The organism is Paenibacillus harenae DSM 16969 (assembly GCF_000422465.1).
Taxonomy (GTDB): domain Bacteria; phylum Bacillota; class Bacilli; order Paenibacillales; family Paenibacillaceae; genus Pristimantibacillus; species Pristimantibacillus harenae.
This window is the reverse complement of record NZ_KE383842.1, coordinates 745,486-800,714: the sequence shown is the minus strand read 5'-3', so window position 1 is coordinate 800,714 and position 55,229 is coordinate 745,486. Positions and strand designations below refer to the sequence as shown.

Sequence of the window (55,229 nt, the reverse complement as noted above, 5' to 3'; positions counted from 1 at the left end):
TAACCGTTCTACGGCTTCGGCTGGCGTCTTCTCATCCGGCGTCAGCACGTAGTAGGCGTTCTCGAGCAAATGATAGGAAGCCGCCTCAACGCCTGACCGCTCCGAACCCGCCATCGGATGCCCGCCGATGAATACGGCTTCGCCAAGCTCTAACGTTCGGGCGCATGCCATAATTGTCGCTTTCGTGCTCCCGACGTCCGTAATAATGCAGCCCGGCTTCAAATTGAATTCGCCGAGCTCACGAAGATTTTCCTCCAGATTGCCAACCGGCACGCACAAAAAGATGAAATCCGCTTGCTCGGCCGCTTCACGCTTAGACGTCGTCGCATAATCGACGACGCCCCGCTGCATATACTTCTCCACGGAAGAGGGGCGGTTGGAATATCCGATAACCCTCATATCCGGTCTGCCTTTCAAACTCAGAGCTATGGAGCCTCCGATCAGCCCCACCCCAAATATCGCTACAGTAGTCATAAATTTATCCTTGCACCGTCTCTTCCTGCAATACTTGCTCTAGAGCTGCGATAAACTGTTCGTTCTGTTGTTGAGTTCCGACCGTAATGCGAATGTGATTCGGATAATAGGTCCATCGTGAACGAGAAATAATGCCTCTGCGCAGCAAAGCGTCGAACACCTCGGGCGATGGTCTCTTGGCATCAAACATCATAAAATTTCCGTATGCCGGGAAGTACGTCAGACCAAGACGGTCGAATTGCCCGCTCAAGTAGGCTATTCCCTGTTTATTCTGCTCGCGGCAATATGTAATAAAAGCATGATCGGCAATGGCAGCCTTAGCCGCAGCCTGCGCCGCTCTTGTCGTGTTAAACGGCTCGCGCACCTGATTCGTGAACCGGATAACGTCCGCATGCCCGATCCCGTACCCGATCCGGAGCGAAGCCAAGCCGTAAATTTTCGAAAAGGTTCTCAGCACGATCAGATTGCGAAACTCGCGAAGAAGCTGTACGCCGTCCGGATAATCGGGATCTTCGATGTATTCGCCGTAAGCTTCATCCAATACGACCAAAACATGGCTTGGTACCTGCTTCAGAAATTCAGTCAGCTCAGGTATCGAAACGATGGTGCCCGTCGGATTATTAGGATTGCAAATCCAGATGATCTTCGTGCGGTTGTTTACTTTAGCCAGCATAGCCGGCAGATCATGCTTGCCGTCTTTCAGAGGCACCTCGATTACACGCGCATTCTCGATCTCCGCGTTATGCTTATATTGCGGAAATGTTTCATCCGCCATGATCGTTTCGTCTCCGGGAACCAGGAACGCCCTGGCAACCATAAGGATGATTTCGCTGGAGCCCGTCCCGAAAATCAGTTGGTTCGTCTCTACTCCAAGCTTAGCCGCAAGTGCCGCCGTCAGCTCGATGCTTGCGCCATCCGGATAAATATTTAAATTTACGAGCTCTTCCATAATCGCCGCTTTCGCATGCTCCGAGCATCCGAACGGATTTTCATTTGAAGCCAGCTTAATGATTTCGGTTAATCCAAGCTCCCTCTTAACGTCTTCAACCGGCTTGCCGGGCTGATAGACGGGAAGGTGGACGATATTGCTTTTGGGCTGCATGAGCCGTTCACCTCTTTTTTAAAATTAACATGGACTTGCTGCTTGTCACCCATTGTCTCATATCTGTTTGCGGTTTTAAAGTGTTTTTAAAGTGAAAGGAGCCTCTGCGGCATGCAGAGACTCCCGGCCTTGCTATTTGTTATCCCTTAAGCCGGGCAACGAAATCGCCGACCAGCTTCAGTCCTTCCTCGCGCTTGCCCTCATCCTGCAGCAGCGGAATCGCCTCTTCAATCGTGCGCACGACCGCGCTTCCGACGACAACGCCGTCGCACTGCTTCGCGAACCGCACAACCTGCTCACGGCTGGAAATACCGAAGCCGATGGCAATCGGCAGATCCGTCGCTTCCCGCACCGTTGCAAGAAAATCATCGATTCCCGTATGGAAATCGGCTCTAACCCCGGTTACGCCAAGAGACGAAACGCAGTAGACGAAGCCCTTGGCTTTACGGGATATACGGACAACCCGGTCCTTCGACGTAGGCGCGACAAGCGGTATGAGATGAACGTCGGCAGCTTCCGCCATTTGCCGCACCTCTTCATCCTCTTCGATCGGCAAATCGGGAATGATAAGCCCGCTGATGCCCTTGCTCTTGACAAGCTCGAAGAAGGCTTCCAGGCCGAATTGAAAGACCGGATTATAATAAGTAAACAAGATAAACGGAATTTTTACGCCGGCCTCCCTGGCTTGCTCTGCTGCGTGAATGCAATCTTTCAGCGTAATGCTGCTCTTCAACGCGCGCTCCGAAGCCACCTGAATAACCGGCCCGTCCGCCAATGGATCGGAATACGGGACGCCCAGCTCGATCATGTCCGCGCCGGCTTGCTCCAGTACCTTTATGATGTCAATCGATGTTTTTAAATCCGGGTCGCCAATCGTCAAGAAAGGCATAAGCGCGGTGCGCCCTTCTTCTCTGAGCCGAGCGAAGGAAGTATCAATGAGATTCATGCTTGTCGCCCCCCAAATAACTCATAATGGCCTCAACATCCTTATCTCCGCGGCCTGACAAGCTGACAACGACAACCTTATCTTTCCCAAGCGTCGGAGCAAGCTTAATCGTCTGGGCGATCGCATGAGCGGATTCAAGCGCAGGAATAATCCCTTCCGTACGCGATAGCAGTTGAAGCGCCTCGAGCGCCTCGGCGTCCGTGATCGGCACATACTCCGCCCGTCCGGTGTCTTTCAGATAGGCATGCTCCGGCCCGATGCCCGGATAATCCAGACCCGCTGAAATCGAATGCGCCGGCTGTACTTGTCCGTGCTCGTCCTGCAGCACATAGCTCATCGAGCCTTGGAAGACGCCATGGCGTCCCTTGGTCATCGTTGCGGCATGCTCTATCGTATCGACGCCGCGGCCTGCCGCTTCAACGCCAAGCAGTCGAACGCCGTCATCTTCAACGAACGGATAGAAAATGCCCATTGCGTTGCTCCCGCCACCTACCGCCGCAACGACGTAATCCGGCAATCTGCCTTCCTCCGTCAAAATCTGCCGGCGCGCCTCATCTCCGATAATCCGCTGGAAATCCCGCACCATCATCGGATACGGATGCGGTCCGGTAACCGAGCCCAATATATAATACGTATCGTCTACATGGCTTACCCAGTAGCGAAGCGTCTCGTTGCAGGCATCCTTCAAGGTGCGTGTGCCCGATAAGACAGGAACGACCTCGGAGCCGAGCAGCTGCATACGGAATACGTTCAGCTGCTGCCGCTTCATATCCTCCTCGCCCATGAACACCTTGCATTCCAAGCCAAGCAAAGCCGCTATCGTAGCTGACGCTACGCCGTGCTGGCCTGCGCCTGTCTCCGCGATGATCTTGGATTTGCCCATGCGCTTCGCAAGCACGCCTTGTCCGATCGTATTGTTTATTTTATGCGCTCCCGTATGGTTCAGGTCCTCGCGCTTTAAATAAACTTTCGCTCCGCCGAGATGTTTGCTTAGGCGCTCGGCGTAATAAAGGGAGGTCGGCCTGCCCGAATACTTATGCAATAAATAACGAACCTCGTCCTGGAACTCCGGATCCTTGGAATAATGAAGATAGGCTTCCTCGAGCTCCAGCAGCGCGTTCATCAGCGTTTCCGGCACATAGCGTCCTCCGAACTTTCCGAAGCGGCCATTCTGATCAGGTACTTGCGTCATGCTTCCATCACCCTTCTAACAAATAATCGGATTTTATCGATATCCTTGCGTCCGTTCGTCTCCACGCCGCTTGATACGTCTATGCCGCCCGGCGAATAGGAGCGAAGCAGCTCCTGCACATTCCCCTCGTGGAGCCCGCCTGCCGTATACAAGGGAATGCCAAGCTCTTCGGCGGCTTCATTATATTCACGGATCGCTTCCCAGTTGAACGTCTGGCCGGTTCCGCCGCCCGGCGCGTCTATCAGAACGGCATCGACCGCTCCTTTATACGGAGAAAGACGCTCTTTGGCCGAAAGCGGCTCTTCGTTCCCGTCATGACCTTTAATCGAAAATACTTTCCAGACGCCGACCCGCAGTCTCTCCCGCACCTCACGGCAAAACCCGGCTGTTTCATGGCCGTGAAGCTGGACGACATCCAGCGGGGCTTTCTCTAATACGGCCTGGATGGATTCCAAATGTTCATTCACGAATACGCCAACAGCCCGGGGACGTTCCCCGTTCGCCGCTTTCAAACGATGTACGGCATCTATCAGCGGCGCAGCCGTGTCCTTATCGACCTGGCGCTTGCTCGGCGCAAATACAAAACCGATCTCATGTACGGGCAGGCCGTTCATCGCCGCAATCGTTTCGACATCCTTGAGCCCGCATATTTTGATACGCGGCCGCCGGCTCATCGAGCCGTCACCGACCCCATCAACTCGTTGACCGCCTCGCCGACATCGGCGTGCCGCATGAAATGCTCCCCGATCAAGACGCCGTGCGCTCCGACTGACTGCAAATAATCCATATCGGCTCTCCCGGCAATCCCGCTCTCGCTAATAATGATTACATTCTTCGGCATTAGTCCGATGAGCGCCTCCGTCGTTTTCAGATCGGTTACAAATGATTTCAAATCGCGGTTATTGATGCCGATCAGCGTCGCTTTGTCCAGTGCCAGCACATCCTCCAGCTCCGCCCTGTTATGCACCTCCACCAAGACATCCATACCGATCGATTTGGCGAGATCATGGAAATCCCCAAGCTGGACAGGTGTCAGAATAGCGGCAATAAGCAGAACCGCATCCGCGCCGATCAGGCGCGCCTCGTAAATTTGACGGGCGTCGATCGTAAAATCTTTTCGCAGAAGCGGGATGCTAACCGCATCGCGCACCGCGCTTAAGTATGAATTGGAGCCTTGGAAGTAATCGCGGTCCGTCAAGACCGAGATGCAATCCGCTCCCGCATCCTCGTAAGCTTTTGCCAGCTTCGTCGGTTCAAAATCGCTTCGGATCAGCCCTTTCGAAGGGGACGCCTTCTTCACCTCGGCAATAAGCCCCATGCTCCGATTCCGGCCGTTCGCCGTCAATGCCCGTTCAAAGCCCCGGCAATTGTCTAGCTCCGCAATTCGTTTCTCCGCTTCCGCCATTTGAAAACGTTCGGCGAGCGCCGCAACCTCCGCTCGTTTCGTTGCTACGATTTTATCCAGAAACATGGGCCAACTCTCCTGTCATTTGTATAAGGCTTGCCAGCTTCCGCTCCGCTTTGCCCGAATCAATCACTTCCGCCGCAACCTCTACGCCCTCGCGCAGCGATGCGGCGGCTCCGCCTACATAAATGCAAGCTCCGGCATTCGCAAGCACGATATCGCGATATGCCCCGCGTTGTTCGCCGGCAAATATGGAGCGGATTAGCGCCGCATTGACAGCCGGTTCCCCGCCCATGACATCCGATACCGGATGACGCGCCAGTCCAAGCTCCTCCGGCGTAAGATCGTAGGTTCTCACGGTGCCGTTCAGCAGCTCGGAAATTTGCGTTGGAGCCGATATGCTGATTTCATCCAGTCCGTCATGGCTGCTGACGACCATCGCCCTCTTTAAGCCAAGCTCACCAAGCACTTCAGCTACCGTCGCAGTGCGTGCACGGTCGTAAAGGCCAAGCAGTTGCCGGTCCGCTCCCGCCGGATTCGTAAGCGGTCCGAGCATATTAAAGATCGTTCTGACGCCTAGCTCGCGTCTTGGCGCGGCCGCATGCTTCAGCGACGGATGATAGAGCTGGGCGAACATAAAGCAAATGCCTATCTCGTTCAAGCAGTGCGCCGCCTGCTCCGGCGAAATCGTAATCTGCACGCCGAGTGCTTCCAGGACATCGGCGCTTCCCGTCTTGCCGGACATCGCGCGGTTGCCGTGCTTGGCAACGCGAATGCCTGCAGCTGCGGCAATAATGGAGGATGCGGTCGAAATATTGAATTTATGAATGCCGGATCCGCCGGTCCCGCAAGTATCGAGCAGGTCCTCCTGCTCGGTATTGACGCGGCTTGAATGCTCGCGCATCACTTCGGCGAATCCCGCAATTTCGTCCTTCGTCTCGCCTTTCATGCGTAAAGCGGTAATAACGCCGGCAATTTGCGCGGGTGTCGCTTCACCCCTCATCATAATATTCATGACCGACCTTGCTTCATCTCTTGTCAAATCCGAACCGCGAATTAACTGGCCAAGCGCCTGCTGCATCGTTAACGTTTCGCTTGCCGCCTGCATTATCGACCAAGCCCCTCTCCCGCATTGACATAATAATCCATATTAATCGAATTGACCGGATCCGACTGCCCCTTCGTTCCCGCGAAAATCGCTTCTGCCGCGCGAATCGCCTTCAGCATGCCTTTTGCCTTATTAACCGTCTCGGTGTATTCACTCTCCGGCACCGAATCCCATACGATGCCTGCCCCAGCCTGCACATAGGCTTTCCCGTGCTTGAAAATAATCGTCCGGATCGTGATGCAGGTATCCATGGAGCCGCCGAAGCCCAGATACCCGATCGCGCCTGCATAAGCGCCGCGCGCTTCATTCTCCAGCTCCGCAATGATTTCCATCGCTCTCAGCTTCGGCGCGCCCGATACGGTTCCCGCAGGCAAGCAGGAGATGAAGGCGTCAAAGAAGTCCTTCTCCTTATGAAGCTTTCCGGACACGTTCGAAACGATATGCATGACATGCGAGTATCGTTCGATATCCATGAACGAATCGCATTTTACCGTTCCGAATTCAGATACTCTGCCGATATCGTTGCGGCCCAGGTCAACGAGCATCAAGTGCTCCGCGCGTTCCTTCTCGTCCGCAAGCAGCTCAAGTTCAAGCTCCTTATCTTCCTGCGGCGTCCGGCCCCTCGGTCTCGTTCCGGCAATCGGCCGCGTCTCCACGCGGTCGCCATTGACTTTGACAAGCGCTTCCGGCGACGTTCCGACGATCACTTCCTCGCCCATTTTCAAATAATACATATAAGGAGAAGGATTCATGGTCCGAAGCACGCGGTACACATGCAGCGGGTCAATGTCGGTATCAATGCTGAAGCGTTGGGACAGCACAACCTGGAATATATCTCCCGCGCGAATATATTGCTTCGCCTCCTCTACGTTCGAAATGAATTGTTCCTTTGTTACGTTCGACTGAATATCGCCCAGCTCGTGATCCGCCTCGACGGACGGACCGGAAGTAACGGGAATCGTAACGGGCTGCTGCAGCCTCTCGATCGTTGCTTCGATCTTCCCGACTGCCGTTTCATAAGCTCTCGCGATATCGCCGTCCGTAGCTCCCTGAGCGATATGGACATTCCCGATAATTTGCAGCTGCTGCTTGAAATGGTCGAATACGATAACCTGGTCGCAGAACATAAACTGCATATCGTTCATGTTTAAATCATCCACACGGTGCGCGGGAAGCTTCTCGTAATACTGCAGCAGATCATAACCGAAAAATCCGATCGCACCGCCTGTAAACGGCGGAAGCTCAGGCATCGACGGGCTGCGGAAGGAACGCAAATGCGCTTTAAGCAGCTCGATCGGCTTATCGGTCAGCCTGTGCTTCCGACCTTCATGCTCCAGCACCATTTCTCCGTTTTTGCCGTAGATCATCATGAACGGATCGGTCCCGATAAACGAGTAACGGGCCCATTTCGCCCCGCCTTCAACGCTTTCCAGCAAAAAGGAGTGTTTCTCCTTCGCAAAGTGCTGAAACAATCGAATCGGCGTTTCCGTATCCGCCATCATGTAGCGAACGATAGGAATTAAATTATACTGGCTGGCAAGACGCGTGACATGCTGCAGCTCGTTTGACATCCCGATCAACCTCCCTGTGAATGGATCCCTGCTCTTTCTATTTTGCACAAAAAAAGCCCCTGCCTGAGCAGGAGCGTTGGTTTTAGATGATGACGAAAGTGTGTAAGCAAAAATACATGCAAGCTGCGGTTGCGTCGAAACAGCACTTTTGCTTCTCCTGTCCATAGTAAACAAGAAGCTCAGCTCTTTCCTATGACGTCATCCGTCAACTGCTTCATTTTGCTAATCTGACTGATCTCGGCTCATCTATTCTCGGCTCTACTCTGCTCTGCTTCTCTCACTTACGCTTTCAATATACAACACCGACTGGCCTGCGTCAACCATGAAATGGATGAGCGATTTAATCGCTCGCTTATGCTTTCGATAAATCGGGACGCAGCGCTTGGGCGCCGCTTAAATAGACATGGCGGATTTCGGCTTGCGTTTTGTCCGTGTTAATGAGAACCATCAAACGAATGCACCTCTCCAAGCTTCCTTTGACCGGCACCTCTAATGCGCACATGAGCGGAACAAGCTCCCAGCCCTTCATTTGACGGATTGCCCGTGCAGGAAATGTCTCGTCAAGGTCGCTCGTTACGGTTACAAACACGCTGCAAATGTCATCCGGCACCAGCTCGTTTTCGGTTACGATGGCGTTCAGAAGCTCAATTGTTCCGTTAAGAATCGGTTGTTCTTCATTAGCGTCAACGGTAATCGCGCCGCGAATTCCTCTCACACTCATTGCTGCTCGCCCTCCCGCTTCAATTCTTCTACGATTTCCCTTATCCATTGCACCGGAACATCCGGTTTTATTTCGACTTCCCCGATCGCTGACGGCACGATGAATACCATGGTGCCTTCCATGAACTTCTTGTCATGCATCATCGCGTCCATCACAGCGTCCACATCAAATGTCTCAGGCAGACGAACCGGCAGACCGCATTTCGCGAGTACCCGCTTCGTAACCGTATATACCTCTTCCGGAGCGCCGTAGCGCAGTCCGAGCTTCGCCGAACCGATCATGCCGATGGATATGGCTTCGCCATGCAGCAGCTCATTGTAACCGGCTACCGCTTCTAGCGCATGGCCGATCGTATGTCCCAAATTCAAGATTGCCCGCAGATCGTTCTCCCGCTCATCCTGCGATACGACGGCCGCTTTCACGCTGCAGCCCTTATATAATGCGTAACCCAGCGCTTCCGGATCAAGGGCGAGCAGCTTGTCCGCATGCTCCTCGCACCAGTCCACAAAGCTCTTGTCCCAGATCAGTCCGTGCTTGACTACCTCCGACAAACCAGCCTTTACCTCTCTGGGAGGCAGCGTTTGAAGCGTATGCAAGTCGTATAGCACTAATTCCGGCTGATGGAAAGCTCCGATAATATTTTTGGCCAGCGGATGATTGACCGCGACTTTACCTCCGACGCTGCTGTCATGCGCTAGTATCGTTGTTGGGACTTGAACGAATTTAATGCCGCGCATATAGGAAGCCGCCACATATCCGGCCAAATCGCCGACAACCCCGCCGCCTAAGGCAACGATAGCCGATTTGCGGTCAAGCCCCGCTTCAAGCGCTTTCGTAACTAGCGACTCCAGCATGGAAAGCGATTTCGAGCTTTCTCCGGAAGGGACGACCGCGCTCACCGTTTGGTAACCGGCAGCCTGCAGTCCCGCTTCGAATGGCTGCAGATGAAGTCCCGCCACGCTGATGTCCGTAATAATCATGATCGGCGATTTCATGCTGATTCCGTGTTTGGCGAATAAGGAGGATGCCTCCTGCAGGAGACCCTCCCCGATATAAATGGGATAAGAGCGATGACCTAAATCAACAGTAAGCTCGCGCATCTAGTACCGCCCCAGCTGTTCCAGGTAATTGTTCAGGTTCGCGCGGATTTCTTCGATCGAATCGCCGCCGAATTTCTCCAGGAAAGCCTTAGCCACTTCCCAAGCGACAACATGCTCCATAACGACGCTTGCAGCCGGAACCGCACAGCTATCGGAACGTTCCACTTGCGCAGTGAATGGCTCCTTCGTATCGATATCTACGCTCCTGAGCGGTTTATACAGCGTTGGAATCGGCTTCATGACGCCGCGGACAACGATCTGCTCGCCGTTCGTCATCCCGCCTTCAAAGCCGCCCAGGCGATTGGTCGCCCGATGATAGCCGCGCTCCGCATTGTACATGATCTCGTCATGCACCTGCGAGCCTCGAAGCTTAGCCGCTTCAAAGCCGATGCCGATCTCACAGCCTTTAAAAGCGTTAATCGACACGACCGCATGCGCAATGCGTCCGTCAAGCTTGCGATCCCACTGCACGTGACTGCCGAGCCCGATCGGCACCCCTTCGATAATGCATTCCACAATTCCGCCGATGGAGTCGCCTTCCGCTTTGATTTGATCAATGTAATCCGTCATTTTCTGCTCGGTTTCCTTATCGACCACTCGGACAGAGGACTCCTCCGTCAGCCGGATGAGCTCGTCCACCGGCAGCTGATTGGCCGGAGCTTCAATCTCCCCGATACGGATTACTTGTCCGGCAACCTTGATGCCGAATTCGGCCAACAGCTGGCGCGCGACCGCTCCGACCGCAACGCGCGCGGCCGTTTCACGGGCGCTGGAGCGCTCGAGCACGTTACGAAGATCCTTCAAGTCATATTTCAATCCGCCGTTCAGATCGGCATGGCCCGGCCTTGGACGATGCACGCGGCGCTTCTCTTCATCGCTGCCTTCAATCGGCTCAATATTCATAACGGATGTCCAATGCTTCCAGTCATTATTTGCTACAACGAGAGCAACCGGAGCGCCGGTCGTTCTTCCGTGGCGAACGCCCCCGACAATATCAGCTGTATCCTTCTCAATCTGCATCCGTCTGCCGCGGCCGTGACCTTTCTGACGACGATGGAGCTGGAAGTTCAATTCCTCGAAATCAATCTGTAAGTTGCTTGGAAGCCCTTCAATTATAGCCGTTAATTGTGGACCATGGGTTTCCCCCGCTGTCAAATATCGTAAACTCAATCAAAGCTCCTCCTTCAAAGCAAGCCTGTACGCACCTGCTGGGTTTTACTGCCCGAAACATCTTTGCTCATTATAGTACAGCCCTTCCGGTTTGACAAGAATTTGAACCGTCCGGAAGCTTTGCCGCGGAAACGAAAAAAAGGCCGGATTGCCTGTCCTCATACGAAGACATGCAAGCCGGCCCAGGGCTTTTTAATCGCATTAGCTGGTTACTGATCTTTTCTTAAGCAACGCGGAACCGTCGCTTCCGAGCAATGGATCGTTTACGAGTCTTGTCATTTGTCCGCTGTCGACGCCTAAAATTTGCGCGCATTCTTGAAGTGTAATAAATCCGCGCCGATAGGCGGCAATTACTTTACGCTTATCCATTTGCTGCTTCATCCTCCAAGTCGATCGGTTATGACTAGTATAGGAGAAGATGGAAATCGATATACATCAGTTCGACACTCGACGGTAAAAGAATGTGTCCGCCGTCTCAAATCCGTATTGCGACGGAGAGAAAATTTGCTCCGTGCTTCCGACGAACAGCAGGCCGCCGGGCTTAAGCGCCTTCGCAAACTTATGGTACAGCAGATGCTTCGCTTCCTCCGTAAAATAAATCATAACATTGCGGCACACAATTAAATCAAAGGAGTCGTCGAAGGCGTCATGCAGCAAGTTTTGCTGTTTGAATTGGATATGCTGCTTTAATTGATCCGAGATCAGGTAAGCCCCTTCCGATTGTTTAAAATATTTCTGGATGCACGCGGGCGGCACGTCGCGCAGCGAGCGCTCCAAATAACTGCCTTCCGCCGCTTTCTGAAGCACGCCGGCATCGAGGTCGGTCGCAACCAGCGTTGTCCGCTGCAGGACGCCCAGCTCGGACAAAATCATCGCCAGCGTGTAAGGTTCTTCGCCGGTAGAGCATGCCGCGCTCCATACCTTCAACCGGTTCGTCGTATTCAGCAGCTCCGGAAGGAAACGTTTCTGCAGCACTTCAAATCGCGATGGATTGCGCCAGAACTCGGAGACGTTAATCGTCATGCGATCCAAAAACTCATTCATTAAGCTGCGGTTCTTCTCAATGGCCATCCAATATTCATCGAAGCTCTGAAAGCCGTGCTTCATTCTGAGCGTGGTCAGCCTGCGCTTCATTTGCGCTTCCTTGTACTGAGACAAATCGATGGCAGTCTTCTGCTTGATCCGAACGATAAATTGTGCGAAATCTTGATCCTGATGCATCGTTTCCTCCATCATGAACTCGAATAAAAACTAAATCCACCTTTGTATCGTATGCTCGTAGCCGACTAGTTCGGACGGGGAGAAGAAAATGCCGATTTCTCTCTCGGCGTTAGCCGCGGAGTCAGAGCCGTGAATAAGGTTATAATTCGTATGTACGGCAAAATCGGAACGAATCGTACCGGGAAGAGCGTCCAGCGCATCCGTCTTTCCGATCAGCGCCCGGGATAACGCAATGACGTTATCTCCTTGCCATACCATTGCAAATACGGGTCCTGCCGTAATGAAGTCCAGCAGCGGCTCGTAGAAAACCTTCCCCTTGTGCTCCGCATAATGCCGCTCGGCAAGCTCCCGGCTAATCATCATGAATTTAGCCGCAGCCAGCTGTAATCCTTTGCGTTCGAACCTCGTTACAATTTCACCGATTAGTCCGCGTTGAACGCCGTCCGGTTTAATCATCAGAAATGTTCTCTCCATCATTAACCATTCCTCTCTAACCGATTGTGTTTAATAATTTCGTTTCCCGACAAAATGAGCGATGTCGATCAAGTTCTTCTTCGCTGTGAGGTTCGGCAATCCCTCCAAAGCTTGCAGCGCTTTTTTTATATAACGATTCGCAAGCTGGTCGGCGAGATCGCCCCCCTCGCTTCTGCGGATCATCTCGATGGCCCGGCTAGCATCAAGGCGGCCGCCGTTTTCCCGGATCGCCGAGATTTCGCTCAGCAGCGCATCCTTGATTCGCAGATCCTTCAGCGCCAGAAGAACCGGAAGCGTAATATTGCCTTGCCGCATGTCCGAGCCGGGAGGCTTACCGATTTGCTTCTCCGTCCCGTACAGGTCGAGCAAATCATCGCGAATTTGGAACGCCATGCCGACGTTATAGCCAAAGCGGTATAAGCGGTTGGCGGTTTGCCGGTCCGTATTTGCGGCGACCGCGCCGAGCTGGCAGCTGATGGCGATCAGCAGCGCCGTCTTGCGTCTGATCCGAAGCAAATAATTGCGAATGGATTGCTCCGTATTAAAGAAATCCCTTATTTGCTCCATTTCCCCGATGCACATTTGCACGAGCGCATGGGATAAAATTTGGTGGATTTGCGGATTGGGAAGCTGAGCAGCAATCGACAACGCTTTCCCGTGAATATAATCACCCGTGTACATCGCAATCCGGTTGTCCCATTTCGACTTCACCGTCAATTGTCCCCGGCGGGTCTCCGCGTCGTCGATCACATCGTCATGAACAAGTGAAGCCATATGTATAAGTTCAAGAGGCACGGCAACTCGTTTCATTACATCCAGCCGGTAATCGCCGAACTTGCCTGCAAGCAGGACAAACACGGGTCTGATCCTTTTGCCGCCGGCTTTGAGCAAATGTAAGGAAGCGTCGCTTAGTAGCGCATGTTCGTCGGACACGCTGCGCTCAAGCTCATGCTCAATTTGACTTAGATCGCCTTTCATCTTTGCATACAAATCAAGTAGTTTCATTCTTTCACCTATTGGGCAGATTGGTCTTCAAAAAAAGTAAGCTCCACATCGTTTGTCAGCAATCCCAGCTGCTTCGAATAGCGGAAATAAAGCTTAAGTCCTTCTTGCAGCTCGCTACCGAAATCATACTGCAGGGAATGAAAATACGTATTCCAATACGCCGGCGTTCCGCCGATTAACGAACATGCGTAGTGGATAAGGGGATCCAAATGCGTAATATTATACTGTTTGCTCGCAACCAGAGCGTTATATACGGCTTGAACGGCTTCAGGCGCTGCTTTCGCGGCTTCCTTCCTCGCCGCAACAACCGCATACGTCATGCCGTGTCCCGTCCACTCATGCCACAGCCTTCCCAAATCTATAACCTGAAGACCGTGATTTTTCCAAGACGCTTTTATGGCCGAGTCTCCGATAATCAAAGCGGCATCGGACGTCTCCAGCATGCTTTCAAGCACAGGCTCTGCCGCAACGTATTCCGGGGTGCAGTCAAAATGCATCGTCATAATGATTTTCAATAAATTCACCGAAGTAGCGGATGTCGTCGTTACTGAAATTTTTTTCGGACGTTTGCTTTCAATCGGTTCTTTCAAGAACAACAGGATGGAATAAACGTTGCCCACCGAACCGACGGACAATTTCGGAAGCAGCAAGTAATCATTTGCATTCTGGCCGTATGAAAAGGACGATATAGCCGAGACATCCAGCTCGGCCGACTGCAGCATTCTGTTCAAATCAGAAGGTACGCGTGAAATAACTTCATAGCTGTTTAAGGTCGAACGTTTTTCGAACTCGTGAAAAAGCGGCCAAGCATTCGCGTAATCAATTCTTCCGATGGTGATCGGGCTCAGGCCCATTCTGCTCATCTCCCCATCTTCTGTACAAATTATGTTCGATATCCATGTTGTCAAGCACTTTGCCGACTAAAAAATTCACCATCTCGTCCAACGATTGAGGCTTATAATAAAACGCAGGCATAGCCGGAATCAACCGAACTCCCAGACGGGACAATTTCAGCATATTTTCCAAATGGATGGCATGCAGCGGCGTTTCCCGAGGGACGATAAGAAGCCTGCGGTTCTCTTTAATCATCACGTCTGCCGCTCTGGTCATCAAATCATCTGAAATGCCGTGCGAGATCGAGGCGAGCGTCCCCATTGAGCAGGGCGCTATAACCATGCCTTGAACCCGGAAAGAGCCGCTGGCGATGCTTGCGCCGATATCCGCATTCGGATGATAAACAAGCGAGCCGTCTTCGACCGCGCCGCCAAAGCGGCTCTCCAGCGCAGCCGTCCGGCGGGCCGTCTCCCAGCCCATTTCTTCCTTCAATACCCGCCAGCCTGCCTCGGTCACAACCAGATGAACCTGATGCTCCAAACGAAGCAGCTCTTCAAGGAGACGAATTCCATAAATCGAGCCGCTCGCGCCGGTAATTCCGACAATCCAGCGGCTTGACCAGCTTGCTCGGTTATTTTTCATTTGTCCATTTACCATTGGCGAAGCACCACTATATCAACAATCGTAAAGAGGAACAGCACTACGCTTAACGTCCCGTTCATCCCAAAAAAAGCCGTTTGCACCCGGGACAAGTCATTCGGACGAACAAGCCAGTGCTGGTAGAACAACAAGGCAATCGAAATGAGAGTGCCCAGCAAGTACATCCAGCTAAGCTCAGTAAGCCAAAACAGCGTAATAAAACCGATCGCCGTCACGATATGAAGCGTTCTTGCGAACCACAATGCGCCTGCGATGCCGAATCGGGCAGGGATGGAATGCAAGCCTTCGCGCCGATCATAATCATAGTCCTGCGTCGCATAAATAATATCGAAGCCCGCAATCCATAGCGCCACCGTTCCGTACAGCAGCCATGCCGATAAATTAAAGCCGCCGGTTACGGCAACCCAACCGCCAAGCGGCGATAAAGCGATCGTGAGGCCGAGCACCAGATGGCAAAGCCAGGTAAAACGTTTCGTGTAAGAATATAGCACCAGCATCAAGACAGCGATCGGCATAAGCTTCAGCGCAATCGGCTCCAGGTTGGCGCTGGCTACGATTAATAACACGAAAGACGCGATAATAAAAAACAGAACCTCAGCCGACTTCAGCAAGCCGGCAGGGAGAGCTCGTTTCTCCGTACGCGGATTACGCAGATCGATCGTCTTGTCGATCAGCCGGTTCAAGCTCATCGCCGCGCTGCGGGCGCCGAACATGGCCAGCGTAATCCAGCCGATCTCCTCCCAAGAAGGAAGACGCTGTTCCATCGCAACAGCGCCTAAAATCGCTCCCATAAAGGCAAAGGGCAGAGCAAATACCGTATGCTCAAATTTAATCATTTCTAAAATAATGCCGATTTTGCGGATCATTGCTGTCCCTTCTCCTTCGTCCCCATATGAAGCGCCGCAACGCCGCCGGTCAGCGGATAAGCGATCACGCGCTTCAACCCCGCTTCCTCGAATAACTTCACAAGCTGCGCGCGGCCGGGGAACAGTTTTAGCGATTCAGGCAACCACTTATATTCCTCGAATCGCTTGGCGACGATCCTGCCGACTAAGGGCAGGATGCGCTCGAAATATAAGTTGTACATCGCTTTAAACGGCTGCCATGTCGGCTTGGACACCTCCAGGCAGATCACCTGGCCGCCCGGCTTAACGACGCGCCGCATTTCCTTAAGCACCTGCAAATAATCCGGAACATTCCGCAGGCCGAAGCCAATCGTAACATAGTCAAACGAGTTGTCCTCGAAGGGCAAATTCATAGCGTTGCCCTGCACTAAAGCGATACGGTCCGTCAAGCCCAATTTTCCGACTTTAAGAGCGCCGACATCAAGCATGTTCTGACTGAAATCCAAGCCGATGATCTTCCCCGTCCCGCTTGCTTCGGCAAGCGCGATCGTCCAGTCGCACGTGCCGCAGCAAAGATCCAGAGCCGATTGCCCGGGCTGGACATTCATTTTCTTCATGGTGAACCTGCGCCATGCTTTATGCCGACCGAAACTGATTAAATCGTTCATGAAATCGTATTTTGGTGCAATCCGTTCAAATACGCCATGCACATGGCTCTTGGAGTTCGTATCCATTGTTCATGTCACCTCGTCTCGTTGAGTGCGGGCGTATAACCGGGTCTTTTGTTCAACAGAGCATCGACAATCTGAGTCAACTCACTTAGCAGCTTGTCCGATTCCAGCATGGCGGCCACAGCTTTGAAAGCGTCGACCGACTGCTTCAGCTTATCGGCCAGCTGGCTGCGCACATGATATTTATCAAGCAGGCTCGCTATGAAGGCCGGCTCGTTCGAACGTTCGGCCAGCACCTGCCGCTCATCTTCCGTGCCTTCCTGCAACACATACCAGTACGCCCAGCTTTTGTCGAACCGCACAGGGCATTCGCTTCGTTCGATTTCATCAAGCACAACCTCGCAGCGGCTGATACCGCCCAGCGCTTCGTTCCATAATCGGGATAAATTGCCTTCCAATACGCCGGTGAAAAGCTGAAACAACGTGCTGCGCAGCTGTACGGTATGGCTTAAATAATCCTCGGCCGTTACTTTCAGCTGCCTCATGCGCACATACAGGTTAACCTTAAGACGGTTCACTTCGCATACGGCGCCGCTAATTTTGGATACCATATCAATTTGCCCCGCTTGGGAGAGCAAATGATAAAACCTCGCGCTGAAATAATCGCCCGCCAGCACTCTAAGCTGCCTGGATCTCATTTGGGGTTCGGGACGTTTCTCCTCATCCGTATCGATGAGATCATGCGTATCCATTCCCAGCTGGACCAAGGAAACGACTAGCGTGTACAACTCGCTGTGCTTCGCAACCGATTGCTGCTGGTTAAGAAAGGCGTAAAGCACGCGAAGTCTGGGATCCGACATAGCCGGCAGCTCCGTGTGCGCTTGAATCATGTCGTATTCGACGTACTTTTGGGCTATTTCTGATATACGGTATGGTTTCATGGGGTAAGCCTCCGAACAGAGAAGCGCAGATCGCCGCTCAATAATCTAAACTATTATATCACAACTTTTTCTAAAGAACATACGATTCCATTCCGTTGTTCAACAATTTGCAACAACCTTCCCTCTAACGTTCCGGATTAACGGCCGGCTTTACCGTAAAACCCGTTACCGGACCGAATCTCTCCTCCCATGCGGAGGTAAAGCTGACCCTCAGCCGTTTGCGCCACAGCTCATCATGCACGGGGTCCGCAAGAGCCAGCTCAGCCATATCATGGTGGAGCCAGCTGTCCGTTTTCCTGACGTCGACCGCAAGCAGCAGGACCGCTTCGTCCGGACGTTCCTCGACAAGTCGTATGAGCACGCGCTTCACGTTCTCCAACTGATGGAATGAGACGCGAATCAGCTTCTCGATATCGGCAAACCAAACGGAAGGCCGGCCTTCATTGCGGTTTACCTTCATATCAACTGAAAATACGCCGCTGCTCCATTCCACTTTATCCAATCGTTCATTCAGCTGCGCCGAAATGAGGACGTCAACCAGATTGGTGTTCGTAAGCCTGACTGCAGGGGCCGATTTAAAAACGGCGACATCTTTCCGCTGCGAAGGCGTCTGCCATCCCGCCATCGGCAGCATCCCCCATATTAATGTCGCTGCAACGGCAGTAATACAAGCTGCCAGCAGCGATTTTGCAATATTCATCCCGCACCTCCAGATTGCAATCGTCACTGGTAAACCTATACAAAGCTTTTGCAATGTATAAATGACTCATACAACATTGTACGAGCGGCAGGCGATGAATATTCGGACAGCTTGCTCGCGCAAAAAAAAAGCAGGCTTCGCCTGCTTACCCGTAAGTACCGCTACTGATCGGTTTCCATCGTTCCATACTTCGTCATCACAACCGCTTTGCCGCGAATTTTAATCGCTGAAGTATGATCCGTAAATTGACAAATTAATATTTCATTCTTGTCCAATTTCTCCGTATGATGAAACTTCGTATCCTGTCCGCGTGTTAATCCGATGACTTGTACGCCTTGATCCTTTGCTTTTACAACAATATACTCGCCATGAGTAGGCTCCATCGTTATCCCTCCGCATCCGCTTTGCCATGCTATCCATGTGAATTATAGTGGAACACGGACAATTGCGCAATCTCTTCCGGCTCCGTTTGATATAAAAACGCCCGAACGGAAATCCGTCCGAGCGTTATTCGTATTCGTATACTTAATTGGAAACGAGGTCCTTAAGTGATTTTCCTGGTTTGAAGGCAGGAGTCTTGCTAGCCGCGATTTCGATTTCTTCGCCTGTTTGCGGGTTGCGGCCTTTACGGGCTTGACGCTCGCGAACCTCGAAGTTACCAAATCCAACCAATTGCACTTTATCTCCGCTTTGCAGCGCATCGGAAATAGCGTCAAAAACGGCATCAACCGCTTTCGTTGCATCTTTCTTCGATAGATCAGTCAATTCAGCTACTTTAGCAATCAGATCTGTTTTGTTCATTGTTTCACCTCCTTAAAAGTTTTGCGCAGCAAAACTTACTTCGTAAGCATGGACCTAGTTTTGCGCAGCAAAACTTACTTCGTAAGCATAACTAATCTCGAAAGGATAGGCGTAAAGGCCCATGAAGTCTCATCATATCCCTCTTATTAACTGAAATCTTCAAAATTATACCTTTTGACCGAACAAAACTATAGTAATACAGCTAATACGCAATTTCAAGTGTTATCCTGCATTTCCGGCAAAACAAATAAAACCGCTTCGCCAATCGAAGCGGCTTTATCCGTATAACGGCCAATCCCTGTTATAAAATAATCGCAATCAGGCCGCCCGAGCCCTCGTTAATGATGCGTCCCAACGTCTCCTGCAGCTTGTAGCGGGCGTTATCCGGCATCATGGCAATCTTGCCTTGAATGCCTTCTCTTACGATCGAATGCAGGGAACGGCCGAAAATATCAGATTCCCAAATTTTGATAGGATCGTTCTCGAAATCTTGCATTAAGTATCTGACGAGCTCTTCGCTTTGCTTCTCCGTGCCGATAATCGGAGCAAATTCCGATTCCACGTCGACGCGGATCATATGGATGGACGGTGCCGTTGCTTTCAGCCTTACGCCGAAGCGCGAACCTTGACGGATCAGCTCCGGCTCGTCGAGAGCCATCTCCGCGAGTGTCGGCGCCGCAATGCCGTAGCCGGTCGTTTTGACCATTTCAAGCGCTTCTGCGAACCGGTCGTACTCCCGTTTGGCATGCGAGAAATCCTGCATCAGCTGCAGTAAATGATCCTTGCCTCGAATCTCGACGCCGACGACCTCCATCAGAATGCGGTCATACAGCTCATCCGGCGCGTATAAATCGATTTCAGCCACGCCTTGCCCCATATTCATCCCGCTCAAGCCTGCCCGCGCGATGAAATCATACTCCATAAATTGGGTAACGACGCGGTCAACGTCGCGCAGTCTGCGAATGTCCTTGACCGTGTCTCTAACGGAACTCTCATAATTGCTTCTCAGCCAATGGTTGTCGTTCAGCACCATGACCCAGCTAGGCAGATTCACATTCACTTCATGAACCGGGAACTCATAGAGCACCTCGCGGAGGACGGAAATGACTTCTTCCTCACCCATCGATGCGGCGCTTAACGTCATAACCGGTATATCGTATTTCGCTTGCAGCTCGCTGCGAAGCTGCTGCGCTTCCTCGCTCTTCGGCTTAGTCGAGTTAATGACGAGCACGAACGGCTTGCCGACCTCTTTGAGCTCATTGATGACGCGTTCCTCTGCGACCACGTATGAGCTGCGCGGAATTTCGGCGATCGTTCCGTCTGTCGTCACGACGACCCCTAATGTTGAATGCTCCTGGATCACTTTACGCGTTCCAATCTCCGCCGCTTCCTGGAAAGGAATCGGCTCATCGAACCATGGTGTCGTAATCATGCGCGGACCGTTCTCGTCCTCATAGCCTTTAGCGCCTTCTACCGCATATCCGACGCAATCGACCAGTCTTACGTTTACCTCAAGTCCATCGGTAACCTTAAGCTGTACCGCTTGATTAGGAACAAATTTGGGCTCGGTTGTCATAATCGTCTTGCCTGCGGCGCTTTGAGGGAGTTCGTCCACGGCTCTTGCGCGGTCTGATTCGTTCGCGATGTTCGGAAGCACGACCGTCTCCATAAACCGTTTTATAAACGTTGATTTGCCCGTCCGGACCGCCCCTACTACCCCGAGGTAAATATCCCCGCCGGTACGTTCGGCTATGTCCTTGAAAATGTCCACTTTCTCCACTGAATATCCCCTCCCAATTGAATTTCCGGTTCGCCGCCATCCACCGGTCAATAGGGCAGGCCAGCGACGCAACTCGTACATGCTTTTTGGACTAGTAACATCTTATGTCCAAGGTTTCCGATTATGACGATTCCTTCTCGAAATCTTTTTTTTCACCGCGTGCGAACTTCCCTTCCAAGATTGAGTTATATGACCGGAAACAGAAAACTATGACGCGGGAAGCGAAAAAAAACGCACCGCGGCGAGTATGCCGCAAAGCGTTTTAAGAAGGGTAAGATAAGTCATAATTACGGCTGAACCGCTTGCGGTTCCCCGTTAACCCACCGGTAGGCCGGCGCTTTTACGGGGACGAAATCAGAGCCGTCGACAAGCAGCGTCCGCAGATCCAGCTGCGCATTAAAGTCCGTTTTTCCGCTTTTCTGAATGAATGGCATAAGATCAAGCCCGTAATCCGTATAGACGACGCCGTTCTCATCCACTAACGCCTGGATGGTTTGACCGGAAAATACGCTTCGGATCGCCGGCTCCGGTTTATTCAGCTTCTCATAATCGATTTGATAAAAGCCGGGATACATTTGTTGGCCCGTCGGAAGCACGCCGCCGCTTTGAATAAAAGTGGTAACCCGGCTTTGAATATCGTTTATTTGCTGAAAAGTGACGATGTCAAGCAGCTTAATCCGAGGCTCTGATTCTTCGTCAATGACGAGAAAATAATAGTTTCCGCCATTCTCGAAAGCTGCGGTGGGGATAGCGCTTAAATAGCCTGTGCGCATTAGCTTGGAAAAATCAACCTTGAATTTTTCATATAACGGCGTCTCGGCCGAGCTGTTCTGAATAGGCAGCATCCCTGTATCGCTTTTAAACTGGTCGATGGCTGCCTGTACGCTGCGCACCGCTTCCTTGGGAGCGACTTGATTTTGCCTCAATTGATCCTTCGGATACAAGCATCCCGTCAGAGAGACCGTCATCATGGCGAGCACGGCAATGAGCGCCGCCGGATAAATCGAACGGCGACGCCGCATAGCTTTGTAAAACTGAAACATAGGATACAACCTCCTGCATAACTTAACTGTCACGGATATACTCTTCTTTCAAGCTTCCGGTCACCATAAATCATCTTCCTCGGCTTGCTTGGCCAGCTGCCGCGCAACCGCAGCGCGAAGCGGATCAAGCGGAACGTCCACCACCACTTTCCCTGCCGCTTTCGCTTGGCAGGCCAGCCGGATATGGTTTTCATCCAAGCCGGCCAGCTTTCTTCGCTCGATATCGGCGATCGGCTGCAGCATGCTTTCCGGCCGCACAGCGACCTTGCACATGAAGCAGGCCGCTTTCCCGCCGCAGCGCGTTGCAATCGGCACTCCGGCTCTCCTGGCAGCGTCCAATAGCGTTGTTCCAGGTTTTACCTTAACGCTTCGGCCGGACGGCCAGAACGTAACCTCGTCATTCATACGTCGCCACCGGCCTTTCCCCTTGTTAATATGCGGCGAATGACGCTCTTTGCGTCGCAGGTAAACGAATTTCCGGCTTCAATCGCTTGCAGCGCCCCTTCATGGCGGTCCGGATCAGCGGCGAATGCCTCCGCGATCAGCTCCACGCGATCCGCTCTTTCCCGAAGCAGGTTGAACCAAAGCTCATGCGCGAGAGGCACGACAGCCACGGCGTCTGGTGAATCCTCAAGAGGGATCACATCCCCGAACGGGATCAACAGCTCTCTCACCGCCGTCACATAACGGCAGCCTGCTGCAGCCACTTGAAAGCCGCCGACTACTTCAACCCATACGCCTTCGATACGGAAATGGCATAGCGTCGATCGATACATGCCGGTTATGCTCAGTGCCGGCACGTCAACTGCGTATTGCTTCAGCGCTTCATAGACGGGAAAAACATCCTCCTCGTCACAATAAATATCCAAATCGCGAGGCTCCGCAGTCAGGGGGAGCCCGCGAAGCATTAAACCTGCGCTGCCTCCGACGATCCAGCTCGAAATGTCGGGCTTCGTGGCGCGTATAATGGCGGCCAACGCATCATAGATGAGTTTCGTTTCGGTCATCGCCGGCACTTCCTTTATCCAAGCGTAAACGGCTGATGCCTCGCACATTCTTGTTAGCTGCGACCGGGGCCAGCTTGGTTCTGTGCCCTCGTTTGGCGATAAAGCTCGTTTCGCGGTGATCGTTAAGCTTATTTACGGGTCTCTTTGCTATTCCTTCGTTTCGTTTAAAAATACGTTTTGTTGGCGGCTGTAATTTGAGCATCTGCCGATTTGACGACGGCTTGGCAGCCCAGCCGGTATCCCTCTTCAAATTCCTCCGGCTCCAGACGGTCCCACTCCTCGTCGGTAATGCCTTCAAGCTGGTCCGCTCCCTCCGTCACGATGCAGCGGCAGCGGGCGCAGGTGCCGCGGGCGCACGAGAAGCTCCAATCGACGTCATGCTTCAGCGCCAGGTCCAGCAAGGTCATTCCCGCCTCGGCTTCGACGACGGCTGTTTTCGTTTTTCCCTTTAATACGATCATCTCGATTCAAATCTCCCTTTCGCTTTGACCATTCAGCCTTGTATGTACTTCATCCTGTTAAATGATGGATAACAATCCGCATATAAAACCGATAATGAGGACCAGGAAGGCAACAAGCGAAAGGCCGAATTTCACGAAGCCCTTCGTCTTTCGGCGGGCAAATGTGATAAGCAGAGCCGCGATCGCCATCATCCCGATCCCAAACAGCGAGACCCACATTTTTGTCATTGCGTCCATTCGATTTACATTCTCCTAATCTGCTGCATAATAAGTTCTAGCCCATTATACCATCGAGAAAAAAAAAGGACAAAAGCCGACAGATCCCGTTGCCGGATTCCAAATCCGCAACGTTCTCCCGCTTTTGCCTGACCCATTTATTTCTTCATCATCATTTTCATTAACGATTCCATGTTAGACACGTTCATGCCGGTCGCTTTGACGGCTTTGACGATCTCGTTCACCGTAGAGTCGGTAACCTTCACTTTAGCCATCGCCGATACCTGCTTGATCAGTTTGCGCAGCTCCGCTTCATCCTGCATCGTTGAAGCCGTCACTCCGCTGGCGATCTTCTTGACCGAATTCTCGCTTATGCCTTTGCCGGTTTTTTTGTTTATCGCATTAAGCACGTCTTTGGAAAGATCTTTCGACATACCCCACACCTCCAGGAAGCTCTCGATTAAGGCTCCTTGCATCATATGAGGCGGGTATAAGAATGGTGTAGGCACTTGGACTATTCGAGCTCTTCTATTTCATGGGTACGCAGCCGGCCCATCAAATGTTCTACGGCAGTGCGCGGCGCTTTGTTCGCGAACAGCACTTCATAAAGCTGGGCTGTGATAGGCATTTCGACCTCGAACTGTTTCGCCAGATCATGCGCGGCCCTTGTCGTTCTGACGCCTTCCACGACCATTCCCATGCGGCTTAGCACTTCGTCTAGCGGCGTTCCGTCCGCCAGCATGTAGCCTGCGCGCCAATTCCGGCTATGCTGGCTGGTACAGGTAACGACGAGATCGCCTACGCCTGCCAGACCCGCGAACGTAAGCGGATTGGCTCCCATAGCCGTGCCCAGTCTGCCGATCTCCGCCAAGCCGCGGGTCAGCAAGGCCGCCTTGGCGTTATCGCCGAACTTCAGTCCGTCCGATAAGCCGGCGCCCAGCGCAATGATGTTCTTGATCGCTCCGGCAACCTCGACCCCAACGACGTCGGGGTTTGTGTACACGCGGAAATGATTGTTCATCAGCGCATCCTGCGCCTGTTCCGCAGCCTGTAAATTCGCAGAGGCTACGACAACGGTCGTCGGCTGCTTGCGAATGACTTCCTCCGCATGACTGGGACCGGACAGTACGACAAGCTCGTCCATGCTCCCGCCCAGCTCCTCGGCCAAAACCGTCGTCATCCGTTTCAACGTGTCCGTCTCGAAGCCTTTGGTGGCGTGCACGATTAACGTGCCGGAAGCCAAATAAGGAGCCGCCTGACTGGCAACCTCCCGCATCGCGCCGGAAGGCGCTACGAATAAGGCGAGTTCCGCCCCATCCAACGCTTCTTGCATATCCGTTGTCGCATAAATAAGTTCGGGAAGCTTCACGCCGGGCAGAAACCTGCTGTTCTCCCCCGTGTCTCTTATCCCGCTCGCCTGCTCCGCGTTCCGGGTCCATAACATAACCTCATAACCGTTGCAAGCTAGTACCGAGGCAAGAGCGGTTCCCCAACTGCCCGCTACCAGTACCGCAGCGCGTTTCCTATTCTGGCCTGTCATCCAAAGCTCACGTCCCCTTCTTCGCGCCCAGCTTATTTTCCGTTCCCTGCAGCAGCTTAACAATATTCGTTCTATGACGCACAAATGCGAATAGACAAATAAGAAGACTTACGCACAGCAGCGGCACGGTAAAATAAAAGATGGAAATGAATACCGGTGTCAAAGCCGCAAACAATAATGAACCCAACGAAACATATCTAGTTAAAGCAATGACCGCAATCGCCACGATCCCGGCGCATAATGCCGGAATAAAGGCAAGCGTCGCAATGACGCCTACGGTTGTGGCAATGCCTTTGCCTCCTTTAAAGCGGAACCATACCGGCCAGTTATGCCCTGCTATCGCGGCAAGTCCGCACAGCACGGGAACCCAATCGTTCTCGCCGAGGCCATGCCCGATCCAAACGGCGGCGACGCCCTTGGCGATATCGAGCAGAAACACAAGAATGCCCGGCCCTTTGCCGAGCACCCTCAGCGTGTTCGTCGCTCCCGCGTTTCCGCTTCCGTGCTGACGGATATCGATTCCTTTCACCCATTTGGCAATGACGATGCTAAACGAAACAGATCCTAATAAATAGCTGATAACAACCGCTAGTGCTCCATATAACAAGTTGACTCTCCCCTAATCTTCCTCGGACTTGCGACGTGAGAATATTCGTATTGGCGTTCCTTCAAAATCGAATGCTGCGCGAATTTTATTTTCCAAATAACGCTCATAGGAGAAATGCATGATCTCCGGATCATTCACGAAAACAACGATCGTCGGCGGTTTGGTCGCCACCTGCGTAACGTAGTTGATTCGCAGCCGTTTTCCTTTATCGGAAGGAGGCGGATTGATCGCTACGGCATCGGAAACGACGTCGTTAAGCAGATGAGTTTGGATACGCATCGCGTGCTGCTCGGATACATGATTAACGACAGGCAGCAGCTTTTGTAAGCGCTGTTTCGTCAGGGCGGACAGATAAACGATCGGCGCATAAGACATAAATAAGAAATGATCGCGAATATTTTGCGTAAACTGCTGCATCGTCTTCTCGTCCTTCTCGACCACATCCCATTTGTTCACGACGAAGACCGAGGCTTTGCCGGCTTCATGCGCATAACCCGCAATATGCTTGTCCTGCTCGATGATGCCTTCTTCTCCATTAATAAGCACCAGCACGACATCCGCGCGCTCGATTGCCTTCATCGCCCGCATGACGCTGTACTTTTCCGTTGATTCATATACCTTGCCGCGTTTGCGCATACCTGCCGTATCAATCAACACATAACGCTGGCCATCCCGTTCGAACGGAGTGTCGATCGCATCGCGGGTCGTTCCCGCGACGTTGCTGACGATTACGCGGTCCTCACCCAGCAGCGCGTTAACGAGCGAGGACTTCCCGACATTCGGTCGCCCGATCAGAGCGACGCGAATAACGTCCTCGTCATAGCCGTCATCCGTCAAGTCGGGCAGACGTTCGACGACGGCATCGAGCAGATCGCCGATGCCAAGGCCATGCGATCCGGAAATCGCGATCGGTTCGCCAAAGCCGAGTCCATAAAACTCGTATACTTCATCCATCCGATTCAAATTATCGACTTTATTGACTGCCACGATCACCGGCTTGCGCGACCGAAACAGCATTTGTGCGACCTCATCGTCCGCAAGCGTCAAGCCGCTCTTGGCATCCACCATAAAAATAATAGCATCCGCTTCTTCAATAGCCAACTCGGCCTGCATCCGGACCGATTTCATTATTTCATCTTCGCCGTCAATCTCAATACCGCCGGTATCAATGATGCTGAACGGCTTGCCATTCCACTCTCCGGTGCCATACAACCGATCGCGCGTGACACCCGGTTTATCCTCAACAATTGCAAGGCGGTCTCCGATGACTCTATTAAATATTGTGGACTTTCCCACATTCGGACGCCCGACGATAGCGATAACGGGTCTTGCCATAGTTAGTTTTCCACTCCTTCAAAAATACTCACGATAACCATCATAGCAAAAAAGTCCGTTCTTGGCTAACTTTTCATATTAGCTGCGGTCTACCAGGATGATGGTACCATTCTTCAGGTTATGAGCGCTTGCATCCAAAATCTTCTCCAACAGGAACGCGGTTTCCTCTAATTCCTGCTCATTTGACGCAATAAATAGGGGAGCTCCACCGCCGCCCGTCTTATCCGCATGCAAGGAAACGACCGCTACGATCTTAGCCATTCTCGCCAGCTCCCTTCCGGTTCACCGAAGCTTCCGTCGGCATCCGAACCGCCGATTCCAAAATCGGTACACGCAGAATAACATTTTTACCTTTATCGGCGTCCATCTCCTGCGGCAGCAGAAAGACCGCTAATCGGCCGTCCTTCATATCCAGCTTGGCCAACGGAATAAGCATCGGTTCTCCGGAATCACGGTATACGCCCAGAATCGTCGCAAGATCATAGAGTATGGCCTGACGCTGTCCGAGGTTGCTAAGCGTCACTTTACCGTTGGCGTTATAAGGCTTCAAAATAAAGCCCATGCCCCGTTCCGCTATAATCGCCTGATTTGTTTTCAACCCGACATTCATGATGTAGATATCGTCTACGAATAAATCCGGGCCGTCAACACGCACCCTTGCTTCATGCACGCTTGCGATATGAGATACGGATTTCCCCGATTTCAGCTTATCAACCAGCAGCAACGATAACCCTCCTGCTATAATACCTACCCAAACGTTCAAGAGGATGGCGAAAAGACTAGTCAGCAGGGCCGTCATGATAACCAAGTAATTACGGCCTTCGAACACCATTGCAATTCCTTCTATATATGTCGAACCGCGGCCGACCAGCTCCAGGTCGTCGATTTTGGTGAGCGTTTCCCTCTCCATTTTGCGGACATCACGAAATTGCTGCGCCGCCAGCGTCAGGAAAGTAATGGCCGTATAGTCCTTATTAAAAATCGCAGGTACGGCTACAGCCCCAAGCGCAGCCGCGATCACCCCAAGCGAAATATGGATGATTCGGCCATGCGGATACGTCGGATATTGTCGATAATCCGTTCTAAGCATGAGTAAACGGGAAATAATCCCGAGAACGATACCCAGCAGCACGCCGACCAAATGTTTATTTTGAACTAAAAAATGCTGCATTACGAGGATCGCCCCCCTCTTATATGCCATAACATTAAGCTAAGCTTGGCCAGACTGACTCTAAACAGCTTAAGCAATAAGGTGAACAGACGCGCCGTCGCAATTGCAATCCAGAAGCCGTCCCACCAGGACAACGAGCCGACGAAGGCCGTGTAGCCGTGAGACTGCAGCATAGCGTTAAGGCATTCGCCTAATACCGCCCCCCATATGATCATCGCGTATTGATGCTTAGACGAAGCAGAAAAGGCGCCGCACAGCAAGCCTCCAAGCATGGGAGCATCCCAATTCGGACCCAGCCAGTAGAAAACAGGATCAAAGCTGTAAATTTTGCGTACGAATCCCCAAATAACGGCGATCATTAGCGTGCATAGCACCAGATATCCTTTATAGCTCCATTCCTCGTCTCCCTTAAAGGCGAAGAGGGAGGCAATGAGCAGCATACACACGCTCACATGGATTTCAATCGGAATATACTCACGCATAGGGGACCACCATATGGAAAAGGGAAGGCTCGCGACAAGCATTATGGTAAGGACGAACCATGTGCGCCGGCTAATATCGGGAGCTAAATAAGGTTTCCAACCGGTTGCAAGCAAAACGAGCATCATGAGCATTATCCAAAATGACAAATAACCCGGATTCATCCTTTACCACCTCGTCCCCCTATTATGCGCCAAAAAAAAGGAGCTATTCCTGCGAATATCGCAGCAATAGCTCCTTTGTTTATCTTGGAAAATTCTATTTCAAGTTTTTCAGCTTATCGCCGAATCGTTCTGCAAGCGAGTAGCTCATGCTCTCATTGCTCAAGCTTACGTTCGGGTTATCGATTTTCTCGATCTTCGGCGAGCGTGGCGCTCTATCAGGTCTTGCGCTAGGAGCCGGCTGCTCAGGCGCTTCTTCGGTTTCTTTAATGCTTAGGCTAACCCGCTTCTCGGCAGGATTGAAGTCAAGAACCTTCGCTTGAACCTCTTGGCCCTCTTTCAAAACTTCGTTTGGCGTGCCGATATGGCGGTGAGCGATTTGGGAAATATGAACAAGTCCTTCAACGCCCGGCGCGATTTCAACGAAAGCGCCGAATGGAACAAGACGGCGAACGGTGCCTGTAACGATATCGCCGATCGCAAACTGGCCAGCAGCCGTATCCCATGGACCAGGCTGAGCCGCTTTGATGCTGAGGCTGATTTTGCCAGCAGCCGGATCTACCTTCAGTACTTTAACGCGTACCGATTGGCCTTCCGAAACAACATCCTTCGGATGAGCGACATGCTGCCACGAAAGCTCGGATACGTGAACCAGGCCGTCGATGCCGCCGATATCAACGAACGCGCCGAATGGCGTGAGGCGCTGCACGGTGCCTTCAAGCTCTTGGCCGACTTGCAGCGAAGACATGATTTGCTGCTTGCTTTGCTCGTATTCGGCATCCAGCACTTCTTTCTGCGAAAGAATGACCTTATTGTTCTCGCGGTCGATTTCTTTCACTTTAACGCGAAGCGTACGTCCTTTGTAGTCGGAGAAGTCTTCGACGAAGTGACGCTCGACCATGGATGCCGGAATAAATCCGCGAATGCCGACGTCAGCAACAAGTCCGCCTTTTACGACATCCGCTACAGTAACTTCGAAAACTTCGCCGCTTTCGAAACGCTCTTGCAGCTGATCCCATGCTTTCTCGCCGTCAACCATACGCTTCGAAAGAACCAGGCTTTCCTTATCGTCATTAATGCTTACGACTTTAAGCTCAACCTCTTGGCCGATTTGCACGGCATCCGTAGCATTCTCGAGCTGTACTGCGGAAAGCTCGCGGATCGGAATAACACCGTCATATTTATATCCAAGGCTTACATAAGCTTGGTTATCTTCGATTTTGACGATCGTACCTTTAACGGAATCGCCTTTCTTCAAAGACACAAAATTATCCATAGCATCTTGATTTACTTCCTCCGCTGCGGATTCTTGCACATTAATTTCTTCTGACATTGAAATAACCTCCTCAGTTCATACCCCAACTTTATTTAAATCCGCTTCCGCCTAGAGCGAAAGCAGCATTTAAAACATTTATTAACGATTATTTGCGGCAAGCTCCCGAATGCGGGCCATAATAGCGTCCGTTACTTGTTCCAGCATATCCGGAGACGATTCTTCAATGATTGCAGTAAGATCAATCGGCTTGCCGTAATAAACTTTGATTTTGCTGAACGGTTTATATCGCCCGATGATGGCTACGGGAACAACCGCCGCGCCGCTTCGCACCGCAATCATGGCAGCGCCTTTCTTGGCCGCGCCGGCTTGACTGTTGCGCGAGCCCTCAGGGAATATCCCCATTACGTTGCCCTCTTTAAGCAAGCTGATTGCCGATTTGATCGCATCCTTGCTTACGCCTCCGCGTTTCACCGGAAATGCGCCGAACGCGCGGATCAGCGGACCGAAAACGGGAACCATGAACAGCTCCTCTTTCGCCATGAAATGAACCTTCCGCTTCACCTTCACCCCAACGGTGGGAGGATCAAAATTACTCAAATGGTTGGAGGCCAGAATAACCGGGCCTTCGGCTGGAATATTCTCCATCCCGCTTGCTTCCAACCGGAACAGCAGCGTATAGATGCCGCGGAGAAGAAACCGGAAAAAGATGTATAACATAGTTTACTTCGCCTCCGCCAATTTGGTTCGGCTTAATTTGACAATTGCCTGAATGACTTCATCAATTGCCATGCCGGTACTGTCTAATACGACAGCATCGGAAGCGCATATTAACGGAGAAATTTCACGCTGCTCGTCTAGCTTGTCACGCTGCGCAATCTCTGTTTCCAGTTGCTCGAGCGTAATCTTCTGGCTGTCGGCGATTTCCTTGTGCCTGCGCATTGCCCGCTCCTTGACGGATGCCGTCAAAAAAACTTTGAGCTCCGCGTCCGGCAGCACATGCGAGCCGATATCGCGGCCATCCATTACGACCCCTTTGCGAGCCGCAAGGCTGCGTTGCAATTGGCCTAACACATCCCTTACCGTCTCGTTGGCCGCTATATGCGATACTTGCATCGTAACCTCTCGAGAACGGATCTGCGACGTCACGTCGACACCGTCAACAAATACGGATTGCCCCTGGTCGCCAGGTTCAAGCTCGATCTTTAAAGATCTGACTAATTCAGCCAGCTTGGCCGGCTGGTCAGCCGTAATTCCCGCGTTTCGGGCACGTAGTGTGACAGCCCGATACATAGCACCCGTATCGATATACACATATCCAAGCTGTTCGGCGACCTTTCGCGCCACAGTGCTCTTGCCCGCGCCTGCCGGCCCGTCAATTGCAATGTTGATACGGGTGTCGCCATCTTGATGCATCACGTACGGTCATCCCCCTTTTATGTAGAGACGGCTGGCCGAAATACATAAAATGCGACACAAACCTCTCAAGAAAAAAGCAGGCTTTGCCTGCGAACGTGAAAATTATACCACACTATAAACGGAGATGCAAAAGCCGAGCGTCAGTTTAAGCGGGTTCCTTCCCACCGATCTACGCCCGTAAGCAGGTGCCGAACCGTATCATTTTGCAAGGCAGCCTGTGAGCATACAAGCAAAATTAACAGGGTGATAATGATTTTCCGGAGGATAGCGCTGACCTCATCCGTTAACCGGAGAAGCTGTTTTCGATTTCTTATTTTGAATACTTGCCTTCGCATCTTTACATGACCGCCTCCTTTTTTTAGTAGTTTCCCAAAAAAAAGCAGCCATTATTCATCGATTGCGAAATTCCAGTTGTTTCTCGAAGCAATAGCGGATGATCTTCTGCCGTTCGGAATCATTGATGATTATATATTTAATCATGGCATGCTTCCGGCCGGTTTCCAATTCAACGACACGGACGATTTCCGCTTTGAATGCGGCATGGTCGAGCGTTCCGTTCCGGAATGGAAGAAGAATCCAGCATTCCAGCGTTTGCCCTGCGGCAATCGGCCATTTGCTGTCGCAAATAAAGGAAATGCCGCCGCCTCCGACATCATCGGTTTTACAGACGAACCGTATGTTGCCGGACATTTTAACCGCAAGCTCCAGTTCGGCCGCCACCCTCAGGAAGCTGCGGCGCTGCACCTTCGTAATCCGGTCCGGTTCCGGCTTGCGAATTTTAACTAAGCGGATTCCATCCTCTTTAAAGCCTGTCACATGAGAATCAAAATAATTTTTAATTCCGTCCTCTGTCACGAAAAACATAGACAGCTCATCGCCCAAAAACAGACGCTTATACCGCCCTGTTCTCTCACTGATCGGGATTTCAATAAGAAATCCGTCATCCGTCTCGTCGGCAATTCGGGATTTGTATACGACCGCGGCTTCTTCCTCATCCGAAGAAGCGATCTGATAGTGCAGCATTTGATTCAATTTCGGCAACAAAATTGACTCCCCCCCATTTACATGACATTATAACACGTCGATTTGGGGGGAGCCATATCGTTATTTGTCGGAAACTGCCTGAGAATCGTTCGCCGTCATCTCTTCGATCGACTCCTCAAGTCCCGTCTCCGAATTGATATAAACGCGGTACAAAGAACCGTTTATGCGGCCGGTATATTCATAGCAGAGCACTTCCCCTCCCATTTCGTTATCTATCAGAGCGAGCTGCTCGTTTTGCACCTTCATATCCTTATTTAATGCCTTGCGAGCCTCAGCCTTCGTTAAGATCGGGCTTGGCAGCTTCCGCTTGTGATGTTCATAAACGTAGTCGTTCGCCTGGAGACCGACAGGCTCGCCGTTATCGAGCGCAACCTTCACCGTCAGCTTCTCCGGGTAGATCAACACGCCGCTTTGAAGGCCGACGTAAGTGAAGGAACCTGTGTTATTGAATAGATCGTAGCTGACAGCCTGCATTCCCTCAAAACCATGTTCATTTAAGAAAGAGTCGGCGGCGGCTTTCGCCCGTTCGAAGTCGATCTTCTTATCCCCGATCTCGCGCGAGTTCATGAACCAGATGAGCTGACCGCCTTTTTGCGTAAAGTCCATCTGCAGCTTGCCGTCGTCGCCTCCCCGGTCTACCGTTGCGGAATAGGACGCGTACTCGGTGCCTTTCCCGTTCTCAACAACGCGAATATCGGCATCCGGGGCATTCAAAAATTTCGCAGCCTGTTTTCTGATTTCCTCAGGAGTAACCTGATTGCCGCTGAGCATGCTGATCGTCCGTTTCTGGTACATGCTTGCCACCGAAGGACCCCAATTGATTTCCGGATATTCGCTGACCTTCTGATCGACCGTCTTGAACCCGTCGATAATCGCATTGTCATTGTTCGAATTCTCGGAGGCCAGCGCAACTTCAACGTCCATCCATCGTAAATTGTTCGCCAGCACGGTTTGCTGCATACCGAGCAGCTCCTTTGATATTTCTTCCGATTTGGCATATAAGGTTTTCATTGTTTTAAATTCATCCGGAGACAAAGGCTCCTTCGTTAAATCCCGAACCGCTGTCTTGTAAGCAAAATTCGAGATATGCGATAAAAAGTCCTCCGCCTTATTGAAGGGAAGCAGAGTTAACGGCAATTGGCTAATCTCATTTTGCGCTTGGCTTGTTAATCGCCACACATTGACAAGACCTTTGCGGTGATAGCTTTGAGATGTCGAGTTAACGGCAAGCGTATTGCCCAATTGCTGATGAACCTGCTCGACATGGTAGGTTAAGTCATGGAATGCCCGCTGATACTGATTCTCCGCTTTTATCAATATCGAGTTTTTCTCTTGATGCTCCTGATAGCCCCAAAATGCCGCGCCAATGAATAATAGGGACATAATGGGAAACAGGATCGAGCTGAGTCGCTGGTACATAACACAAAAGCTCCTTTCTTGTGCAAAACCTGGTTTTAGTTTGGTTTGCCCAAGGGAGCTTTATGCATCCCGTTATTCAATTGCCTTGCTTGCCGAATAATTTAATAAACGCTGTGCTCTTCGATATCCAAATCATTCGAATTATTACATATGCACTGCTTGAAGCCTGTATCGATCATGCCCTTGTCTCTCCGTCCGCGCAGCACAAATTTCTCCCCGCATACGTTGCACCTGATCGTTACCTTAATTCTTGCCGCTTCCATAAATCCCTCCAGCTGAAATAATGAAGTGCCGTCATCCCGGACACTGCTATTTATTGTCAGTATAGACGGAACGCCTAAAGTTTAATCTCATCCTCCCGGATAAGGAACCGGAAAGGAGAACGGGAATTGGCGCGGTTCATTTTGCGCAGCCCCCATATCCATAAAATAATCATGAACGGAATAATGAACCACATCCAGTTCGATTGGCTGGTAATCATAATCCAGTCGTAAGTACCGTGGAGCATGACCGGCAGCGCAAACGAAATGGCTAGAAAAGTATAGCTTTGCTTCTTGGACGCGAATTTTGCTTTTCCCAAATAATAGCCCATCATAATGCCAAATAACGCATGGCCGGAGACGGGCAGCAGCGCCCGAACGAGCAGCGTGCCGAATGTAGCCGGCGAGTAAATGGCATAAAGCACATTCTCGAGCGTTGCAAATCCGAGCGAAATGGAAGCCGCATAGACAATTCCGTCGTAAGGCTCGTCAAATTCCGTATGGTTGTAAATGACGTGATACAGCACGAACCATTTGACAAATTCCTCAACGCCAGCCGTTTGTATAAAAGCAAAAACGACGTTGTGATCGCCCAGCCATAATTCGATTCCCCGCTGAATAACCATAATCGGCACGACAACCAATATGCCGAGCACGAACATTCTCGCGACCATATGGATCGGCTCGGCATCGTAACGGTCCCTTAAATATAGGTAAGTAAGCAGCGAAACGCCTGGCGCTACAGCCGCTGTCAGTACGGAAAACAACACCAATTCTCCCCTGCTTTCTTACACCCTTCTTACACCCATCCGCGGAAACGGACCGCTTCGGCCATTTTGCGTACTCCGGCCATATAGGCGGCAAGCCTCATATCGACCTTGCGGGTGCGGTGTATGTCATACACGTGCTCAAAGCCCCGTTTCATCATGATTTGAAGCTTATCGTCCACTTCCTGCTCATCCCAATAGTAGCCTTGATTATTTTGAACCCATTCGAAATAAGACACGATTACGCCGCCGGAGCTGGCAAGCACGTCGGGGATAAGCAGCACCCCTCTGTCCGTAAGGATTCTGGTTGCCTCCAGCGTCGTGGGGCCGTTAGCTGCCTCGACGACGACCGCCGCGCGCAGATTAGGCGCATTTTGCTCCGTGATTTGGTTCTCGATCGCCGCCGGCACAAGCACATCGCACTCCAACTCCAGCAGCTCGGCGTTCGTGATGGTCTTCGGAAACAAATTCGTTACATTTCCGAAAGAATCGCGTCGGTCGAGCAAATATTCAATATCGAGCCCATCTTTATTATACAACGCCCCGTTCACATCGGAAATAGCGATTACGCGGGCGCCGGACTCATGCATGAATTTGGCAAGATAGCTGCCCGCATTGCCAAAGCCTTGAATAACGATTCTAGCGTTCTCAAGCGCTATCCCCTTCAATCGCAGCGCTTCGTGAATCATAATGACGACGCCTCGGGCTGTTGCCGTTTCTCTTCCTTTCGATCCGCCCAGGACGAGAGGCTTGCCCGTTATAAATCCGGGAGAATCGAATTCGCGTATTCTGCTGTACTCATCCATCATCCATGCCATAATTTGCGAGTTGGTCATCACGTCGGGGGCCGGGATATCCTTATTGGGTCCGACAATTTGACTTACGGCACGCACATAGCCGCGGCTCAGCCTCTCCAGCTCGAGGAACGACATCGTGCGCGGGTCACAAATAACGCCGCCCTTGCCGCCGCCGTAAGGAAGATCTGCAATGCCGCACTTCAGGCTCATCCAAATGGAAAGCGCCTTGACTTCATTTTCGGTAACGGCCGGATGGAAGCGGACGCCGCCCTTCGTGGGCCCTACCGCATCGTTATGCTGGGAACGGTATCCGGTAAACACCTTCGTCGATCCGTCATCCATGCGTACAGGTATCCGGACGGTCAGCAGCCTCATCGGTTCCTTCAGCAATTCGATCATCGTTTGATCGTAACCCAGCCTCATCAGCGCTTGTTCGATTACGATTTGAGTAGAAAGCAGAACATCATTGGCTTCATGCTTGTTCATTCCATTCACCGCCTTTGTCTACCTCTAATATGAACGCCTTTTCTTCGCCGTATTCGAGCGGACCCTTCAGACACATAAGAAGAGCATCATACGGACACATTCATCCCGCAGATGCTCCTATTAGGCAAGCCAGTTCTAAGCTCTTGTTAAAATTTAAAATGATTACAAATCTCCCGCACAGCCGCTTCGGACATAATCATTTTACCGTACTCTTCCAGCATGGCGTAGGTGACCGAGGTTGCTTCACCGTATTCCGCAAGCAGCGCGATGACGGCGTTATGTCTAGACGAGTCGATCAGCGCAGGCTCCAATGCCAGTATATACTTACCGTTGTAGAAATATAACCTTCCGTCCTCCGTCAGCGTCGAAGCCTGCAATTGCTTGCACACCGATATGACATCTTCAAATTCCCGGAAGGCATACATAACGACATCGCTTTGCTCGAGCGTAACTTCCATCTCGTATATCTCGTCATCTGTGTCGTCTTCGTCGGATGCACGTTCTCCGTCATGACCGTTCATTTTGCCACGAGTGACAATCACCACCATACCTTGCGCGGGGAGGGCAAACACTTCGACCGCTAACGGGCCGTTGGCATCGAATCCAAGTTCACTGTATGCTTGATCCATCATTTCACTGAATAGTTCGTGTACTTTTGGAATTTCGCGCCACATGTCTTCCTTCTGGATCCCCCGTTCCAGCAGGTCGTCGAACGTCAGGAAAATCCGTATCTTGTCCTGACTCAGCCGTTCGATTTTCATGACAGGATCCTCCTCTGCAGCATCTGTTGTAACAGCGTATGAAATTTTTAGTAAGATGTGACCAAAAAGATCAAATCGTGCTATGTAACTACTTTATCAGAATTACTGCTTGATTGCACTAATATTGCATGAAAAAAAAGAATCGTTTGAGCGCTTCGCATCTGTGCGCAGCGTTCCAACGATTCCGATTACTTCAGGCAAATTAATGGGCAACCGACGACGATTCCGCTTTGATTTTAGCCGCTTCCTTCTTAATAACGGGATCGCTTTCCACGATAGCTTCAATTTGCTCCCATGCGGCTTCTGAGCTTGCGGCGGTATCGTCTGAACGCTTTGGGGCCATGGCGGCAGCTCCCCCGGCATTCCATTTCGCATTCCATATTTTGGACATGGACTTGCTCGCAACCTTCGAGCTTACGTCCGACAATGCATTTCCCGCCCATGCCATAGCTCCCGGCCGCCTGTTTGAGAAGTACACAGTGGCGGCCGCACCGATTAATCCTCCAACAATTAACCCGCTTAATCTCATAATGATGGACACCTCTTTCCTTATCGTATACATGATTATTTTGACCGCCAAGCGATACCGCCATTCCATATAAAATAAGGAAATCATTCTACAGCCGCATAGGGGCAAGTATGATACAATGATGTCGTTTCAGCGCGTTGAGCACGAATAAATAACCTATTGGATTTCGGAGGTCATGATGAATATGAAACGCATACCTTTCTGGCCGGTCTTTCTGCTGGCGCTCCTTCTCTCTGCCTGCGGCCGTCCCGCAGAGAACAATGACCATACGATGAACGGCATGATCCGGGAATCGCCTTCACCTGCAGCAACAACTTCGCCTGTCGCAGGAAGCCCGCTTGTAAGCGAGGCTCCTCCCTCCGCGTCCCCGGAGACTGCAACCGAGGAGCCGACTCCCAAGCTGTATCGGATGAATGACGCATTCCGGTTTGAGCCGCTCAGCAAGGAGACGACGAATAAGGCCGTTTTGCTTACTTTCGATGACGGACCGATAAATAAGGATATCCTTCTAAGTCTTCTCGATACGCTCGATAAGCATGAGGCAAAAGCCATCTTTTTCGTTAACGGCTACAGGGTGAAGCAAAATCCGGATTTGCTAAAGCTCATTCACGAGAGAGGCCAGACCATCGGCAACCATTCATGGGATCACATTAATTTGAAAAATGAATCCGAGCAATCGGTGGAACAGCAGATCGGCGATCTGCAGACTGAGATTGAATCGCTTACCGGCGAAAAACCGAAGTTCTTCCGCCCTCCTTACGGATCGGGCGGGGATTTGGTCAGAAATACGGCCAAAAACCACGGCATGCTGTACATGACGTGGTCGAACGGTTCTCTTGACTGGGATAAATCAACGAAGGACAAACCGGCCGAAGTGATACGGAATGTGCTCGAGCAGCTTCACCCAGGCGCAAATATTTTGATGCACGAGCTGCGGTGGACGGCCGATGCGCTTGACGAGCTGCTGACGAAGCTGGAAGAGAAGGGGTACAGCTTTATCGATCCGGCCGCGATTGAGACTAATCGCTGAATTTAAGCCCGTACCAGAACAGTCCTCCGACCAGACAGACAAATAATAGAAACAGCAAATTGTAATACCACTTCGTCACTTTATGAATGCTGGATGGAAATTTTTTACTACGCGGCGGGAGCGTTTCGCTGTCAAGGGAATCCGTTCCCTTGCTGGGCGGCGCTGCCGCCTTCTTATTCTGTTTAGCTGCCGAACGGCTAAACCTTTCTTTCCTGCTCATGACTCCCTCCTGAATCGGATAATTAAACCCATTACGAAATCAATTAAAAAATGAGCGATGATCGGCGCCCAGATCGAACCCGATTGCATATAAATCCAGCCTAGGCCGTAACTGATGGAGAACACTAAACCGGTCGGAATCCAGTGTTTCAAATAACGGACATGAATCGTTGCGAATATAATGCTTGTCCAATATGGTCCGATCGCATGCTGGATAGCCCCGCGGAACAACAGCTCCTCGCATATCGATACCACAAAGGAAATGACGGCGATATGCCATATCGGACGTTTTCGAAAGATACGGTCATTGACGCCCCCGTCGTCATTTGCCTCCTCCGGAACAAAGCGTGAAATCAGCAAGTCTACGAGGATCACGGCGCAGGCAAGTCCGGCCCCCCACCACAGAAATGCCAGCTCCTTCGGGATTGTAAATAATTGGATCAAATTCTGGCGCTGAAATAAAACCCATAGGATGCCGATAATCAAAGTAAGCGCTTGTGTGCCATATAAGTTAATGAGCAGCATGCGGTCATCGAGGTCATCGACCGATACCTTGCGGATCCGAATGTTGCGTAAATCGAATTTCTTCATAGATTCCCGCCTGTCTGGAGCAATTATATTTTCTTTTTCGACCTTTTCCCCTATACTGATAGAACAATTCGACAACCTATTTTACCGACATAGAAGGAGATAGAGACAGAGATGGAAAAAAAATTAACGACGACCGCCATGTTATTTAGTGTTGGGTTTGTGTTCATGCTTGTATGCGCGGTAGGCGCTTTTTTCTACGGCATTCAGATCGGCACCGAAAAAACCGAAGCCAACTACGCAAAGGAAAAGGAGGCTGGGAACGGCGCTGCGCCTTCCGATCTTCCCTACCAGCAGCAGGATTTGGTTTCTTTCTATCATACTGTATTTTTGCCTTATCGGGAATTTCAGAACGAATGGTTCGCGGCTATGGTTAAATTATCGCAAGGCAAAACGAGTGAAGCAACTTCCATGTTCAAAGATTTATCGAACCTGGCCGAGACCAAAGCCGGTGAAGCAAGCTCCGTCGATATGCAGAAATCGCCATTGCTCGCGGAGTCGCAGGTCAACTACATAAGGAGCTTAAAGCTGTTTAAGGATGCTGCAGTGAAAGCAGCCGCAAGCGCCAAAACCTTGGATAATAACGATCTTGCGCAGCATGTCGTAAAGGAGAAAACATTTTTATCCGCCTCGCAAAATGCCTTGACAGCTCAACAGGCCTACTATTCCGCTATGCAAATATGGGCCGCGACCGTCAATTTGGACATTCCTTCGGAGTATAAGGCTTCTTCGATTCTGGAACTCTCGGAATGGGAGAAGCTTCCCTTCATTGTCAAAAATAAGCTGATGGCCGATCAGTTGATGTCACGCAAGAAGCTGACTATTTATTATCCGCATGACTTGACCAGCCGCGTCGATGATTTCGTCATTTCGGGGCAGGCGGCAAAAATGAAGCTGCATACGCTCTCCGCTGTCGTTGATCTGTTAATTAATACGGACGCCGTCCGGTCAGGCGATTTCACGCAAAACAAATCACGGCTCTATCAGCAGGATCTGTTTCCGCAGCTCCCTTTTTTCTTTCCTGAATCCGGTTAATCGTATCGAAAACCTTTCAACGAGGCAATAGCCGCCATCCCGCCCGTAACATTGTGGATGCCGCTGCAGCCTTGTTCTTCTAAATAGCTGCATACGGCGACGCTTCTTACGCCATGGGCGCAAATGACGTAGATCGGCTGCTCCTGCATGAGTTCGCTTATTATTAATGGAATGGTGTTCATTGGAATCAGCTTGGATTGATCAATATGGTAATAATCCCATTCATACGGCTCTCTGACATCAATGAGCTGTTCCGGTTTCACTTGGCCGGACTCCAATAATTCAAGCATGGCTTGAGGGGTCACATTTTGCCAATTCGCCATTCTATTAAGTCCTCCCTTGTCGCATTTTGTTGCTTATAATGCTTGAATCATAACGAAATTTTCACATTTCGGCAAGTTTGAGCATTGCATTTATCTACCGCCTTGCTATAAAATAGAAAAGTCGATTAGGCATAGAAACATGAACCCATTTCGTTACGATCGAAGATCAAACTCTCGTCCCGCTGCTGCACAACGGTGCCGGGTTGAGGGTTTTTCTGTACATATTAAGCGGAGCGTCTAAGCTTCGTCCCATTCTAGGAGGCATACTTCACATGTTTAAAGTGTTAGTTTCCGATCCAATCAGCGACATGGGCATCCAACAGCTCGTAGATGCGTCAGACATCGCAGTCGACAAAAAACCAGGGCTAAGCGAGGATGAGCTTGTTGCCATCATCGGCGAATACGATGCATTGCTCGTTCGCAGCCAAACCCGCGTAACGGCGAAAATTATGGAAGCCGGCAAACAGCTGAAGGTTGTCGGACGCGCAGGCGTAGGCGTCGACAATATCGATTTGGATGCCGCTACGCAGCGCGGTATTATTGTTATTAACGCTCCGGACGGCAATACGATTACGACCTGTGAGCACACATTCGCCATGATGATGGCGGTAGCCCGTCATATTCCGCAAGCGTACATGAAGACCGTTAACGGCACTTGGGACCGCAAGTCCTTTCTCGGCGTCGAGCTCCGCAACAAAACGCTAGGCGTTCTCGGTATGGGCCGAATCGGCAGCGAGGTTGCCAAACGCGCCAAAGCGTTCGGCATGGACATTATGGGTTATGACCCGTTCATGACCGAGGAAAGAGCGGAGAAGCTGGGCGTGAAGCTTGCCAGCGTGGACGACATCGTTCGTAACGCCGACTTCATGACCGTTCATACGCCGCTTACGCCGGAGACGCGCCATATGATCGGCAAGCTGCAATTTGAAGTGATGAAGCCTGGCATGCGTATCATAAACTGCGCGCGCGGCGGTATCATCGATGAAATTGCTCTGGTTGACGCCATTGACAATGGAGTTGTAGCCGGCGCGGCATTCGACGTATTCGAGGTTGAACCGCCAGCTGAAGATCACCCTTTCCTCGCTCATCCTAAAATTATCGTCACGCCTCATCTGGGCGCGTCGACAGTCGAAGCACAGGAGAACGTGGCGATTGACGTATCCGAGCAGGTCATCCGCATCCTGCGTAACGAACCGTTCATTAACGCGGTTAATATGCCGCCCATCCCGGCAAACCTGCAAAACATTTTGCAGCCTTACTTCACGCTTGGCGAGAAGCTCGGCAGCTTTATTGCCCAAGCTACTGAAGGCGCAGTTACCGAAATTGTCGTCGGATATGCCGGCGAGCTTGCGGAAGTGGATACGCAGCCTCTTACCCGCTATATCGTACGCGGCGTTCTTGCCCATCATCTGGGCACCGAACAGGTTAATGTCGTCAACTCGATGCATCTTGCGAAAGTGCGCGATGTTAATATCGTTATCCAAAAATCGCATGCTTCGAAGGACTTCACGAACTTGGTTACGGTATCGCTTCGTACGAAGAAGGAAGAGCGGATCGTTGCCGGCACTTTGCTGACGGGCTATGGCCCGCGTATTGTCCAGATTGACAAATTCCCGGTAGACGTAACGCCGGAGGGCAATCTCATTCTGATTTCGCATAATGATAAGCCGGGTATTATCGGCCGTGTCGGTACCCTTCTGGGTAACAACGATGTCAACATCGCAACGATGCAGGTAGGCCGCCAGCTTGTCGGAGGATCGGCTATCATGGTGCTTCGTGTCGATAAAGCTACGCCGAAAGAAGTGCTTGAGCAGCTGACCGGCATGCCTGAACTGAACACAGCGAAAGAAATTACGCTCCTGTAATCATATAGGTGTTAATTACGCAGAACGAGCCAGCCGGACAAACCGGGTGGCTCGTTTTGTTTCACGTACAACAAGAATATTCTTCCCCATTCTACAAAAAAAGCGCTCCCGCGGGAACGCACTGACAACTAGTGATTGACTTCGACAGGCAGTAATAGCGTAAACGTCGTGCCCGTTCCTGCGGCGCTTTCGACAACGATTCGTCCTTGATGGAGGTCAATCAAGTTTTTGACAATGGCCAAGCCGAGACCGGTGCCGCCGTTCGTACCGCGCTTACGCGCTTTATCGGCCTTATAGAACCTCTCGAATATAAACGGAACGTCCTCTGCCGGGATCCCCTGCCCTTCATCGATTACGCTCAGTTGAACGAACTCGCGGCCGCTTACATGCACATGCTCGCCTGCTAATGTGACCGTTTTGCCAGACGGCGTATGGCGAAGCGCATTATCGAGCAAATTCGTCAGCACCTGTTCCAGCCGGTCCTCATCCGCGGCCTTTACATCCAGCGGCGTTTCCGGCAGCCTGGAAATCAATCTGACTTCCCTCTCCTTCGCATACACCTGGAATTTTCGATGCACTCTTCTTACGATCTGGCTCAGGTCTACCCTCTGAAAGTGCATGTCCACATGACCGGCTTCCATCCGGGCGATATCGAGGAAATCATTTACCAGCCTGCCCATCCGCAGCGATTCGTCATAAATGACCTGAACGAGCTCTCTGCGCTCCTCCGGCGAGGCGACGATATCATCGAGGAGCGCTTCGCTGTAGCCCTGCAGCATGGACAGCGGCGTTCTGATTTCATGCGAGATGTTCGCCACGAAATCTCTGCGAAGCTTCTCCAGCTTATGCTCCTCCGTCACATTCCGAATGACTGCCACCGCGCCGCGAATAATGCCGCCAGACTGCAGAGGAGCCATCACCACCGACCAGACGCTGCTCAGGACATGTATCTTATCCGTCGCATCCCTGCCTTCCTCCATGACGCTCAGGAACAGCTCGCGCAGAGGAACCGGCACTTCGGTGCCTGCCTCCCCATCCTCGCTGTGCACCTCCTCCCAGGCCAGCTCAATGCCGGACCATTGATTGAGGAGCAGATGTCCGCTCGGATTGGTCAAGATCACCTTGCCTTCGGCATTAAAGGTAATCACGGAGTCCCCCATGCTGCGCAGAATGCTTGCCAGATGGTTTTTCTCGTGATTCAAATCATGAATGAGCTTATCCAGCTGCTCTGTCATGTGATTGAACGTATTCGCGAGCTCTCCGATTTCGTCCGAAGAACGGATTTGAACGCGCGCGCTGTAATTGCCCTGTGAAATTTTATCGGCCGCATCCTTCAGCTGCAGGAGAGGCTGCTGAATTTTTTTCGATAAGAAAAAAGCGAAAAAGGTGGATAATGAAAACCCGATGACCGCTGTCAGAACAAAAAGCACCTTGACCATATGCGCGTCCTGAAACGAAAACATATCCACATACTGCAGAAGGAAACCGCCAACGATAAGTAAAACGACTGCCACGAGAAGCATAATCGTCGCCCAAAGCTTTCCGACGACGCTTCGCAGCAGTCTGTTGAAAAGCCGCTGCCACAAACTCATTTATTTGGGCACCTCAAGCTTATAACCGACGCCCCATACCGTCGTAATCATCGCTGCCGCATCCGGAGATACTTTATTCAGCTTCTCGCGCAGACGCTTAACATGCGTGTCGACCGTCCGCAAGTCGCCGAAGAATTCATAATTCCATACGTCTTTCAACAGCTCCTCGCGCGAGAAAACCTTATCGGGCGATACGGCCAAATAATGAAGCAACTCGTACTCCTTCGGCGTAAGGCTGACCTCTTGCCCGCCGGCGGTTACTCTATGCGCGTCATGTTCAATGACGAGATGCGGGAATACGATATTATTGCTTGAGTTCATTTCCTTTGTAAGGAAGGCCGTTGCCGAAGAACGTCTCAAGATCGCTTTGACGCGGTAGATGACTTCGCGCGGGCTGAACGGCTTGACGACATAATCATCCGCTCCGACTTCAAATCCTTGCACGCGGTTCATCTCTTCCCCTTTAGCTGTGAGCATAATGACGGGAGTCGCTTTCACCTGGCGCAAGCGCGAGCATACCTCGACCCCGTCTATGCCGGGAAGCATCACATCAAGCAATATAAGCGCATAGTCCGTACCCGACGCGAGTCTCAGAGCGGTTTCTCCGTCCTCTGCCTCGTCAATCGTATAGCCTTCCTTTTCCAAATACATTTTGAGCAGGCGGCGAATTCTTTCTTCATCGTCAACGACCAAAATCCGGCTTGAATAATCAGACATGATGCATGACTCCTCTCAGCTTAAAGGCTAGACGCCAGAATAAGAATGCAAACCGGCAATGACGAGGTTAACGCCGATTAGCGTAAACAGAACGATCACAAAACCGATGACGGCAAGCCAGGACGACTTTAATCCCTGCCAGCCGCGGGATAAGCGGAAATGCAGATAAGCGCTGTAATAGAGCCAGGTAATAAGCGCCCATACCTCTTTCGGATCCCAGCCCCAGAAGCGGCCCCATGCGATATTGGCCCAGATCATCGCAAAGATTAGCGCGCCAAGCGTAAAGATCGGGAAACCGATGGCGATCGCGCGATAACTGATCTCGTCCAAATCCTCCGGATCAACTCCGTCCATCAAGGGGTGTATCACGGCGCCAAGCGGTTTGCGGAAGATCAGTCTAAGCAAGCCGTACAGCAGAGAGCCGGCAATGACCGACCATACGACGGTGTTCAGCTTTCTTCCCGAATTCACGCCGTTCATCCAGTACGGCGCTTCAAATATCGGTGCATCCATACCGAGGAAGCTGTCCATTTGAACAATATCGCTGTTATATGGCTTTACGATCGGCGGGAGCGTGTAGTTTACGGTTTCCGAAGTTGTCGATTCAATGCCCTTCGCATCGATTTTCGATTGCTCCTGCACGAACTGCGCTTCATAGCCCATGCCGCGGAAAGCGAATACGGCAATGATAAACCCTACGATAAGAACGATTGAATATAAGGAAAATTCGACCCAGAATTGCGATCTGCGCGCTTCCTTCGTTTTCCCTTTAAAATCGATGACCCGCAGCAAGTACATCAGTCCGGCCGCAAAACCGACGGCGAAGAAGGCTTCTCCGAGGGCGGCTGTCGTCACATGCACCTTAAGCCAAACATTTTGCAGCGCCGGAATCAGCGGCTGCACCTCCTGCGGAAATACCGAAGCGTAAGCGACGATAATAACCGTCAGCGGCAAAGCGAACATGCCGAGGAGCGCCTTGCGGTAAATGGCATAGACGATCGTGAAGGCGATCATGATCGCCATGCCGAGGAAGGTCATAAATTCATACATATTGCTCGTCGGAATTTGACCGCTGCCCGCCCATCGGGTGAAGAAAAACGTAAGATGAGACGCTAAGCCGAGGCTTGACGCAATGAAAGCGATTCTTCCCCAGCGCTTCTCATGCTGAAAGGGATCGCGATTGCTCCATTTTTTTCCCGCTATCGCTATCACATAGAACATAAAGGCAAAGCAATACAGGAAGAATGCGACGATAAAAGCGTCGCTGCTAAAGTCAACTAAATTCACGCGTTGTTCCCTCCGTTATCAAGCGACTTCGGATCTACGGCAATCCCTGTTTTCTGAAGGGCTGTTGCGACATCCGAGCGCATTCCGTACCAATTTTTGTTCGTATGCGCGCCTAGCGAAAGCTCTCCGTTATCGATCCGGAGCCAGATCCGGCGATGCTGCCAATACGAACCCATTAGCAAGCCTATCATCGAGAAAGCGGCGCCAACCCACACATAAGGCAAAGCTCTGTCCATGCGAACGTTCAAATACGTCGAAGCTTCCGAGAAATCAACATTTTCCATCCCGTCTACCCTGATCTCGATTTTAGCCGCAACCGCTGCGTTTATCGTGTCCTGCGAGAACTTTACCTTGTCCTTCTGCATCGGGAAGTACAGATAAGGTTCGCCTGCCGGATCAAGACCCGGACCCTTTACCGTAAAGATAAATGCCGGCGCTACAGGATCGCGGGATAAGGTAACCGGCTCCCCGTTGTCGCCGATTGCGAATTCCATATAGTTCGCATATAAATCAAGCGTAAACGGTCCAAGCTTATGCTGCAGCGGCGAATCCTTCATCGGGAGCTCAAACGGCCCGTATGTTTCCCCCGTCCGCTTGTCCACCAGCACGGGCCGGACGGCATTCAACCGGGGAGTTGTATCGAAGTCAAATTGATACAGCTTCAATCCTTTGTATTTCAAGGGCTCGTTGACAACGATATTATGCCGCTTCACCTCTTCAAGCACCGGCTCCTGCAGCTGATCGTCGCATTTGCTTACACATTCGTACAGCACGGCTTTTGTTTCAAAAAGCTTAGCCCGGGCGGTCCCCTTCAGCTTATCCGGCAGCTCTTCGTCCTTGTAATACTCCACCGTGAATTTCTCGTTTTTCACGTAATAATTCGTGTCCGCGATTTGGACGGTGTCCCCGTCAGGCACGGTAACGTAGCTGTCCATCTGCCAGCCCGGAATGCTGCGGGCCAGTATGGCAAGAAGAAAGAGAATAAGGCCGATATGATTAATATACGGTCCCCACCGGCTAAACCGGTTTTTCTCGGCAAGCAGCGCTGTTCCGTCTCTATGAATGCGGTATCCTTTCCGCTTCAGCTGCGCCCCGAACTGATCCGACCATTGCTCCTCATCGTCTTCCAGCTGATGCCGGAAGACCGTCTTCTGGCGTTGGATGAATTGCGGATGCTTGCGGATCTGCTGCTTGCTGAGCGCGCGGTACAATGGCAGCACCCGGTCCAAGCTGCAGATAACGAGCGATGTGCCGATCATGACGAGCAAGCCGATGAACCACCAGGATTCATACGTGTGCGTCAATCCGAACAAATAATACAGCTTGCCCGGTAGACCGTAGGTTTCTTCATAATAAACCGATGGATCAAAATTATTGATAAACGTATTCTCCTGCGGATAAATCGTGCCGAGCATGGCCGTCAAAAAAGTAATTACAATCATATGGATCGCAATTTTGACGGACGAGAAAAAGTTCCATATCCGGTCGATAAAGTTCGGATTGCTCTTCTGCGATCGCCGGGCAACGCCGTCATACCGCATTTCCAATGGCAAATCCGATAAATCGTCCGTTTCGAGCGGCTTGCCGCAGCTCTCGCACAATACGGTGCCGACCGAATTTTGATGTCCGCATTCGCATTTTGTGTTCTCTACCCCTAACACCGTCTACCTCCTACCGCTGAAGCAGCCTTTCTATCCGTTCGTCAATATCCGCTTCCGTCATACCGCCTACCTTTATTTCCAAAATCGAGCCGTCCCGGTTAATGAAAAAAGTAGTAGGATATGATTTCAGCCCGTAGCTGCGTTCGGTTTTGCGATTCACATCGCGCAATATCGGATAATGAAGATCAAAGCGGCGCACAAAGTTGTTCACCGTCAGCGTATCCTCGCTTAAATTAATTGCCAGGATCACAAGGCCTTGATCCTTCCATTTCTCATACTGCCGTTCGAACTCAGGCATCTCTTTCACGCATGGCGGACAGAAGGTACCCCAGAAGTTGACGACGACAGCTTTGCCTTTATAATCTGACAACCGATGCACATGGCCATCCAGATCGGCAAGCTCAAACTGCGGCGGCTCGCTGCCCGCCTTCAACGGCCCTTCGTCCTTCCCCGAAAACAAAGCAGAACCGATCGCGTAGCCGCCAATAATCAATACCGCGACCAGAATAACGATTTGCACCGTTTTACGCGACTTTCCCATATTAAATATCACCACCAGCTACTGTCTCAACAGCCACGAATATTTCCATTATAACGAAAATTCGACGGCAATTACTGCCGCCGTCGATTACTTTTTATGAACTTTATGTGTCTTGCGCGCTATTGACAGAAGCTCCTTCACTTCATTCGGAGTCAAATGCCGATACTTGCCTCTGCCAAGCGATTCCAGCCCGAGTTCGCCGAAGCGAATCCGCTTGAGCCTGATCACTTTATGTCCGATCGCTTCAAACATACGGCGGACCTGGCGGTTGCGCCCCTCATAGATCGTAATCGTAATGGTCGCCTCGTTGGCTTCCGTATCGACGTCGTGATATTCGACCTCTGCGGGAGCGGTCATGCCGTCCTCCAGCTTAATCCCCTTCTGCAGTTGCTCCAAGGCGGTACCGTGCGGAACTCCTTTGACGGTTGCCCGGTAGGTTTTCGGCACGTGATGGCTCGGGTGTGTCAGCAAATTTGCAAATTCGCCGTCGTTTGTCAGAATAAGCAAGCCTTCCGTATCATAATCCAATCTTCCGACCGGATAAACGCGTTCCTTAATGCCCGGCAAAAAGTCGGACACAACCTTGCGGCCCTGCGGATCCTTGGCGCTCGTGATGACTCCCTTGGATTTGTTAAGCATCAGGTAAAGCTTCTTCTCGCTCTTAATCGGCTTGCCGTTCACAGTGATGGCGTCTACCGACGGATCGGCTTTCACGCCTAATGTCGCGACCTTCTGGCCGTTAACCTCCACCATGCCGGCCAGTATCATTTCTTCGCACTTGCGGCGCGATGCAATGCCTGCCGCCGCTAATATTTTCTGTAGACGTTCTTCCAATGTCTTTCACCTCATTCTCCATCATAACGATATGAGGAACAAAGCACAAGCGCCGTTACCCGAATATGTATAAGCAAATGAAAATAGCCGCGAAAAACCCGACGATGTCTGAAAATAACCCGACCTTAAGCGCATAACGGGTACGGCGAATGCCAATCGCTCCGAAATAGACCGTCAGCACGTACAGCGTCGTATCGGTGCTGCCTTGAATCGTTGAAGCGATGCGTCCGATCATTGAATCGGGACCGAAGGTTTGGATGAGATCGGTTGTAAAAGCTAGCGAGCCGGCACCGGTCAGCGGCCGCAAAATGCCTAGCGGCAGCACCTCGCTCGGGATTCCCGCCCAATCGAAGAAAGGGCGGACGGCTGAAAGCATGAGCTCCAGCGCGCCGGAAGCGCGGAACATGCTGATGGCCACCATCATGCCAACGAGATGAGGAATAATGTTGATCGCCGTTCCGAAGCCGTCTTTTGCCCCTTCTACAAAGGTTTCATAGACGGGCACTTTGCGCCGCAGCGCTGCATACAGCGGAATAAATACGATGATAGCGGGAATCATCCACGCGGACAAACTTGTTAAAAAATTATACAACCCGCTCACCTCCTCCAACATCCGCAGAGTGAGCTTTTATATCGGTAGATTGCGACCCGTTTGTTCGTATAAGCGTAGGCGGCGACTTTCGTCTGTACCACTTGTCGGCCAGGATGGCTGCCGAGGTAGCGACGAAGGTGGCTGCAAGCGTCGTTCCGATAATCTCTGCGGGATTCGCCGATCCGTAATTCATCCGGATCGCGATGAGCGTAGTCGGTATAATCGTAATGCTTGACGTATTCAGAGCCAGCAAGGTGCACATCGCCGGCGTCGCTGTCGCAGAGTCCGGATTCAGCTTCTGGAGCTCCTGCATGGCTTTGATCCCCATCGGCGTAGCCGCATTCCCCAGGCCGAACAAATTAGCGCTTAGATTGCTCATAATATAGCCGATCGCGGGGTGGTTCCGCGGCACGTCGGGAAACAGCATCCGAACGGCCGGTCCCAGCAGACGCGCCAGCTTCTGCAGCAGCCCCGCATCCTCGGCTATTCGCATCATGCCAAGCCAGAACACCATAATGCTGATCAGCCCGAAGCTGACGGTGACGCCGGATTTTGCCCCTTCGAAGGCAGCCTGCGTCACCGCATCCATTTTACCGTTAACCACGGCAACCACGACACTCGCAACGATAAAAAACAACCATATCCAATTCACCATTTCGGCAGCCTCCCCATTCCGGCAAAGATAACGTCTCCCCCGTCATCTTCCCCTCAGTGCGCAAATAAAACGTCCAAAACCTTTTTGATCGAATCCATTAACACAGCTCGTCCGTCATTTCTTGCAGCCTTCTCAAAATCCGCCAAGGACTGAATCGCTCTTGGCGAAGCATCCGGCAGATTCAGCCTGCTGCTTCCGGCATCATATACGGGCACAGCACCGATTTTACGGCCATTCATATACCACTCCAAAGAACCGCGTTCGCCTAACGCATAACGGATCGTAGCCGTATCAAAAAGAACTAACTTGGATTGCACGGCGTCGGATTCATCCTTCTCGATCGGATAATGAAACGTCTGCCCGACCACGAATGGGTAACCCGCGATGGCCTGGCCCTTATTAGCGATCTGTTTTAACGGATAGTGCTCGAAGCCCCAATCAAGCATTTTGCTGTGATCCGCCCAGTCATCCCGGTCGTTTATCGTTACCGCGGCGAGCTGCTGGCCATTTCTTGTCGCTGAGCTGACCAGGCAGCGCAGCGTTTTTTTAGTGTAACCGGTTTTCACGCCGTCGGCGCCTTCGTACATGGCCAGCATCTTATTTTTGTTCGTGTAGCTGTAGTCCCACTTTTCATGCGGATTCGGAACTTTTTTGACGCGCGTCTTTACAATCTCGGCAAACACGTCATTTTTTAACGCATAGGCCGTCAATTTAGCCAAATCGTTCGCCGAGGAATAATGACCCTCCTGATCAAGTCCATGCGGATTTTTGAACTGTGTATGCTCCAATCCCAGAAAAACGGCCTTTTCATTCATAAGATGCACAAAGCCTTCCTCCGACCCGCCTACATGTTCCGCGATGGCTGTCGCCGCGTCATTGCCAGACCGGAGCATAAGGCCGTAAAGCATATTTAACAAGCTCATTTCTTCACCGAGCTGAAGATAAATGGAAGATCCTTCTTTCCCGACGGCGCGTTTGCTTGTTTTCACCATATCGCTAAGTTTGCCGTGCTCGATCGCGACGATGGCCGTCATGATTTTCGTTAAGCTTGCGATTCCCATGGAGGTATCTCCGTTGCTGCTGTACAATATTCTGCCTGACCTTACATCAATCAGCGCCGACGCTTTCGCGTTTGTACCCAGCGGACCCGGAGCAGCGCCTGCATACGGAATCGTGCCTGTCCCAAGCACCAGGGCGATCATCAGCCCCAATGCCGTAAGCTTCTTCAAAAACATCGTTAAACTTGCCCCTCTCGCAGCATTTGAAATAGGAAGCATTGCTTTCGTAATTCAGTATATGCCTGTACACGTTGCTCTAGACGAAAAAACAGCCCGCAAAAATGAAAAACTGCCCTCTCGGGCAGTTATGTCATAAGAGGTTATCGGTTGCATCGACGCTGTCTGTTATGACCGTTTGCAACGGGTCCGTGTAAGCTACTGTCGATGACGACTTCTTCATCATGGACTGTAATTTCTCGAATACATGGGGCGCTGAATCGATAACGCGCTCAAGCAGATGCGTTTGACTATCAAGCGGAACAATTTTCACGCCATGAGTGCCCACGACGAGAAATGCGATTGGCGTAATCGATACGCCGCCGCCGCTGCCGCCGCCGAACGGTAAAGATACGGAAGCATGATGCGCGTCAGACTGCGACACATTGTTATGATTAGCATCATCTTTCCGTATGTCGCTGCCCCCGGCTACAAATCCGAAACCGACCTTCGATATCGGCATAATAATGCTGCCGTCAGGCGTTTGAACGGGATCGCCGACAATTGTATTGACATCAACCATTTCTTTAATATTTTCCATTGCAGTTTGCATTAAGCCTTGAATAGGATGTTCTGCCATGCTTTGACGCCTCCTTTCGCTTTCTTCATGCGAACTAATAGCTGAAGTCCGGCAAGAATAGCATAACCGAAGCGGATTTGGGCTATGCATGACCACTCCGTAGTAAATGCTGAGTTCTTATAATTCGGCTGTACCTGCATCTCCGGCTCCGCCTTCAGTATCACGATCTGTGACAGTATGCCCAAAATTGACGTTTTTACCGACCACACGAAGCCCGTAGCCATAGCCGTCCACATCGCATCTCCTGTGCCCACGGAAGTCGTCCATTTCCACTCCACGAGGCTAACCCTCGTCATCGTTTGCCGTACCCAGCCTTTTAGATCTTTTGTCAGCTGCAAAATTTTCTTCATCTTGTCAATCGAGCCGACAACCCTGTCCGTATCAATTTCATCCGCGAACTGCTTCCACGTATTGATGCCGGCATTCTCCGTTTCGACCTGCTTCTTCATCTGTAAAGTCGTCCCTGTAAATTCGATTAATGGCACCTTATAACGGAAGCGGATGATACCGTACAATGCCTTGATCCTTAATTCTGCATCATCATTGCTGCCCATCCGCCGGAGATGCCCGTTAATGACAACCGGAGACATGAGTATAATCGTAAAAATGAGCAAAAAAAAGAGACCGGCCGCCGCTATCCAACCGTAAGGGTAACCGAGTATCATGATGCTTCCTCCGTTTCCCGAATATGGGTTGAATATAGTATGACCCGGCGGTCAAATCTCATTCTTTTATTTCTTCAATTGTCATTTGCCTGCCGTCTAATCGTTCGAACAGCAGCTGCGTTTGTTCCTCCAGCTCGTCATCGATATCCACATTGCCCGGTTCCGGGAGTTCCTTGATTGACGGTAAACCGAAATAATCTAAAAATGATTTCGTCGTTCCGTATAAAATAGGACGGCCGATCGCTTCCGCCCTTCCAACCTCTTCAATCAAGTCCTTCGATACGAGCGATTGTATCGCGCGGTCGCTCTTCACGCCGCGAATTTCCTCGATGGCGATTCTTGTAATCGGCTGGCGGTAGGCAACGATCGACAACGTTTCGAGCGCCGCCTGCGACAGCTGCGAGCGAGTCGGCGAATACGCCATCCTCTCGAAGTACGGAGCGTGCTCGGGATGCGTCGTAAGGCGGTAGGAAGCCGCCACTTCGGCAATTTGCACCCCTCGTCCCTCGCGCTCCAGATCGCGCTGCAAGTCATAAACAAGATCGGATGCAAGGTCGGCATCGAGTTCCAAAATGTCAGCCAGCTGCCGCTTCGTTAAACCCTCGTCGCCTGCCATAAAGAGCAAGCCTTCAATAATGGTCTTCAATTTCGGATAATCCACTTTCCGAAGATTCTCCTCTCCAATGAATGACGATATCGTCAAAAAGCTGATGCTGGTAGCAGCGGATATGCTTCATCTTCATAAGCTCCAGTATGGCCAGAAACGTAACGACCACCTCGTGCCTGTCCATGTTCTCGCGGACGAGCTTGGAGAACCGGACCGTTTCGAACTGTTTCAGTACCTCCATAATATCGCTGATCCGGTCCTTTACCGATATTTCATCGCGCTGCACGGTGGCGACCACATTGCGTCTCGACGCGCGGCGGAGCGCTTTCTGGAAGGCCGCAATCAAATCGGAGACATGAAGCCCTTCTACGGGATTCATCTTCTCTTCCTTCATGAAAGGGGTCATGTCCTCCGGCTCCCTCGAGTAGACGAGACTGCGTTCGAATTCCTTCTCGCGCAGCTGTTCGGCTATCTGTTTGAACTTGCGGTATTCAACGAGCTTCTGAATGAGCTTATCGCGAGGGTCTAACCCGTCATCCGGCCAATCCTCATACTCATCCTCGAACACGGGCGGCTTCGGCAGCAGCTGCTTGCTCTTGATCGCTAAGAGGGTGGCCGCCATGACCAGAAACTCGCTCGTAACCTCAAGCTCCAGCTCCTTCATCGCGTCGAGGTATTCCATATACTGAATGGTAATCTCGCTGATAGACACCTCGTGGATATCGATTTCAGCCTTATCAATCAGGTGAAGCAATAGATCAAGCGGTCCCTCGAAGGAATCCAGCTTATAAAGCACCGACACACCCGTTTCCTCCCGCCTGCCTTCTCCCTAGCTGCTTAGTCCTTAAATTGTTGAGTCAAGTTAGCCATTTCAATCGCGCTCGCAGCAGCTTCATAACCTTTATTGCCCGCTTTCGTGCCTGCGCGTTCAATTGCCTGTTCAATCGAATCAACGGTCAAGACGCCGAATATCGTCGGCACGCCGGTTTTGAGCGCAATCGATGCAACCCCTTTAGCGGCTTCGTTGCATACATAATCAAAGTGAGGAGTTGATCCGCGGATGACTGCTCCAAGCGTGATGACCGCATCATATTTGCCGCTTTCCGCCATTTTCTGCGCGATAAGCGGAATTTCGAATGCTCCGGGCACCCAGGCGACATCCACCTCTTCCTCCTTCGCTCCATGACGCTTGAAGGCATCAAGAGCGCCGCCAAGCAGCTTGCTTGAAATAAATTCGTTGAAACGGCCTACGACTATTCCATATTTTAAACCTTCCGATACTAATTGTCCCTCATAAATACGTGCCATTCTAAAATCATCCTCTCAAGTTGTTAGATTCGGTAGTCCTGCTCTTCAAAACGCAGCAAATGTCCCAGCTTAGACTTCTTCGTACGCAAATAGCCTTTGTTGTCCTCATTCGCAACCATTTGGATGGGTACGCGTTCGACAACCTCGAGCCCGTATCCCTCAAGACCTTTGATCTTGCGGGGATTATTTGTAAGCAGACGCATTTTGCGAATGCCAAGATCCTTCAATATTTGAGCTCCTATACCATAATCTCGCAAATCGGCCGGAAAGCCAAGCTTTAAATTTGCGTCGACCGTATCAAGCCCCTGCTCCTGCAGCTCATAGGCTTTTAATTTGTTGATCAGGCCGATGCCTCTTCC

Annotated in this window: 67 protein-coding genes (2 of these 67 only partly in view); 3 read left to right on the top strand and 64 right to left on the bottom strand. The window is 51.4% G+C overall.

All coding sequences use genetic code 11. The features are described from left to right. The 46 genes from H581_RS0113980 to H581_RS0113745 all read right to left on the bottom strand — a co-directional run. Positions 1-474: the beginning of a prephenate dehydrogenase gene (locus H581_RS0113980; RefSeq protein WP_028610544.1), read on the bottom strand. The gene continues 618 nt to the left of window position 1, outside the view; only the first 474 of its 1,092 coding nucleotides appear in the window; its start codon is at positions 472-474; its stop codon lies off the left edge, out of view. Positions 475-478: 4 nt separating this feature from the next. Continuing rightward, on the bottom strand, positions 479-1,576 hold the full coding sequence (hisC, locus tag H581_RS0113975; protein WP_028610543.1) for a histidinol-phosphate transaminase: 1,098 nt from the start codon (positions 1,574-1,576) through the stop codon (positions 479-481). Between the two features lie 139 nt (positions 1,577-1,715). Next, entirely contained in the window at positions 1,716-2,522 is an 807-nt protein-coding gene (gene trpA / locus H581_RS0113970; protein WP_028610542.1) for a tryptophan synthase subunit alpha, read from the bottom strand. Beyond that, positions 2,509-3,714: a tryptophan synthase subunit beta gene (trpB, locus tag H581_RS0113965; RefSeq protein WP_028610541.1), complete on the bottom strand. Its 1,206-nt coding sequence runs from the start codon at positions 3,712-3,714 to the stop codon at positions 2,509-2,511. Before trpB ends, trpA begins: the two co-directional genes overlap by 14 nt. After that, complete coding sequence (locus H581_RS0113960) at positions 3,711-4,388, bottom strand: phosphoribosylanthranilate isomerase (RefSeq protein ID WP_028610540.1); 678 nt, start codon at positions 4,386-4,388, stop codon at positions 3,711-3,713. Before H581_RS0113960 ends, trpB begins: the two co-directional genes overlap by 4 nt. Beyond that, on the bottom strand, positions 4,385-5,185 hold the full coding sequence (gene trpC, locus H581_RS0113955) for an indole-3-glycerol phosphate synthase TrpC (protein ID WP_028610539.1): 801 nt from the start codon (positions 5,183-5,185) through the stop codon (positions 4,385-4,387). The genes H581_RS0113960 and trpC overlap by 4 nt, the downstream gene beginning before the upstream one ends. Further along, complete coding sequence (trpD, locus tag H581_RS0113950) at positions 5,172-6,227, bottom strand: anthranilate phosphoribosyltransferase (protein WP_028610538.1); 1,056 nt, start codon at positions 6,225-6,227, stop codon at positions 5,172-5,174. The genes trpC and trpD overlap by 14 nt, the downstream gene beginning before the upstream one ends. After that, the gene (trpE, locus tag H581_RS0113945) at positions 6,227-7,798 is read right to left on the bottom strand and encodes an anthranilate synthase component I (protein ID WP_028610537.1); all 1,572 of its coding nucleotides are present in this window, start codon (positions 7,796-7,798) and stop codon (positions 6,227-6,229) included. The genes trpD and trpE overlap by 1 nt, the downstream gene beginning before the upstream one ends. Before the next feature lie 352 nt (positions 7,799-8,150). Further along, a complete protein-coding gene (gene aroH, locus H581_RS0113940) occupies positions 8,151-8,519 on the bottom strand; it encodes a chorismate mutase (protein WP_028610536.1) in 369 nt (122 codons plus the stop codon). Beyond that, on the bottom strand, positions 8,516-9,619 hold the full coding sequence (aroB, locus tag H581_RS0113935; RefSeq protein WP_028610535.1) for a 3-dehydroquinate synthase: 1,104 nt from the start codon (positions 9,617-9,619) through the stop codon (positions 8,516-8,518). Before aroB ends, aroH begins: the two co-directional genes overlap by 4 nt. Beyond that, complete coding sequence (gene aroC / locus H581_RS0113930; RefSeq protein ID WP_028610534.1) at positions 9,620-10,789, bottom strand: chorismate synthase; 1,170 nt, start codon at positions 10,787-10,789, stop codon at positions 9,620-9,622. 201 nt (positions 10,790-10,990) lie between these two features. Next, a complete protein-coding gene (locus H581_RS38375; protein WP_169507503.1) occupies positions 10,991-11,158 on the bottom strand; it encodes a hypothetical protein in 168 nt (55 codons plus the stop codon). Positions 11,159-11,224: 66 nt separating this feature from the next. Beyond that, the gene (locus tag H581_RS0113920) at positions 11,225-12,010 is read right to left on the bottom strand and encodes a CheR family methyltransferase (RefSeq protein WP_028610533.1); all 786 of its coding nucleotides are present in this window, start codon (positions 12,008-12,010) and stop codon (positions 11,225-11,227) included. 30 nt (positions 12,011-12,040) lie between these two features. Further along, entirely contained in the window at positions 12,041-12,484 is a 444-nt protein-coding gene (gene ndk, locus H581_RS0113915) for a nucleoside-diphosphate kinase (RefSeq protein WP_028610532.1), read from the bottom strand. A 30-nt stretch (positions 12,485-12,514) separates the two neighbouring features. Beyond that, entirely contained in the window at positions 12,515-13,489 is a 975-nt protein-coding gene (hepT, locus tag H581_RS0113910) for a heptaprenyl diphosphate synthase component II (RefSeq protein ID WP_028610531.1), read from the bottom strand. An 8-nt stretch (positions 13,490-13,497) separates the two neighbouring features. Beyond that, a complete protein-coding gene (locus H581_RS0113905) occupies positions 13,498-14,352 on the bottom strand; it encodes a menaquinone biosynthetic enzyme MqnA/MqnD family protein (RefSeq protein WP_028610530.1) in 855 nt (284 codons plus the stop codon). Further along, positions 14,309-14,965: a UbiX family flavin prenyltransferase gene (locus tag H581_RS0113900; RefSeq protein ID WP_036719073.1), complete on the bottom strand. Its 657-nt coding sequence runs from the start codon at positions 14,963-14,965 to the stop codon at positions 14,309-14,311. The genes H581_RS0113905 and H581_RS0113900 overlap by 44 nt, the downstream gene beginning before the upstream one ends. An 8-nt stretch (positions 14,966-14,973) precedes the next feature. Next, positions 14,974-15,849: a UbiA-like polyprenyltransferase gene (locus H581_RS0113895; protein WP_028610528.1), complete on the bottom strand. Its 876-nt coding sequence runs from the start codon at positions 15,847-15,849 to the stop codon at positions 14,974-14,976. Further along, positions 15,846-16,562: a demethylmenaquinone methyltransferase gene (locus H581_RS0113890; RefSeq protein ID WP_028610527.1), complete on the bottom strand. Its 717-nt coding sequence runs from the start codon at positions 16,560-16,562 to the stop codon at positions 15,846-15,848. Before H581_RS0113890 ends, H581_RS0113895 begins: the two co-directional genes overlap by 4 nt. Positions 16,563-16,570: 8 nt before the next feature. After that, the gene (locus tag H581_RS0113885) at positions 16,571-17,440 is read right to left on the bottom strand and encodes a heptaprenyl diphosphate synthase component 1 (RefSeq protein WP_028610526.1); all 870 of its coding nucleotides are present in this window, start codon (positions 17,438-17,440) and stop codon (positions 16,571-16,573) included. A 124-nt stretch (positions 17,441-17,564) separates the two neighbouring features. Further along, positions 17,565-18,140 carry a hypothetical protein gene (locus tag H581_RS0113880; RefSeq protein WP_028610525.1) on the bottom strand — a complete coding sequence of 192 codons (576 nt, stop codon included), beginning with the start codon at positions 18,138-18,140 and terminating at the stop codon, positions 17,565-17,567. A 161-nt stretch (positions 18,141-18,301) separates the two neighbouring features. Beyond that, a complete protein-coding gene (gene mtrB / locus H581_RS0113875; RefSeq protein WP_028610524.1) occupies positions 18,302-18,523 on the bottom strand; it encodes a trp RNA-binding attenuation protein MtrB in 222 nt (73 codons plus the stop codon). Between the two features lie 142 nt (positions 18,524-18,665). Next, positions 18,666-18,941, bottom strand: coding sequence for an HU family DNA-binding protein (locus H581_RS0113870; protein WP_028610523.1), 276 nt, complete (start codon positions 18,939-18,941; stop codon positions 18,666-18,668). Positions 18,942-19,242: 301 nt separating this feature from the next. After that, entirely contained in the window at positions 19,243-20,721 is a 1,479-nt protein-coding gene (spoIVA, locus tag H581_RS0113865) for a stage IV sporulation protein A (protein ID WP_028610522.1), read from the bottom strand. A gap of 287 nt (positions 20,722-21,008) precedes the next feature. Then, positions 21,009-21,764 (bottom strand): hypothetical protein, encoded by a 756-nt coding sequence (locus tag H581_RS0113860; protein WP_051250783.1) that lies wholly within the window; start codon positions 21,762-21,764, stop codon positions 21,009-21,011. A 60-nt stretch (positions 21,765-21,824) separates the two neighbouring features. After that, a complete protein-coding gene (locus H581_RS0113855) occupies positions 21,825-22,169 on the bottom strand; it encodes a 2Fe-2S iron-sulfur cluster-binding protein (RefSeq protein WP_028610520.1) in 345 nt (114 codons plus the stop codon). Next, entirely contained in the window at positions 22,166-22,771 is a 606-nt protein-coding gene (locus tag H581_RS34000; protein WP_051250781.1) for a nucleotidyltransferase family protein, read from the bottom strand. Before H581_RS34000 ends, H581_RS0113855 begins: the two co-directional genes overlap by 4 nt. A gap of 164 nt (positions 22,772-22,935) precedes the next feature. After that, a complete protein-coding gene (locus tag H581_RS0113845; protein WP_028610519.1) occupies positions 22,936-23,232 on the bottom strand; it encodes a 2Fe-2S iron-sulfur cluster-binding protein in 297 nt (98 codons plus the stop codon). Positions 23,233-23,289: 57 nt separating this feature from the next. Next, positions 23,290-23,469: a DUF2768 family protein gene (locus tag H581_RS0113840; protein ID WP_028610518.1), complete on the bottom strand. Its 180-nt coding sequence runs from the start codon at positions 23,467-23,469 to the stop codon at positions 23,290-23,292. A gap of 137 nt (positions 23,470-23,606) precedes the next feature. Then, positions 23,607-23,882, bottom strand: a complete 276-nt coding sequence (locus H581_RS0113835) for a stage VI sporulation protein F (RefSeq protein ID WP_028610517.1) — start codon at positions 23,880-23,882, stop codon at positions 23,607-23,609. Positions 23,883-23,962: 80 nt separating this feature from the next. Next, positions 23,963-24,988 carry an NAD(P)H-dependent glycerol-3-phosphate dehydrogenase gene (locus H581_RS0113830; protein ID WP_028610516.1) on the bottom strand — a complete coding sequence of 342 codons (1,026 nt, stop codon included), beginning with the start codon at positions 24,986-24,988 and terminating at the stop codon, positions 23,963-23,965. Between the two features lie 7 nt (positions 24,989-24,995). After that, positions 24,996-25,595: a glycerol-3-phosphate 1-O-acyltransferase PlsY gene (gene plsY / locus H581_RS0113825; protein WP_028610515.1), complete on the bottom strand. Its 600-nt coding sequence runs from the start codon at positions 25,593-25,595 to the stop codon at positions 24,996-24,998. Positions 25,596-25,607: 12 nt separating this feature from the next. Then, entirely contained in the window at positions 25,608-26,930 is a 1,323-nt protein-coding gene (der, locus tag H581_RS0113820; RefSeq protein ID WP_028610514.1) for a ribosome biogenesis GTPase Der, read from the bottom strand. 78 nt (positions 26,931-27,008) lie between these two features. After that, a complete protein-coding gene (locus H581_RS0113815; protein ID WP_028610513.1) occupies positions 27,009-27,191 on the bottom strand; it encodes a capping complex subunit for YIEGIA in 183 nt (60 codons plus the stop codon). Continuing rightward, positions 27,184-28,101, bottom strand: a complete 918-nt coding sequence (locus H581_RS0113810) for a YIEGIA family protein (RefSeq protein WP_028610512.1) — start codon at positions 28,099-28,101, stop codon at positions 27,184-27,186. Before H581_RS0113810 ends, H581_RS0113815 begins: the two co-directional genes overlap by 8 nt. Further along, positions 28,101-28,745, bottom strand: coding sequence for a YphA family membrane protein (locus tag H581_RS0113805; RefSeq protein ID WP_028610511.1), 645 nt, complete (start codon positions 28,743-28,745; stop codon positions 28,101-28,103). Before H581_RS0113805 ends, H581_RS0113810 begins: the two co-directional genes overlap by 1 nt. Before the next feature lie 94 nt (positions 28,746-28,839). Next, the gene (rpsA, locus tag H581_RS0113800) at positions 28,840-30,075 is read right to left on the bottom strand and encodes a 30S ribosomal protein S1 (protein WP_028610510.1); all 1,236 of its coding nucleotides are present in this window, start codon (positions 30,073-30,075) and stop codon (positions 28,840-28,842) included. 81 nt (positions 30,076-30,156) lie between these two features. Then, a complete protein-coding gene (locus H581_RS0113795) occupies positions 30,157-30,735 on the bottom strand; it encodes a lysophospholipid acyltransferase family protein (protein WP_028610509.1) in 579 nt (192 codons plus the stop codon). Between the two features lie 3 nt (positions 30,736-30,738). After that, entirely contained in the window at positions 30,739-31,431 is a 693-nt protein-coding gene (cmk, locus tag H581_RS0113790; RefSeq protein ID WP_028610508.1) for a (d)CMP kinase, read from the bottom strand. Between the two features lie 393 nt (positions 31,432-31,824). Beyond that, on the bottom strand, positions 31,825-32,478 hold the full coding sequence (locus tag H581_RS0113780; protein ID WP_028610506.1) for a flagellar brake protein: 654 nt from the start codon (positions 32,476-32,478) through the stop codon (positions 31,825-31,827). Between the two features lie 60 nt (positions 32,479-32,538). Next, on the bottom strand, positions 32,539-33,897 hold the full coding sequence (ypeB, locus tag H581_RS0113775; protein WP_028610505.1) for a germination protein YpeB: 1,359 nt from the start codon (positions 33,895-33,897) through the stop codon (positions 32,539-32,541). 101 nt (positions 33,898-33,998) lie between these two features. Continuing rightward, the gene (locus H581_RS38370) at positions 33,999-34,160 is read right to left on the bottom strand and encodes a hypothetical protein (protein WP_169507502.1); all 162 of its coding nucleotides are present in this window, start codon (positions 34,158-34,160) and stop codon (positions 33,999-34,001) included. A gap of 74 nt (positions 34,161-34,234) precedes the next feature. Next, positions 34,235-34,930: a glutamic-type intramembrane protease PrsW gene (gene prsW / locus H581_RS0113765; protein WP_028610504.1), complete on the bottom strand. Its 696-nt coding sequence runs from the start codon at positions 34,928-34,930 to the stop codon at positions 34,235-34,237. 26 nt (positions 34,931-34,956) lie between these two features. Further along, on the bottom strand, positions 34,957-36,207 hold the full coding sequence (locus H581_RS0113760) for a Glu/Leu/Phe/Val family dehydrogenase (protein WP_028610503.1): 1,251 nt from the start codon (positions 36,205-36,207) through the stop codon (positions 34,957-34,959). Positions 36,208-36,353: 146 nt separating this feature from the next. Further along, positions 36,354-36,968 carry a genetic competence negative regulator gene (locus H581_RS0113750; protein ID WP_028610502.1) on the bottom strand — a complete coding sequence of 205 codons (615 nt, stop codon included), beginning with the start codon at positions 36,966-36,968 and terminating at the stop codon, positions 36,354-36,356. Between the two features lie 202 nt (positions 36,969-37,170). Then, positions 37,171-37,548, bottom strand: coding sequence for a hypothetical protein (locus H581_RS0113745; protein WP_156889582.1), 378 nt, complete (start codon positions 37,546-37,548; stop codon positions 37,171-37,173). Positions 37,549-37,681: 133 nt separating this feature from the next. On the opposite strand from H581_RS0113745, the gene H581_RS0113740 reads away from it, so the two are divergent. After that, positions 37,682-38,527 (top strand): polysaccharide deacetylase family protein, encoded by an 846-nt coding sequence (locus H581_RS0113740; RefSeq protein ID WP_084134648.1) that lies wholly within the window; start codon positions 37,682-37,684, stop codon positions 38,525-38,527. On the opposite strand, the gene H581_RS33995 is transcribed toward H581_RS0113740, so the two are convergent. After that, a complete protein-coding gene (locus H581_RS33995; RefSeq protein WP_036718600.1) occupies positions 38,517-38,747 on the bottom strand; it encodes a hypothetical protein in 231 nt (76 codons plus the stop codon). The genes H581_RS0113740 and H581_RS33995 overlap by 11 nt on opposite strands. After that, the gene (locus H581_RS0113730) at positions 38,744-39,337 is read right to left on the bottom strand and encodes a CPBP family intramembrane glutamic endopeptidase (protein WP_028610499.1); all 594 of its coding nucleotides are present in this window, start codon (positions 39,335-39,337) and stop codon (positions 38,744-38,746) included. The genes H581_RS33995 and H581_RS0113730 overlap by 4 nt, the downstream gene beginning before the upstream one ends. A gap of 111 nt (positions 39,338-39,448) precedes the next feature. On the opposite strand from H581_RS0113730, the gene H581_RS0113725 reads away from it, so the two are divergent. Then, positions 39,449-40,369 carry a hypothetical protein gene (locus H581_RS0113725; protein ID WP_028610498.1) on the top strand — a complete coding sequence of 307 codons (921 nt, stop codon included), beginning with the start codon at positions 39,449-39,451 and terminating at the stop codon, positions 40,367-40,369. On the opposite strand, the gene H581_RS0113720 is transcribed toward H581_RS0113725, so the two are convergent. Then, complete coding sequence (locus tag H581_RS0113720; protein WP_028610497.1) at positions 40,366-40,692, bottom strand: rhodanese-like domain-containing protein; 327 nt, start codon at positions 40,690-40,692, stop codon at positions 40,366-40,368. The two genes, H581_RS0113725 and H581_RS0113720, sit on opposite strands and share 4 nt — an antisense overlap. 272 nt (positions 40,693-40,964) lie before the next feature. Between H581_RS0113720 and serA the strand changes: the two genes are divergently transcribed. Next, positions 40,965-42,557 (top strand): phosphoglycerate dehydrogenase, encoded by a 1,593-nt coding sequence (gene serA, locus H581_RS0113715; protein WP_028610496.1) that lies wholly within the window; start codon positions 40,965-40,967, stop codon positions 42,555-42,557. A gap of 128 nt (positions 42,558-42,685) precedes the next feature. Here serA and H581_RS0113710 read toward each other — a convergent pair whose 3' ends face one another. The 15 genes from H581_RS0113710 to H581_RS0113640 all read right to left on the bottom strand — a co-directional run. Then, positions 42,686-44,149: a HAMP domain-containing sensor histidine kinase gene (locus H581_RS0113710; protein WP_028610495.1), complete on the bottom strand. Its 1,464-nt coding sequence runs from the start codon at positions 44,147-44,149 to the stop codon at positions 42,686-42,688. Then, positions 44,150-44,866 carry a response regulator transcription factor gene (locus H581_RS0113705; RefSeq protein ID WP_028610494.1) on the bottom strand — a complete coding sequence of 239 codons (717 nt, stop codon included), beginning with the start codon at positions 44,864-44,866 and terminating at the stop codon, positions 44,150-44,152. A gap of 27 nt (positions 44,867-44,893) precedes the next feature. Then, positions 44,894-46,153, bottom strand: coding sequence for a cytochrome c biogenesis protein CcsA (gene ccsA / locus H581_RS0113700; protein ID WP_028610493.1), 1,260 nt, complete (start codon positions 46,151-46,153; stop codon positions 44,894-44,896). After that, a complete protein-coding gene (resB, locus tag H581_RS0113695; protein WP_028610492.1) occupies positions 46,150-47,814 on the bottom strand; it encodes a cytochrome c biogenesis protein ResB in 1,665 nt (554 codons plus the stop codon). The genes ccsA and resB overlap by 4 nt, the downstream gene beginning before the upstream one ends. Before the next feature lie 10 nt (positions 47,815-47,824). Then, positions 47,825-48,355 (bottom strand): thiol-disulfide oxidoreductase ResA, encoded by a 531-nt coding sequence (gene resA / locus H581_RS0113690; protein ID WP_028610491.1) that lies wholly within the window; start codon positions 48,353-48,355, stop codon positions 47,825-47,827. Positions 48,356-48,442: 87 nt separating this feature from the next. Continuing rightward, entirely contained in the window at positions 48,443-49,189 is a 747-nt protein-coding gene (locus H581_RS0113685) for a pseudouridine synthase (protein WP_028610490.1), read from the bottom strand. A gap of 55 nt (positions 49,190-49,244) precedes the next feature. Beyond that, complete coding sequence (locus H581_RS0113680) at positions 49,245-49,748, bottom strand: spore maturation protein (protein ID WP_425414617.1); 504 nt, start codon at positions 49,746-49,748, stop codon at positions 49,245-49,247. A 25-nt stretch (positions 49,749-49,773) separates the two neighbouring features. Beyond that, complete coding sequence (locus tag H581_RS33990) at positions 49,774-50,436, bottom strand: nucleoside recognition domain-containing protein (RefSeq protein ID WP_051250779.1); 663 nt, start codon at positions 50,434-50,436, stop codon at positions 49,774-49,776. A gap of 53 nt (positions 50,437-50,489) precedes the next feature. Beyond that, a complete protein-coding gene (locus H581_RS33985) occupies positions 50,490-51,671 on the bottom strand; it encodes a D-alanyl-D-alanine carboxypeptidase family protein (RefSeq protein ID WP_036718596.1) in 1,182 nt (393 codons plus the stop codon). A gap of 133 nt (positions 51,672-51,804) precedes the next feature. Continuing rightward, complete coding sequence (gene ytfJ / locus H581_RS0113665; protein ID WP_028610488.1) at positions 51,805-52,290, bottom strand: GerW family sporulation protein; 486 nt, start codon at positions 52,288-52,290, stop codon at positions 51,805-51,807. Further along, positions 52,263-52,955 (bottom strand): DUF2953 domain-containing protein, encoded by a 693-nt coding sequence (locus H581_RS0113660; RefSeq protein WP_028610487.1) that lies wholly within the window; start codon positions 52,953-52,955, stop codon positions 52,263-52,265. The genes ytfJ and H581_RS0113660 overlap by 28 nt, the downstream gene beginning before the upstream one ends. Positions 52,956-53,013: 58 nt before the next feature. After that, entirely contained in the window at positions 53,014-53,616 is a 603-nt protein-coding gene (gene scpB / locus H581_RS0113655) for an SMC-Scp complex subunit ScpB (RefSeq protein WP_028610486.1), read from the bottom strand. Then, positions 53,585-54,364, bottom strand: a complete 780-nt coding sequence (locus tag H581_RS0113650; protein ID WP_028610485.1) for a segregation and condensation protein A — start codon at positions 54,362-54,364, stop codon at positions 53,585-53,587. The genes scpB and H581_RS0113650 overlap by 32 nt, the downstream gene beginning before the upstream one ends. A gap of 35 nt (positions 54,365-54,399) precedes the next feature. After that, a complete protein-coding gene (ribH, locus tag H581_RS0113645; RefSeq protein ID WP_028610484.1) occupies positions 54,400-54,870 on the bottom strand; it encodes a 6,7-dimethyl-8-ribityllumazine synthase in 471 nt (156 codons plus the stop codon). 23 nt (positions 54,871-54,893) lie between these two features. After that, on the bottom strand, positions 54,894-55,229 hold the 3' end of the coding sequence (locus H581_RS0113640) for a bifunctional 3,4-dihydroxy-2-butanone-4-phosphate synthase/GTP cyclohydrolase II (protein WP_028610483.1). The gene runs 900 nt beyond the window's last position; only the last 336 of its 1,236 coding nucleotides appear in the window; its start codon lies off the right edge, out of view; its stop codon occupies positions 54,894-54,896.

What these genes read in the sequence shown, in the direction of transcription:
- H581_RS0113900 (WP_036719073.1), bottom strand. Translation starts at nt 14,965, where the DNA reads ATGAAAAATAACCGAGCAAGCTGGTCAAGCCGCTGGATTGTCGGAATT.
- H581_RS0113890 (WP_028610527.1), bottom strand. Translation starts at nt 16,562, where the DNA reads ATGGATACGAACTCCAAGAGCCATGTGCATGGCGTATTTGAACGGATT.
- H581_RS0113795 (WP_028610509.1), bottom strand. Translation starts at nt 30,735, where the DNA reads ATGTTATACATCTTTTTCCGGTTTCTTCTCCGCGGCATCTATACGCTG.
- cmk (WP_028610508.1), bottom strand. Translation starts at nt 31,431, where the DNA reads ATGCATCAAGATGGCGACACCCGTATCAACATTGCAATTGACGGGCCG.
- H581_RS34000 (WP_051250781.1), bottom strand. Translation starts at nt 22,771, where the DNA reads ATGACCGAAACGAAACTCATCTATGATGCGTTGGCCGCCATTATACGC.
- H581_RS0113705 (WP_028610494.1), bottom strand. Translation starts at nt 44,866, where the DNA reads ATGTCTGATTATTCAAGCCGGATTTTGGTCGTTGACGATGAAGAAAGA.
- H581_RS0113895 (WP_028610528.1), bottom strand. Translation starts at nt 15,849, where the DNA reads ATGATCCGCAAAATCGGCATTATTTTAGAAATGATTAAATTTGAGCAT.
- H581_RS0113680 (WP_425414617.1), bottom strand. Translation starts at nt 49,748, where the DNA reads ATGATTCCCGCTATCATCGTATTTATTCCGCTGTATGCAGCGCTGCGG.
- trpC (WP_028610539.1), bottom strand. Translation starts at nt 5,185, where the DNA reads ATGTTTCTGGATAAAATCGTAGCAACGAAACGAGCGGAGGTTGCGGCG.
- der (WP_028610514.1), bottom strand. Translation starts at nt 26,930, where the DNA reads ATGGCAAGACCCGTTATCGCTATCGTCGGGCGTCCGAATGTGGGAAAG.
- H581_RS0113870 (WP_028610523.1), bottom strand. Translation starts at nt 18,941, where the DNA reads ATGAACAAAACAGATCTGATTGCTAAAGTAGCTGAATTGACTGATCTA.
- trpD (WP_028610538.1), bottom strand. Translation starts at nt 6,227, where the DNA reads ATGCAGGCGGCAAGCGAAACGTTAACGATGCAGCAGGCGCTTGGCCAG.
- aroB (WP_028610535.1), bottom strand. Translation starts at nt 9,619, where the DNA reads ATGCGCGAGCTTACTGTTGATTTAGGTCATCGCTCTTATCCCATTTAT.
- ytfJ (WP_028610488.1), bottom strand. Translation starts at nt 52,290, where the DNA reads ATGGCAGAACATCCTATTCAAGGCTTAATGCAAACTGCAATGGAAAAT.
- H581_RS38375 (WP_169507503.1), bottom strand. Translation starts at nt 11,158, where the DNA reads ATGGATAAGCGTAAAGTAATTGCCGCCTATCGGCGCGGATTTATTACA.
- H581_RS0113660 (WP_028610487.1), bottom strand. Translation starts at nt 52,955, where the DNA reads ATGATACTCGGTTACCCTTACGGTTGGATAGCGGCGGCCGGTCTCTTT.
- H581_RS0113960 (WP_028610540.1), bottom strand. Translation starts at nt 4,388, where the DNA reads ATGAGCCGGCGGCCGCGTATCAAAATATGCGGGCTCAAGGATGTCGAA.
- resA (WP_028610491.1), bottom strand. Translation starts at nt 48,355, where the DNA reads ATGGGAAAGTCGCGTAAAACGGTGCAAATCGTTATTCTGGTCGCGGTA.
- ndk (WP_028610532.1), bottom strand. Translation starts at nt 12,484, where the DNA reads ATGGAGAGAACATTTCTGATGATTAAACCGGACGGCGTTCAACGCGGA.
- trpB (WP_028610541.1), bottom strand. Translation starts at nt 3,714, where the DNA reads ATGACGCAAGTACCTGATCAGAATGGCCGCTTCGGAAAGTTCGGAGGA.
- ribH (WP_028610484.1), bottom strand. Translation starts at nt 54,870, where the DNA reads ATGGCACGTATTTATGAGGGACAATTAGTATCGGAAGGTTTAAAATAT.
- H581_RS0113830 (WP_028610516.1), bottom strand. Translation starts at nt 24,988, where the DNA reads ATGACAGGCCAGAATAGGAAACGCGCTGCGGTACTGGTAGCGGGCAGT.
- H581_RS0113815 (WP_028610513.1), bottom strand. Translation starts at nt 27,191, where the DNA reads ATGGCTAAGATCGTAGCGGTCGTTTCCTTGCATGCGGATAAGACGGGC.
- H581_RS0113860 (WP_051250783.1), bottom strand. Translation starts at nt 21,764, where the DNA reads ATGTTTCAGTTTTACAAAGCTATGCGGCGTCGCCGTTCGATTTATCCG.
- H581_RS0113720 (WP_028610497.1), bottom strand. Translation starts at nt 40,692, where the DNA reads ATGGCGAATTGGCAAAATGTGACCCCTCAAGCCATGCTTGAATTATTG.
- H581_RS0113920 (WP_028610533.1), bottom strand. Translation starts at nt 12,010, where the DNA reads ATGCATCAGGATCAAGATTTCGCACAATTTATCGTTCGGATCAAGCAG.
- H581_RS0113805 (WP_028610511.1), bottom strand. Translation starts at nt 28,745, where the DNA reads ATGAATCCGGGTTATTTGTCATTTTGGATAATGCTCATGATGCTCGTT.
- serA (WP_028610496.1), top strand. Translation starts at nt 40,965, where the DNA reads ATGTTTAAAGTGTTAGTTTCCGATCCAATCAGCGACATGGGCATCCAA.
- H581_RS0113760 (WP_028610503.1), bottom strand. Translation starts at nt 36,207, where the DNA reads ATGAACAAGCATGAAGCCAATGATGTTCTGCTTTCTACTCAAATCGTA.
- mtrB (WP_028610524.1), bottom strand. Translation starts at nt 18,523, where the DNA reads ATGGAGCCTACTCATGGCGAGTATATTGTTGTAAAAGCAAAGGATCAA.
- rpsA (WP_028610510.1), bottom strand. Translation starts at nt 30,075, where the DNA reads ATGTCAGAAGAAATTAATGTGCAAGAATCCGCAGCGGAGGAAGTAAAT.
- H581_RS0113840 (WP_028610518.1), bottom strand. Translation starts at nt 23,469, where the DNA reads ATGGACGCAATGACAAAAATGTGGGTCTCGCTGTTTGGGATCGGGATG.
- trpA (WP_028610542.1), bottom strand. Translation starts at nt 2,522, where the DNA reads ATGAATCTCATTGATACTTCCTTCGCTCGGCTCAGAGAAGAAGGGCGC.
- H581_RS0113880 (WP_028610525.1), bottom strand. Translation starts at nt 18,140, where the DNA reads ATGAATATTGCAAAATCGCTGCTGGCAGCTTGTATTACTGCCGTTGCA.
- H581_RS33985 (WP_036718596.1), bottom strand. Translation starts at nt 51,671, where the DNA reads ATGTTTTTGAAGAAGCTTACGGCATTGGGGCTGATGATCGCCCTGGTG.
- H581_RS0113905 (WP_028610530.1), bottom strand. Translation starts at nt 14,352, where the DNA reads ATGAGCAGAATGGGCCTGAGCCCGATCACCATCGGAAGAATTGATTAC.
- ypeB (WP_028610505.1), bottom strand. Translation starts at nt 33,897, where the DNA reads ATGTACCAGCGACTCAGCTCGATCCTGTTTCCCATTATGTCCCTATTA.
- aroH (WP_028610536.1), bottom strand. Translation starts at nt 8,519, where the DNA reads ATGAGTGTGAGAGGAATTCGCGGCGCGATTACCGTTGACGCTAATGAA.
- hepT (WP_028610531.1), bottom strand. Translation starts at nt 13,489, where the DNA reads ATGAAACTACTTGATTTGTATGCAAAGATGAAAGGCGATCTAAGTCAA.
- H581_RS0113835 (WP_028610517.1), bottom strand. Translation starts at nt 23,882, where the DNA reads ATGTCGAAAGATCTTTCCAAAGACGTGCTTAATGCGATAAACAAAAAA.
- H581_RS33995 (WP_036718600.1), bottom strand. Translation starts at nt 38,747, where the DNA reads ATGAGCAGGAAAGAAAGGTTTAGCCGTTCGGCAGCTAAACAGAATAAG.
- H581_RS0113885 (WP_028610526.1), bottom strand. Translation starts at nt 17,440, where the DNA reads ATGAAACCATACCGTATATCAGAAATAGCCCAAAAGTACGTCGAATAC.
- H581_RS0113725 (WP_028610498.1), top strand. Translation starts at nt 39,449, where the DNA reads ATGGAAAAAAAATTAACGACGACCGCCATGTTATTTAGTGTTGGGTTT.
- H581_RS0113855 (WP_028610520.1), bottom strand. Translation starts at nt 22,169, where the DNA reads ATGAATGACGAGGTTACGTTCTGGCCGTCCGGCCGAAGCGTTAAGGTA.
- H581_RS0113730 (WP_028610499.1), bottom strand. Translation starts at nt 39,337, where the DNA reads ATGAAGAAATTCGATTTACGCAACATTCGGATCCGCAAGGTATCGGTC.
- H581_RS0113750 (WP_028610502.1), bottom strand. Translation starts at nt 36,968, where the DNA reads ATGAAAATCGAACGGCTGAGTCAGGACAAGATACGGATTTTCCTGACG.
- H581_RS0113810 (WP_028610512.1), bottom strand. Translation starts at nt 28,101, where the DNA reads ATGCAGCATTTTTTAGTTCAAAATAAACATTTGGTCGGCGTGCTGCTG.
- trpE (WP_028610537.1), bottom strand. Translation starts at nt 7,798, where the DNA reads ATGTCAAACGAGCTGCAGCATGTCACGCGTCTTGCCAGCCAGTATAAT.
- H581_RS0113845 (WP_028610519.1), bottom strand. Translation starts at nt 23,232, where the DNA reads ATGATCGTATTAAAGGGAAAAACGAAAACAGCCGTCGTCGAAGCCGAG.
- hisC (WP_028610543.1), bottom strand. Translation starts at nt 1,576, where the DNA reads ATGCAGCCCAAAAGCAATATCGTCCACCTTCCCGTCTATCAGCCCGGC.
- H581_RS38370 (WP_169507502.1), bottom strand. Translation starts at nt 34,160, where the DNA reads ATGGAAGCGGCAAGAATTAAGGTAACGATCAGGTGCAACGTATGCGGG.
- H581_RS33990 (WP_051250779.1), bottom strand. Translation starts at nt 50,436, where the DNA reads ATGGTGAATTGGATATGGTTGTTTTTTATCGTTGCGAGTGTCGTGGTT.
- H581_RS0113740 (WP_084134648.1), top strand. Translation starts at nt 37,682, where the DNA reads ATGAAACGCATACCTTTCTGGCCGGTCTTTCTGCTGGCGCTCCTTCTC.
- H581_RS0113710 (WP_028610495.1), bottom strand. Translation starts at nt 44,149, where the DNA reads ATGAGTTTGTGGCAGCGGCTTTTCAACAGACTGCTGCGAAGCGTCGTC.